Genomic DNA, 56,140 nt, shown 5'->3' on the forward strand with positions numbered 1-56,140 from the left:
AGCTGCAGGAGCGCCTCGCCAAGCTCGCCGGCGGCGTCGCGGTGATCCGCGTCGGCGGCGCGACCGAGGTGGAGGTGCGGGAGCGCAAGGACCGCGTCGACGACGCCATGCACGCCACCAAGGCGGCGGTCGAGGAGGGGATCCTGCCCGGCGGCGGCGTGGCGCTGCTGCGGGCCGTCAAGGCGCTCGACGGCCTCAGGGGCGAGAACGACGACCAGCGCACCGGCATCGAGATCGTGCGACGTGCGCTCCAGACCCCGGCCCGGCAGATCGCCATCAATGCCGGGGAGGACGGCTCGCTGATCGTCGGCAAGATCCTTTCGAAGGCCGACTACGCCTTCGGCTTCGACGCCCAGACGGGCGAATACGGCGACCTGTTCAAGAAGGGCATCATCGACCCGGCCAAGGTCGTGCGCACGGCGCTGCAGGACGCGGCCTCCGTCGCCGGCCTGCTCATCACCACCGAGGCCATGGTGGCGGAGCTCCCCAAGAAGCAGTCCCCCGCACCGCCGATGCCGGGTGCCGGAATGGAGTTCTGAACGGCCTGCCGCTGCGCGCGAAGCGCCGATGCACAGCAGAACGCGCAGTGTCGTGCGGAGAACACTTGCAGGGGGCGGCTCGAACGCCCCCTGTCCAGCGTTGCCCCTGGAGCCCCGCGTGCCGCCGCAAGGCTCCACTTCTTTGCCGGCGCGGCCGGTCGGTCTCGCGCGGGCGATGAGCCCTCCGCTTACCCACCTGGTGTAGCCGAGCCTGATGTCTGCTCGCCGCCTCGATGATGAAGCCAGGTGCCCGGGGCGCGACGAAGGGGAACCCCCATGGTGTCTCGCCTCTTCGGAGTTGACCAGAAGGTCGGCGGTCGATCGGCCGCCGCCGCGCAGGCAAACTCATTCGCAGGGGCTTTCCGTGAGCGCCATTGGCCAGTCCATTCACGCGGGCAGGTCCGTGCTTTCCGCCCCAGGCGAGCGCAGTCGCGATGCTGCTCGCACCCCGTCTGCGCGCCCGTGCCCCCTCCGGGTCGCCTGTCTTCCCTTCCCCTTGTCGGGCAACCTCCTGCCCCTGACGTCGTGACGGTGCAGGCCGGTTCCCAGGAGCCGGTCGATGCCATCCTCGTCTGGGACGGGCCCGACGACGGAGATCGGTCTGGCCCTGCTCGGTTGGCAGGCCTGCGTCGCGCCCATCATCGACCTTACCGGGCGGTTCGGCGGCGTCGCGGCCTGCCGTGTGAGGCGAGTCACGATTGAAATTCCCCCTGTTTCCTGGGCTTCACCACGGTCTGGCTGGTCGAGCGGCTGGCCGCGGGCGTCAGTCGAGCGTCTGGCGGAAGCGCAGGACAGCGATCGTCATGGCCACGAGCATCGCGGCCGCGAGCATCAGGGTGTCATATTGCAGGGTGGCGAGGTCCGTGCCCTTCAGCATGATGCCGCGCGTGATGCGCAGGTAGTGCGTGAGCGGCAACACCTCGCCAATCCACTGCGCCCAGCGCGGCATGCCGGCGAAAGGAAACATGAAGCCTGACAGCAGGATGTTCGGCAGGAAGAACATGAAGGCCATCTGCACGGCCTGGAGCTGGTTCTGCGCCACCGTCGAGAAGGTGTAGCCGATCGACAGGTTCGTCGCGATGAAGAGCGTCGACAGCGCCGCGAGCAGCGCCAGGTTGCCGACGATGGGCACCCCGAACACGAGCGTGCCCGCACCGACGATGATGGCCGCCTGGATGAAGCCCACACCCACATAGGGCAGGATCTTGCCGAGCATGATCTCGACCGGGCGGATGGGCATGGCAAGCAGCGATTCCATCGTGCCCCGCTCGCGCTCGCGCGTCACCGACAGGGCGGTGAAGATGAGCATGGTCATCGTCAGGATGATGCCGAGAAGCCCGGGCACGATATTGAGCTGCGTCACCGCCGCCGGGTTGTAGCGGGCATGGGTGCGGATCTCGAAGGACGCCGGCGGCGCCTCATCCGGCAGGCCGCGCTCTCGCCTGAGGGCGGTGCGCACGAGGCCGTTGAGCGCGGCGAGCGCGCTGCCGGTGGCGACGGGATCGGTGGCATCGGCCGCGACGAGGAGCGCCGGCCGCTCGCCGCGGCGCAGCGCCCGCTCGAAATTCGCCGGGATCTCGACGCCGAACTGGGCCGTGCCGTCGGCGATCAGCCGGTCGAACTCGGCCTCCGTGCGCGCCTGCCGTACGAAGGAGAAATAGGCGGTGTTGCGCATCGCCGTGAGAATGGCGCGACCCACATCGCTCTCCTCCTGCATCAGCACGATTGCCGGCAGGTTTCGCGGATTGGTGTTGATGGCGTAGCCGAACAGGAGGAGCTGCATCAGCGGGATGAGGATCATCGTGGCGAAGGTGATGCGGTCGCGCCGGAGCTGCAGCAGTTCCTTCACCAGCATCGCCCAGGTGCGGCGCAGGAAGCCGCCGTCCCTCTCGCCTGCGCCAGCCCTTCCCCCGTTCATCGGAAATTGTCCTCGGCCCTGCTCATGAGGTCGATGAACACGTCCTCGAGCGTCGCCCTGTCGGGCCGCCAGCTGAGCGCCGGATCGCTCCGATAGGGAGCGATCGCCGCCTCGAGCAGCGCCTTGTCGCGGCCGGCCACGTGCAGGTTGGCGCCGAAGGGCGCCACCATGTCGACGCCCGGAGTCCGGGCGAGCCGGGCACCGAGGTCGTTGAGCCCCACCCCCGAGACGGTCCAGGTAGAGAGCCCCGAGGCGCGCACAACCTCCTCCACGCCGCCACGGGCGAGCAGCACGCCATAGGCGATATAGGCGATGGCGTGGCAGCGCTCGGCCTCGTCCATGTAGTGCGTCGAGACGAGCACCGTGAGGCCGTCGGCGGCCAGCGCGTGGATCTCGTTCCAGAAGTCGCGCCGCGCCTTGGGGTCGACGCCGGCTGTCGGCTCGTCGAGCAGGAGGAGCTGCGGATCGGGCAGGATGCAGGTGCCAAGCGCGAGTCGCTGCTTCCAGCCGCCGGAGAGCGTGCCGGCGAGCTGCTCGCTCCGCCCCTCGAGGCCGAGACGCGCGATCGCCGCGCGCGCCGCCCCGACCGGGTCGGAGAGCCCGTAGACGCGGCCGACGAATTCCAGGTTCTCGCGGACGGAGAGGTCCTCGTAGAGGCTGAAGCGCTGCGTCATGTAGCCGACGTAACGCTTGATGGCGCGGCTCTCGGTGCGGATGTCGTAGCCGAGGCAGGTCCCGCCGCCGGCGTCGGGCGTCAGCAGGCCACAGAGCATGCGGATCGTGGTCGTCTTGCCGGAACCGTTCGGCCCGAGGAAGCCGTAGATCTGGCCACGCCGCACCTGCATGGACAGGTCGCGGACCACCGTGCGGTCGCCGAAACGCTTGGTCAGACCGTGGACGTCGATGACGACATCCGGCCCGGCCGCAGGCGCCGGTGCATCCGCCCGCGCATCATCGGCTGAGCCCATCACTCGCCTCCTGCCCCCGCCCCTCGACCAGCATCACGCTGACGGGCTGGCCCACCCGGAACTTCGTCGGCTCGTCTGGCCGCGCCTCGATCATGAAGACGAGCTTCGCCCGCTCCTCCAGTGAGTAGATGACCGGCGGCGTGTATTCCGCCTCGCGCGCGATGAAGCTGATCCGTGCGGTCAGCCCGCCCGCGCATCCGTCGCAGGTGACCGAGACCACGCCGCCTGGAGCGATGCGCGGCAGGAGCGCCTGCGGCACGAAGAAGCGCACTTTGAGATTGGCCGGCGGCAGGAGGGCGACCGCCGGGCGCCCGGCCGGGACGACCTCGCCCGGGCGGAAATAGACCTGTTCGACCGTGCCGGCTGCCGGCGCCGCGAGCGTGCGCCGCGACAGGCGCTGCTCGGCCGCCACGAGCTGGCCCTCCGCCACGTCGACTGCCTGGCGGGCGGCGGCGATGTCGAGCTCGTGGCTCGCGAGCTCGCCGACGACGATCTGGCGCTGCACCTCCTCGAGGGCGGCCCTGTTCTGGTCGCGCGTCGCCTGGGCCGTTTCGAGGTTTGCCTTGCTCGTGTTGCCCTGGGCATAGAGCTTCTGCTGGCGTTCCAGCTCCGTCTGCGACAGTTCGAGGGCCACCCGCGCCCGGGCCTCGGTGGCGCGCAGGACCTCGATTTCCTGCGGCCGCTTCTGGGCCGCCTGCAGGCGCTCGAGCCGCGCCCTTGCCTCGGCGAGCGCAGCCTTTGCCTGATCGCGCGCCGCCAGCTCCAGCGTATCGTCGACGGAGAAAAGGATCTGTCCCTGCTCGACGCGGTCCCCTTCCGCGACGGACAGCGCGACGAGCCGCCCCGGGTCGTCCGGGCCGACGAAGACGAGATTCGCCTCGACATAGCCTTGGAAGACCGATTGTCCGCTCTCCTGGCAGCCGAGAAGGCCGCCGGTGAGGACCAGCAGGCGCAGAAGCCGAGCGACGTTCACGAATCCCTCCGCGCGAGGCCACGCACCAGAATATCCACATGGGCGTCGAGCAAGGCGCGCGTGTCGAGCTTGTCGAAGCGATCGAACAGCGCCCCCCAGATGACCGCGACAAGCATCGGCGCCGGCAGGAGTTGCGGGAAACGCTCCAAGGCGTCGGACGCGAACTCGCCGCGTGCGACAGCTCGCGCTCCGACCGCGCGGATGATGGCGAGGCCGCGCGACACGACCTCGCGCCAATAGAATTCGGACAGCCAGGGAAACCGCGGCCCCTCGGCGATGATGAGACGCAGGAGGTCCTTTCGCCGTGTCTGCAGGATCTCGCGGTCCATCAGCTCGGCGATCATGTGCAGAAGATCGCCTGTCGACCCTGCGAAGCTCGGCAGGAGCCCCTCCACACGCGTGATCACCGGACCCACGGCCTCGCGCAGCAGCGCTTGGAAGAGGTGCTCCTTGTCGCGGAAGTAGAGATAGATGGTACCCTTGGCGACCCCGGCCCTCGCCGCGATGTCGTCGAGCCGGGCCGCCGCAAAGCCCTTGGCCAGGAAGACCTCGAGCGCTGCATCAAGGACGGCGCGCTGCCGTGCTTCCGCATTGCCGCGCCGCCCCCTGCTGCGGAGAGACGTTTCCCGAGGTCTGCGTTCCATCGCGACGCTATGACTGACTGGTCAGTCATTAATAACTGACGATGTGGCGTTTGTCACGTCTCTCCTCGCACTTTGCGACCTGCTCGGGCCGCTTCCTGCGCCGCCGGCGCCCGAGTGCGGTCCTTCTCGGGCAGCCTCTCGCCGTTGCTTGCGCGGGTGATAAGGTGACGTTAGGGAAGGTTCAGGGATTGGGCGTGTCGTGGGGATCACGGTGTCCGCATATGCGCGCGGGGGCCGTCGGCTCGGTCCGACAGCCACTGTAGCGGCGCTTCTCGCTGCTTCGACCGCATCGGCGCAGCCGGCCTATCCGTCGTGGGTGTTCTTCGGCTCAGCCGAGGGCGGCACCTCGGGCTTTGCCTCGGCGGGCTTCAAGCGCGGCCTGACGGGCGGCCTCTACGAGCCGGGCCTCTTCCTCCAGGGCTCGCTCGGCAGCGGCAACTACAGCTACCGCTCGCGCGTCGTCGAAGGCGGACGGGCCACCGGGCGTGTCCTCGGTGCGAGCCTTATGCCGGGCGCGCAGTGGTCGGCCGGCAACACGACCTTCGGCTTCTTCGTCGGCCCCGAGATCGAGCGCCATTGGCTCACACCGCCCGACCCTGACAACAGGGCGCGCGGCACGCGTTGGGGACTGCGCGGCCAGATCGACATCTGGTCGCACCCTACGCCGCGGACGCTCGTGACGGCGACGCTCATCGGCGGCACCGCAGCACCCCACCTGTGGAGCAGATTATCCGCCGGCTATCGCCTGTTCGAAGCCTTCTATTTCGGTCCCGAGGCAAGTGCCTACGCCAGTCCGGACTACCGGGAACTGCGCCTCGGCCTGCATGCGACCGGCCTGACGCTCCGCGGCCTGACCTTTCGCCTGTCGGGCGGATTGCGCATCGACAGCGACGACAGGACCGGCGCCTATGCCGGCCTGACGACGCACGCGAGCTATTGAGGAGATCCCGAATGAGGAGATCCCGAACGATCGGTCATGCACCTACCCCTCGCCGCGGCGCAGCGCGGCCAGCGCCTCGGGCGTGTCGACGTCCATCGCAACCGCAGTGTCGTCGATCGGCACGGCAAGCACGTCCTGGCGATGTACGAGCAGTCGACGCGCCCCTTCGTCCCCGCTCAGTGCCTCGACCTCGGCGAATATCCGTCGCGCCAGCAGCACCGGGTTGCCCCACTCGCCGGACAGTGTCGGCACGACGGCCGCCACATCCGGCCGGGCCTCGAAGGCCGCGACGAGGGCATCGATGATCCGGCCGGACACACGCGGCATGTCCGCGAGCATGACCACGGCTCCTGCCGCCGTGTCCGGCAGTGCCGCGAGGCCCACGTCGAGCGACGTCGAGAGGCCGGTGGCAAAGGCCGGGTTGTGCGTGAAGGCAACGGACAGCCCGGCGAGTGCGGCGCGCACCGCGTCGGCATCATGGCCCGTGACGACAACCACCGGCCGCGCTGTCGAGGCGAGCGCCGCCTCGGCCGCATGGCGCACGAGCGGCTTGCCGCCGAGCGTCTGGATGAGCTTGTTCGGCCCGCCCATGCGCGTCGAGCGGCCGGCGGCGAGAACGATGGCTCCGACCGCGCTCACGGTTGCTCGCGGCCGGCCGGCGAGGCCGCCGGTTCACCGTCCTCTTCCATCTGCGCGCCGCCCGCGCGCGGCTGCGGCCGCGACACGATCTCCATGAGCAGCCCGCCGACGCCGAGCGCCATGATGTCGGCCCGCGTCACGGCAAGCCCCGCCAGCAGGCGGTGCAGCACCCAGTCGAACCCGTTCTCCTTCGGCGAGCGGGCACAGCCCGGCGCGCCGATCACCGGCTTGCCTGCGAGCTCGCCGATGAGCAGGAGGTTGCCGGGATCGACCGGCATACCGAGATGGTGCACGCGCCCGCCTGCAGCCTCGATGGCGGCGGGCACGACGTCCTTGCGGTCGGCCACGGCCGAGGCACCGAAGACGACGAGGAGATCGACACCGGAGCGTGCGAGGCGTGTGAGTTCGGCAGCGAGCGCCCCCGCCTCGTGCGGCGTGCGGTACTCCTCCGTGATACCTGCCCCGGACGGGGCCAGGCGCTCCGTGAGCACGCCGAGCGTCTTGTCGATGACGCTCTCCTTCAACCCCGGCAGGCGTGTGGAAACGACGCCGACCGAGCGCAGGCGATAGGGCGCAACGGACAAGGCCGGCCCCGCCGCCCGCGCCGCATCCTCCGCCCGCTGCAGGACCTCGCCGGAGATCGCGTAGGGGATGATCTTGACGGTGGCGACCATTTCGCCGGCGACGACGGGCTTGTAGGCCGGCAGGGTCGCGACGGTCACGGCCTCGTCGACGGTATTGATCGCGTCGATGGCCTCGCGCAAGGCGACGAGCACCCCCGCCTCGCCCGCGAAGAGGTTCGAACGGCCGGTGAACGGCGCCTCCACGCGCACGCCCGGCCCGGCGATGGCGCCGGCGAGGCTGAGCGCGGCCTCGTCTTCGCCCACGTCTCCCGGCTCGAGCCGCGCCACCGTGACGGTCGCGACGCCGTGCGCGCGCAGATGCATCACGTCCTCAGCCGTCAGGCGCTTGCCCTTCTTGATGGCGAGGCCGTCGACCCGCACGGAATGCGCGGCGATCGCGCCCTCCGCCTCGTCGACCACCAAAGGACCGAACTTCATGCTTCTGCCTGTGCTCCAGCCGGCCCGAGCCGAAGGGCGGCGACGATCTCGCCGAGGATCGAAAGGGCGATCTCCGCCGGGCTCACCGCCCCGATCGAAAGGCCGATAGGCGCCCTGATGCGCGCGATGGCGCCTTCGTCGAAGCCCGCCGCAGCGAGCCGGGCCACCCGCTTGGCGTGCGTCTTCCGCGAGCCGAGCGCCCCGACGTAGAAGCACTCGCTCCTGAGTGCCGCAGCGAGCGCCGGATCGTCGATCTTGGGGTCGTGGGTCAGCGCCGCGAAGGCAGTATAGCGGTCGAGCCCGAGCCTGGGCAGCACCTCGTCCGGCCATTCAGCGAACAGCGGCACGCCCGGGAAGCGCTCGGGCGTGGCGAAGGCGGTGCGCGGGTCGACGATCGTCACATCGAGGTCGAGCGCCCGCGCCATCGGGATCATCGCCTGGCTCACGTGCACCGCCCCGACGACGACGAGGCGCACGGGCGGCACCTGCACGGTGAGGAAGAGGCGGCGCCCATCTGCCTCTACCATGCCGCTGCGGCCAAGGCGAAGCCGTTCGCGCAACACGTCGGCCATCGGATCTCCGGCGATCTCCGCCTCGCGCACGAGCCGCTGCCCACCACCCTCGACATCAGTGACGAGGACGGCCGCGCGCCGAGCGGCCCGCTCGGCATTGAGGGTGGAGAGCAGATCGAGCTTCATGCCTTGCGCCCGTCAAACCATGGGGAGGAGGATCAGCCCCAGCCCGTCGCGCGGCGCAGCGCCCCGCGAGACCGTCTTCAGCGATCGGACGCGAGCTTCGCGCCGAGACCGATGAGGATGGAGCCGCCGGCATAGCGCACGATGCGCTGGCCGGGGCCGTCGCGGCGGAGCCTGCCCATCACCGCCGAGGCGGCAAAGACAGTGACGATGTCCGCCGACGAGAAGGAGAAGTTCACGATCGTGCCGAGGACGAGGAACTGCAACCAGACGGGGAAGGCCGCGGCCGGATCAACGAACTGAGGCAGGAAGGCGATGAAGAAGATTGCGACCTTCGGGTTGAGGATCTCGACGATCATGCTTTCGACGAAAGCCCGCCGGGCAGACTTGGGCGCCGCCGCAGGATGAGCCTCCCCCCCTTTGCGGCGCATCATGCCGATGCCGAGCCACACGAGATAGAGCGCGCCCACGATCTTCACGACGGCATAGAGCTCCGGCACATGGCGAAAGACGGCCGAAAGACCGAAGGTCGCCGCGAGCACATGCGCGTAGCAGCCGATGTGGATGCCCAGCGCCGCCATGAGGCCGGCGCGCCGGCCGCGGGCGAGTGTCTGCGCCGCCGTGTAGAGCAGCGCCGGCCCCGGAAAATATGCGAAAGCCGCCGTCGCGAGGGCAAAGGCGAGCATGAGTTCGACCGAAGGCACGCGCGTCTCCTCATTTCCTTCGAACATCGGGGGGCGGGCGCAGCTGCATCACGACGGACGCTTCCTCCGCCGCGGCGCACATCTCGCCGTCTGCCTCCATCCTGACAGGGGCTTGCGCCCTGCGGTAGGCCTCACTCCAGCGGCTCGACATAGACCTTGATGCGTCCGCCGCAGGACAGGCCCACCTGCCAGGCCGTCTCGTCGGCAACGCCGAATTCGAGTATGCGCGGCTTGGCGCTCTCGATCACGTCGAGCGCCTCGGTCACGACCGCCCCCTCGACGCAGCCGCCCGACACCGAGCCGAGGAAGTTCCCCTCCCCGTCGATGACGAGGTGGCTGCCCACGGGGCGCGGCGCCGAGCCCCAGGTCTCCACGACGGTAGCGATGGCGACGTTGCGCCCGCCGCGCTTCCATGCCTCCGCCTGCCTCAGGATTTCGTCGTCGGTCGCGAGCATCGTGTGGCTCCGTCTGTCGCGCCGTTCGCCACCCGCCGGCGCGGCGGGACCCGAACGACGGTCGTCATCACGGTGGAGAACTATGTCGTAGCTCACGCGACCTTCCTCAACCACTTGCGCGGATCGGCCTCCGCCGACCGCTCCGCAGACAGCGCCCGGCAAAGGTCGCCCATCGCCGCGAGATTGTGGATCGCCCGGAACTCGTCGACATGCGGCAGCATGGCCCGGATGCCTTGCGCCCGCGCCTCGAAGGCGTCGAAACGCAGGAGCGGATTGAGCCATATAAGCCGCCGGCAGGAGCGTTGCAGGCGGTCCATCTCGAAGGCGAGGTCGCGCGTCACCTCCCGCTCCAGGCCGTCGGTGAAGAGGAGCACGATGGCGCCCTGCCCCAGCACCCGACGCGACCACAGGCGGTTGAAGGCGGCGAGGCAATGGGCGATGCGCGTGCCGCCCTCCCAGTCCTTGACCAGGGCGGAGGCGCGCGCCATCGCCTCGTCCGGGTCGCGCGCCCGCAATTCGCGCGTGACGTTGGTGAGCCGGGTCGCGAAGACGAAGCTCGACACACGCCGCCGCTTCTCCGCGAGTGCATGCAGGAAATGCAGGAAGAGGCGGCTGTATTCCGCCATCGAGCCAGAGATATCGACGAGGGCGACGACCGGCGGGTGTTTCTCGGCATGTTCGCGGAAGGCAAGCTCGATCAGTGCTCCGCCGGTGCGCAGGCTGCGGCGGAAGCTGCGGCGCGCGTCGATGCGGCTGCCCGTTGCCGCCGCGAGATAGCGGCGCACCGGTACCCGGTCGTCCGGCAGTGACAGTTCCGCCACGAGCCGCTTGGCGGCGGCGATCTCCGCCGCCGTCATCTGGGCGAAGTCCTTGCCCTGCAGGAGCTCGCGGTCCGAGACGGTGAGGCGCGCTGAAAATTCCACCGTCTCGCGCGACTTCTCCGGCTCGCGCGCCCCCGTCGGGAAGGCCTCGGCAACACGCGCCGCGCCGGCCTGCGGCCTGTCGGCAGGCCGCTCGAAACCCGGCGCGATCGGCGACATCATGGCGATGAGCTTTTCGAGGAGGGCCCGTCTGCGCCAGAAGATGCGGAAGGCCTGGTCGAAGATGACGCTGTGCTCGTGCCGCTTCACGAAGACCGCGTGCAGCGTCCAGTAGAAGTCCTCGCGCGTGCCGATGGCCGCCGCCTCGACCGCCGCAACGGCGTCGACCACCGCGCCCGGCCCGACCGGCAGCCCCGCCGCCCTGAGCGCACGGGCAAAATAGGCGATGTTTTCGGGAAGCCTGCCCTCGCCCGCGGTCATCATCCCCGCCTCACCCCGTCACGGCCGGCCCCACACCGGCCCTCGATTCCCCGCAGCCGCCCGTTACGACGTCCTTTGTCCTCCCTTTCGATGTCATGGCCGGGTCAAGCCCGGCCCAGACAGAGGGGGTTCGCTCCCCCTGTGCCAGAACGCATCTCCCACCTGTCACATGTTCAGGTCCTCGCACAAATCTCTCCACGCCGGATTCATGTCGAAGATCAGCTTTGTTTTCGAGGCGCGTGACCAGTGCTTGAGATTGCACTCTCTCTGAATAGCGTCCCGCATGTCCGGATAATTCTCGTAGTAGACAAGTCTGTCGATGCCATAACGCTGTGCATGTTCACTGCCTCGGCCTTCCTTGCGCTCCCACACGCGGCGAGAGAGATCATTTGTCACGCCCACGTACAGAGCGCCGCCGGGACGACTGGAACGAATATAGACCCAACAGTTTTCGTTATCGCACCCGAAAATTCCTGTAGTCCTATGAGCCTACTCCTCCCCCAGATCATTCCGGACGCACGAAGCTTGGCCTATCGGCGTGGCAGGGATAACTCGGCCACCCAGACCCCTCATGCTCGGCGCTGCAGATTCCTCGGCTGAGGCCCTTCAAGTTGGGATCGTCCGTCAAGGGAAGCTGCGACGACAACCGTGCCCCCCCTCACTCCGCCGCCCTGAGGCTCGCGTGGATCGCGTCGAGCATCTCCTTGGCCTTCGTGCCCTGCATCTTCTGGATGTCGTCCTGGTATTTCAGGAGCACGCCGAGCGTGTCGGAGACAAGAGTCGGGTCGAGTGCCACGGCGTCAAGTTCGACGAGGGCCGAGGCCCAGTCGAGTGTCTCCGCCACCCCCGGCACCTTGAAGAGCTCCTCCTTGCGGATGGCCTGGACGAAGGCGACGATCTCCTTTGACAGCCGGGCGGGCGCCGCCGGCACCTTGGCCTTGAGGATGGCGAGCTCGCGGGTGGCGTTCGGGTAATCTACCCAGTGATAGAGGCAACGGCGCTTCAGCGCATCATGGATCTCGCGCGTGCGGTTCGAGGTGATGATGACAAGGGGCGGATGTTCCGCCCTGATGGTGCCAAGCTCGGGCACCGTTACCTGGAAATCGGCGAGCACTTCGAGAAGGAAGGCTTCGAAGGCTTCATCCGTGCGGTCGAGCTCGTCGATGAGCAGCACGGGCGCGCCGGCCGTGTCGGGTTCGAGCGCCTGCAAGAGCGGCCGGCGCGTCAGGTAGCGCTCGGAGAAGACATCGGCCTCCAGCACCTCGCGGTCGACCGTTCCCGCCACCTCGGCGAGGCGGATCGCCATCATCTGAGCGGCATAGTTCCACTCGTAGACGGCGGAGGCGACGTCGAGCCCCTCGTAGCACTGCAGGCGGATGAGCTTGCGGCCGAGGGAGGCGGCGAGCACCTTGGCGATCTCGGTCTTGCCGACGCCCGCCTCTCCTTCGAGGAACAGTGGCCGCCCCATTTTCAGCGACAGAAACAGCACCGTCGCGAGCGGCCTGTCGGCCACGTAGCCCGCCGATTTGAGGAGGGCGAGAGTCGCGTCGATCGACGCGGGAAGTTGAGCCGGCTGGAACATGCAAGTCGAGTCTAGACCATTTTCCGTCGCAGTAGACACCGCCCCAGCGGGGAAACGAAGACCCGCACCCGGCAAAGATGCCGTTCATTCCAGTCCGTCGGACAGGTCCTCGGATTCGAGGAGGCCGGACGGCGTTCGACCTCACCGCTCGCGGCAACGAAGCCCCGGCATCGTCAGCCCGCCTCGTCATGGCCGGGCTCGTCCCGGCCATGACGAGAACGCCCCTGGGGCGGGGCCACGGGACATCTCGCGAGGTCGCGAAAGTCGCCCCGCCGTGTTCAGGCCTTGCCCGTCGCGTTGGCCACTGCGCGCCGCGCCATCACACCGATGAGATGAGCGCGGTAGTCGGCGTCGGCGTGGATGTCGCTGTTGAGCCCTTTCGACGGAACCTTGATGCCTTCGAGCGATTTCGGCGAGAAGCGCGCCTTCAGCGCCTCCTCCATCGCCCCCACGCGGAACACCCCGTCGGCGCCCGCCCCCGTCACCGCAACACGCACCTCCGCCCCGCGCTTGGCGACGAAGACACCGACGAGCGCATAGCGCGACGCCGGGTTGGGGAACTTCATGTAGGCGGCCTTCGACGGCAGCGGGAACGAAACCCTGGTGATGATCTCGCCCTCCTCGAGCGCCGTCTCGAAGAGGCCGGTGAAGAACTCCTCGGCCGGGACCTTGCGCTTGTTGGTAATGATCGTCGCCCCGAGTGCGATGCAGGCGGCGGGATAATCCGCCGCCGGATCGTTGTTGGCGATCGACCCGCCGATGGTGCCGCGGTTGCGCACCTGAGGGTCGCCAATCTGATCGGCGAGTTCGGCAAGCGCCGGAATGGCCTCCTGCACGATGGGGCTCTCCGCGACGTCGGCATGGCGCGTCATGGCGCCGATGACGACCGCCCGCCCCTTGCGCTCGATCCCGGCGAGCTCGGCGATCCCGTTGAGGTCGATGATGTTGGCGGGTGCCGCGAGCCGCTGCTTCATCGTGGGCAGGAGCGTGTGCCCGCCGGCCAGAAGCTTCGCGTCCTCCACCTTGGCGAGAAGGTTCACCGCTTGCCTGAGGCTCTTGGGGCGATGATAGTCGAAGGCGTACATGTCGTGTCCTCCGTCGTCCCGGCCGCGTCGGGCAGTCCCGGGACCGTGGTTTCGATTGCCCTGCCGCCCCGGGGGGTGCCCCCGGGGACGGCGATGCGCACCGTCACTCAGCCGCCATGCGTTGTGCCGCCTTCTGGCAGGCGCGCCACACGACCTGCGGCGTCGCGGGCATGGCGACGTCCTCGTGGCCGACGGCATCGGTGATGGCGTTGATGACGGCAGCCGGCGCGGCGATGGCGCCCGCCTCGCCGCAGCCCTTGATGCCGAGCGGGTTCGACGGGCACGGCGTCGTCGTCATGCCCACCGTGAAGGAGGGCAGGTCGCCGGCGCGCGGCATGCAGTAGTCCATGAAACTCGCCGTCACGAGCTGGCCGTTCTCGTCGTAGCGCGCGCCCTCGAGCAGGGCCTGGCCGATGCCCTGGGCGACGCCGCCGTGCACCTGGCCTTCGACGATCATCGGATTGATGACCGTGCCGAAGTCGTCCACCGCCGTCCAACGCTCGATCGTCGTCACGCCCGTCTGCGGGTCGACTTCGACCTCGCAGATGTGCATCCCTGCCGGGAAGGTGAAGTTGGTCGGGTCGTAGAACGCGCCCTCCTTCAGGCCCGGCTCCAGGTCCTGGCCGGAGAACTTGTGGGCGATGTAGGCCTGCAGCGCCACGTCGCCGAAGCCGAGCGCCTTGTCCGTGCCGGCGACCGTGAACTTTCCGTCCTTGAACTCGATGTCGCCCTCGGAGGCCTCGAGAACGTGGGCGGCCACCTTCTTGCCCTTGGCGATTACCTTGTCGATCGCCTTGGCGATGGCCGCCATGCCGACCGCGCCCGAGCGCGAGCCGTAGGTGCCCATGCCGAACTGCACCTTGTCGGTGTCGCCGTGGATCACCGTCACGTGCTCGATGGGAATGCCGAGGCGATCCGACACGAGCTGGGCAAAGGTCGTCTCGTGGCCCTGGCCGTGGCTGTGGGAGCCGGTGAGAATCTCGACCGAGCCCGTGGGATTGACCCGTACCTCCGCCGATTCCCACAGGCCGACGCCTGCGCCGAGCGAGCCGACCGCCTGCGAGGGCGCGATGCCGCAAGCCTCGATGTAGGAGGAGAAGCCGATGCCCCGAAGTCTGCCGCGCCGGGCGCTCTCGCGCTTCCTCTTGGCGAAGTTCTGGTAGTCGGCGAGTTCGAGCGCCTTGTCGAGCGAGGCGTGGTAGTTGCCGATGTCATAATTCATGATCACCGGCGTCTGGTGGGGGAACTTCTTGATGTAGTTGCGCTTGCGCAGCGCGGCGGGATCAAGCCCCATCTCACGCGCCGCCACCTCCACGAGCCGTTCGACGACGAAGGTCGCCTCCGGGCGACCGGCGCCGCGATAGGCGTCGACGGGAGCGGTATTGGTGTAGACCCCGTCCACCTCGCAGTAGATCGCCGGAATGTCGTACTGCCCGGAGAGCAGCGGCGCATAGAGATAGGTGGGCACCGAGGAGGCAAAGGTGGAAAGATAGGCGCCAAGATTGGCGATGGTCTTCACCCTGAGCCCGAGGATCCGGCCCCTGTCGTCGAGCGCCAGCTCGGCACGGGTGACGTGGTCGCGTCCGTGGGCGTCGGCGAGGAAGGACTCGCTGCGCTCGGCCGTCCACTTCACCGGCCGCCCGACCTTCTTCGCCGCCCAGGTGCAGACGGTTTCCTCGGCATAGATGAAGATCTTCGAGCCGAAGCCGCCGCCGACATCCGGCGCGATGACGCGCAGCTTGTGCTCCGGCGCGATGCCGACGAAGGCCGAGAGCACGAGCCGCGCCACGTGCGGGTTCTGGCTCGTGGTGTAGAGAGTATAGGCGTCGGTGCCGGGATCATATTCGCCGATCGCCGCGCGCGGCTCGATGGCGTTGGGGATGAGGCGGTTGTTGACGAGGTCGAGCCTCGTCACATGCTTGGCCTGCTTGAAGGCAGCATCCGTCGCCGCCTTGTCGCCGAGATGCCACTGGTAGACGGTGTTGTCGGACGAGACGTCGTGCACCTGCGGCGCGCCGTTCTTCTGCGCCGCCGCGGGGTCCACCACGGCCTTCAGCTCCGCATAGTCCACCTTGACGGCTTCCGCCGCATCCTTCGCCTGGGCGAGGCTCTCGGCGACGACAACGGCGACGTGATCGCCGACGTAGCGCACCTTGCCCTGTGCCAGCGCCGGGTGCGGCCCGGCCTTCATGGGCGAACCGTCCTTGGAGTGGATCATCCAGCCGCAGATGAGTCCGCCGATCTTGTCGGCGGCAAGGTCATCGCCCGTCAGGACGGCGATGACGCCCGGCATGGCGAGCGCCGCCTTGGCGTCGATCTTCTTGATCGTGGCATGCGCGTGCGGCGACCGCAGGAAATAGGCATAGGCCTGGCCGGGCCGGTTGATGTCGTCGGTGTACTGCCCCTTGCCGGTGATGAACCGCTGATCTTCCTTGCGGCGCACGGCAGCGCCGATACCCGTCGCGCTCATCGCTTCCTCCCGAGAAGCTCTTGAGAAGCTCTTGGTGGCGTTCCGGCTGCGGTTGCTCGCCCGCTCGCTTCGGGAACGCACCAGTGTCGCATCGAACGAAGCCGGCAGGAGATCGCCCGCCGGCATGACGGGAGCGGCTATTCGGCCGCCTTCTTCAGCGGTTCTCCGCCCTTCATGGCCTGTGCGCCGGCTGCAACGGCCCGGACGATGTTGTGGTAGCCGGTGCAGCGGCAGATGTTGCCCTCGAGCTCCTCGCGGATGGTGTGCTCGTCGAGGTCGTGGCCCTTGCGCCGCACGATGTCGATGGCGGACATGATCATGCCCGGCGTACAGAAGCCGCATTGCAGGCCGTGGTTGTCGCGAAACGCCTCCTGCATGGGATGCAGCCGGCCGTCCTTCGCAAGGCCTTCGATGGTGACGACCTCGGCGCCGTCGCAGGTCAGCGCCAGCGTGGTGCAGCTCTTCACCGCGCGGCCGTCGAGATGGACGACGCAGGCGCCGCACTGACTCGTGTCGCAGCCGACATGGGTGCCCGTCAGACGCAGATGCTCACGCAGGAACTGAACGAGCAGCGTGCGCGGCTCCACATCGGCCGACACATGCTTGCCGTTCACCGTCATCGATACGGTGGCCATGGGATTTCCTCCAAGGCTGGCTGGCACGCCTCCGTGCCGCCTTGTTGCGACGACCGCTCGCGGCGGCATCGGACACGCTTCCAGGGCGGAGGGGCCTTCCCTGGAATTGGTCGAAATTCAGTCTGGACCCGGCGGAATCAGGGGTCAAGCGGCGGATGCGCCCCGGCGACACGCGAATTGGCCCTGATTTTGCGCCGAAAGCGAGACTATACACCTCACCCGATTGGAGCCCCCGAGACGGTCGCTACGGAGGGGGCCGGCCTCACGTCGAAAAAGCCAATCAAATCCGAGCCTCGCGGCGCCCGTCCCTGCCCGGCGGCCCAAGGCTACGGGCCGGGTTGCGGAAGGCGTCGTGCCGCAGGGCCCCCTGCTCCCATCGCAATGCTCCTCTCCGCCGGGAGAAGGGCCTCAGCGCCTCTCGACCAGGTCGACGCGGATACGGCGATTCCTCTGACCCTTGTTGTCGATCTTCAGGATCCTGACCGGGCGCGCCTGTCCGGTGGAGCCGAGATGCGTCCCCCCGCACGCCTGCCGGTCGAGCCCCACGATCTCGATGATGCGCACCCGGCCGTCGTCCCCCGCGGTGGGGTCACAGCCCTGCTGCGGAAGAGGCCGGGTTGGGCGGCGGCGGCCTCCCAGAGCATGCTGCCGGCGCGAACGGTGAAATCCTGCCGGATGGCGTCATTGACCGGGCCTCCGAGGGCGCGCAGCCGATCATTGTCCGCGCCGGGCAGATCGAAATCGACGCGGAAGGTGCCGTCCGCCGCGAGCTGGGCGCCCGTGAGAAGCGCCCCGCCGAAATCGCGGAAGACGATGCTGTTGACGATGTGGGCAAGTGTGTGCAGCTCGCACATGAGGCTGCGGAAGGCCGGGTCCACGCGTGCGAGCACCCGCCCGTGGAGCTCGGCACTGCCGGGAAAACCATGCCAGATCCCGCGCGCCTCGCAGACAAGGCTCTCGACCGGCAGTTCGCCGCCGGACCGGACGATCGTCCCGTGGTCGCGGAGCTGGCCGCCGCCGCCGGGGAAGAACGGCGATCGGGCGGCGCGGACGCGTCGCGCCCGCCTCGCATCGAGGCCGGCGGCAAGACCTTCATCGCCGGCGGCGAATGGCGATGATCAGGACGCTTCCGCCGGGTTCACGATCTTGGCGAAGTTGCCGAAGAACTCGTCGGCATACTTCTTGGCGACGCCGTTGATCAGGCGGCCGCCGAGCTGGGCGATCTTGCCGCCGATCTGCGCCTCGACGTCGTAGCTGAGCTTCGTACCTTCCGCCTCGTCCTCGAGGCGCACCTTGGCGCCGCCCTTGGCGAAGCCGGCGACGCCCCCCTCGCCCTCCCCCGCGATGGTATAGCCATTCGGCGCATCGATGTCGGAGAGCTCGACCTTACCCCGGAAGGTCGCCTTGACCGGACCAACCTTGGCCTTGACGACAGCGCGAAAGCCCGTGTCGCTCGTTTTCTCCAATTCCTGACAACCTGGGATGCAGGCCTTCAGCACATCGGGATCGTTGAGCTTCTCCCAGACCGTCGCGCGGTCGGCAGGAAGCACGAATTCGCCCGTCATCGTCATGGCCATGACGTCATCCTCCGTCGATGCATGGTGGCCCCGCTTCAGCGTCGTTGCCCGCCGGCCGTTCGCCGCTAATGTACGCGACCGTGGCCGGTCGGCCAGCCCCGCCCGTCGAGGGCGCGCCACGACAAGGAAGGACAGGGTACGCTCATGGGAAGCCCGGCGTCGACGCTGGTCATTGGCGGCGAGACTTTCAACATCCAGATCGACGGTGCCGACTGCGCGCCCGTCCTGATGCTCTCGAACTCGCTTGGGACCGACCTTTCCATGTGGGATGCGCAGGTGGCCGAATGGGCGCGGCATTTCCGCGTGCTGCGCTATGACTCGCGCGGTCACGGCAAGAGCACGGCGCCCGATCGGCCCTATTCCATCGCCGAGCTCGGCCGGGATGCGCTCAACATCCTCGATGCTCTGGGCATCGCGAAGGCCCACTGGTGCGGCCTGTCGAAGGGCGGCATGGTCGGCATGTGGCTCGCCACCCATGCGCCCGAGCGGTTCGGTCGCGTCGTGCTCGCCAACACCTCCGCCCACATGGGTCCGCCCGACCTCTGGAACGGGCGCATCCGCACCGTCCGGAAGGACGGCATGGCGGGTGTCGTCGACGCCATCATCGAGCGCTGGTTCACCCCTGGCTACAGGGCGCAGGCCCCGGCGGCGCTCGCGGCCGTGCGTCAGGTGATTCTCGCCACGCCGCCGCACGGATACGCCGGCTGCTGCTCGGCGATTCGCGACATGGACCAGCGCGAGGCGATCCGCGCCATCGCGTTGCCGACGCTGGTCATCGTCGGCTCGGCCGATCCCGCGACGCCTCCGGCGGTCGGCGAGCTGATCCGCGAGCGCATCGCCAATTCGCAGCTCGTGACGCTCGAGGCAGCCCACCTGTCCAACCTCGAACAGCCGGAAGCCTTCACGCAGGCGGTCCTGCGGTTTCTCAAGGGCTGACACGCCTCCGGGCGACCGAACGGGGATGTAGGATGAAAGACGAGGACCGTTACGCCCAGGGAATGACGGTGCGCCGAGCGGTGCTCGGCGACGCCTGGGTCGACCGGGCGAATGCCCGGCGCAATGCCTTCAATACCGACTTCCAGGATTTCATCACCCGCTATGCCTGGGGGGACATCTGGTCGAGGCCCGGGCTCGACCGCAGGACGCGCTCGGTCATCGTCCTGTCGGTCACGACCGCCCTGCGCCATTGGGACGAATTCCGCATCCACGTGCGCGGCGCCCTCAACAACGGGCTGACCCGCGACGAGATCAAGGAAATCCTCCTGCAGTCGGCGATCTACGCGGGCGTGCCCGCAGCCAACCATGCCTTCAAGGAGGCGGAAGCCGTCTTTGCCGAGATCGACGCCGACCGGTGAGCCTGGCGCCGGCGAGGAAGCTGGCCGGCCGCCGCGTCATCATCGCCCGCCGCGGCGGCCCTCGCGGAACTCCTGCGGCGTGAGCCCGGCGTGCTTGCGGAAGAAACGGGAGAAGTGGGACGGGTCGGCGAAGCCGAGATCATAGGCGATCTCGGAGGCCGCAAGCGTGGTGAAGACGAGCTGGCGCTTCGCCTCGGTGAGCAGCCGGTGGCGGATGAGATGCCCCACCGTGACGCCGGCGATGCGCTTGACATGGTCGTTCAGCCGGTCTGGCGTCATGGCGAGGCGCGCGGCATAGAAGCCGATCTGCCGCTCGTGGCGGTAGTGGTCCTCGATGAGGCCCTTCAGCTGATCGACGACGGGATGGCTGCGTTCGACCGGCGCCTGTGCGCCCGTGCTGCGCGAGCGCGCCGCAGCGAGCTTCAGCCGGCCGACCTCGATGGCGATGAGCGTCACGAGCGCCCGCATGGCAAGGGCATGGCCCTCGCGCGCCAGGAAGCGCTCGTCGTGCAGGTCCCGGATGAGGCCACACAGCCGGTCGGCATCCCTTGGGTCGTGCAGTTCGAGAACCGGCTCGGCCGCCGCCGCGATGAGGCGCTCGTAGGCATTGCCGCGGGCTTCGGCGGCGCCGCGCACCACATCCTCCGTGAAGCTTGCGATGTGGCCGACCGTGCCCGGAGTGAAACGGAAACCGTGGACGACGAGCGGGGGGACGAGAAGGACGCAGGGCGCCGCGAAGACGTGTTCGCTCTCTTCGTAGGTGGCGGTGCCGCCGCCCTCGGTAAGGATAAGCACCTGGAACAGATGCCGGTGGCGGTGGGGCGCGATGATCCAGTTGTGGCGCGACGAACGGGCGACGATCGTCTCGACGTGGATGAAGTCGAAGACCTCATCGTCGGTGTCCTCGCCGTAGAGATGAAACTGGGGCACGCCCATCGTCATCGGCGCCGCTCGCCCTGCGTCTGCTGAATGCCGTGCTCCGCCGGCGAGGCCCGCACGCGCCTCAGAGCCGGCGATAGCCGCGGTCCTTATAAAGGAGCGCTGGCGATCCGCCACCGATCCTGATCGCCAGAACCTCGCCGATGAAGACCCTGTGCGTTGCAATGCTCCTCGCCTCGACGAGGCGGCAGTCGAGCGACGCGAGCGCGCTGCCAAGCGCCGGCGAGCCCGTGTCGAGCAGCCGCCACTGGCCGACCGAGAAACGATCCTCGCCGTGGAGGCCCGTGCGGCCAGCGAAGACGTCAGCGATGTCTTCGTCGCCGCTCGCCAGCGTGTTGACGCAGAACACGCCGTTCGCCTCCAGGATCGGCAGGATGCGGCTCGTCCCGTTGAGGCAGACGAGGACCGTGGGCGGGGCGTCGGAAACGGCGGTGAACGACGTCGCCGTGAAGCCGGCCCGGCCTGCGGCGCCGCCGGTCGTAACGATGTGCACGGCTCCCGCGATGCGGCTCATGGCCTCGCGAAACACCGGCGAGGTCGGCGGCTCCTCGCCCGGCTTGCGGGGGGCATGGCCGAACTGTTCGTCGCTGTTGGGGATGATCCGGTCGAGCATGCTTACTCCCGCCGCGCCTGCCCGCGGGGGCGGCAGCCGTGGCCCTCATATGGCGGTCCGCCAGGCACGAAGCAACCGGACCGACAGGCGACAGACGCGCCCGGCGCGCCTTGCGGGACCTCGCCCCGGCGCGAACCCGGATCAGCAGGTCACAATGCCACGATAGCCGCCTTGATGCCGTCTCGCACATGCGCGACGAGGGCGTCAGAGGCGGCCTCGGCACCTCCTGGATCGCCGGCGGCGACCGCTTCCAGGACCGCCGCATGATATCGCGCAGCAGTCTTCAGGTCCTCGTCCCTGCGGAAGTAGAACCAGGCGCGGCGGGCCATCGACTCGAGCGGCGCCAGCGCGCGCACGGCAAACGGGTTCCCCGCGATCTCGCCGAGCAGCCGGTCGATACCCCTGTCGAGCTGCATGTAGCGCTCGAGATCGCCCGCTGCCGCCGCTGCCTCGATGTCGGCCGCGAGCTTGCGCAGCGCGGCACGGGTCGAACCGGTCGCGCGCCGCGCCGCCGCGCCGGCGACGAGGCGCTCGAGCACGGCCCTCGTGTCGAGGGCGAGCAGCACGTCGAGTGGGTTGATGGCGGCCACCGCGATCCCCTTGCGCGGAAAGACCACGATCAGACCGTCGGCGACGAGGCGCTGCAAGGCTTCGCGCACCGGCGTGCGGCCGAGCCCGACGCGCTGGGCGAGCTCCTGCTCGGTCAATCGCGCGCCGGGGGCGAGTTCGAGGCGCACGATCCGATCCTCGATCAACCGGTAGGCCTTCTCCGACAGGGTCTCGGCAGCGGCTGCCGCTTCCCCTTCGACGGATGCTTCTGTCAGCTCGCCCGTATCGACCATTCCCTTGCAATCCCTCGCGCCCCACTCCACCGAAGCGCCGGACCGGCGGAAGGCGGCCCCGCTCCGCTGCGAGCCGCAGTGATCCATCAGCCACCGCGGCGACGCAATTGACGCCCGCTGCCGGACATGTAATATATCACAAATATTCCAACAAGGGAGGCAGGCATGGCCGTGGCCGATTGGCGGGGCGTCTTCCCCGCAGTGACGAGCAAGTTCACGGACGATGATCGGCTCGACATCGCCGAGATGGAGCGCTGTTTCGCCCTGCAGCTCGAGGCCGGCGTGCACGGCCTCATCGTCTGCGGGTCGCTCGGCGAAGCCTCCACGCTCGATGCCAGCGAGAAGATCGAGGTGCTGAAGACGGCAATCCGTGTCGCCACCGGCCGCGTGCCGGTGCTGTGCACCGTCGTCGAGGGCTCGACGCGACGCGCCGCGGCGCTGGCGGAAGCGGCGGCCACGGCCGGCGCGGCGGGCCTCATGGTACTGCCGGGCGTGCCCTATCGTTCGGACCGCCGCGAGACCCTCGCGCACTATCGCGCCGTGGCGAAGGCCGCCGGCCTGCCGGTGATGATCTACAACAACCCGGTGAGCTACGGCGTCGACATCACGCCGGAGATGCTCGGCGAGCTCGCCGCCGATCCGCTCTTCGTCGCGGTGAAGGAATCCTCCGATGACGTGCGCCGCGTGACGAAGATCATCAATGCCTGCGGCGATCGCTACCGTATCTTCTCCGGCGTCGACAATCTCGCCCTGGAGAGCCTCGCGCTCGGCGCCCACGGCTGGGTAGCCGGTCTCGTCTGCGCCTTCCCGGCCGAGACGGTCGCGATCTACGAGCTTGCGGTGGCCGGGCGGATCGCGGAAGCTGCCGCCATCTACCGGTGGTACCAACCGCTCCTCGATCTCGACGTGTCCGCGAAGCTCGTCCAGAACATCAAGCTCGTCGAGGCCCTGGTCATCGGCTCGAACGACCGTTGCCGCGCCCCGCGCCTGCCGCTCGCAGGCGAGGAACGGGCGGCGGTGGAGGCTGTCGTGAAGCGGGCGCTCGCCACACGGCCCGCGCTGGCGGCTCCCCGCCTGGCGGCGAGGGCCTGACCATGAAGGTCGCGGTCGTTGGCGCCGGCATCGTCGGAGCGACCGCAGCCCACGCGCTGCTCGACGAGGGCCACGACGTCCTCGTCGTCGATCGCGAAGGGCCGGCCGCCGGCCCTTCCGGCGGCAACGCCGGCTGGATCGCGTATACCGACATCCTGCCCATCGCCTCGCCGAAGATCCTGCGGCAGGTGCCGCGCTTCCTCGTCGATCCGCTGGGCCCCCTCGCCATCCGGCCGGGTTATCTCCTGCCGCTTCTGCCCTGGCTCGCGCGTTTCGTCGCGGCAGCCCGCCCCGCGGCCTACGAGCGCAGCATCACCGCCATTGCCGCCCTGCAGGCGCTCGCCCTGCCGGCCTGGACGAGGCTCGCCGGCCAGCTCGGCTGCGAGGCCCTCATCCACCGCCGCGGCGGTCTTTATGTCTACGACGATCCGGCGGCCTTCGCCCGGGCCGACAGGCTGGCGGCGCGCCAGCGCGAGCTCGGCATCACGGTCGAGCGCCTCGGCGCCCCCGACCTGCGCCGGATGGAACCCGGCCTGTCGCAGAGCGTTGTAGGCGCCTTCCTCCATCCCGACATCGCGCACGTCTCGGATCCGCGTCAGTTGACGACGGCGGTATTCGAGGCAGCCCTGGCGCGCGGAGCACATTTCCTGCGGCGACAGGTAACGAACGTCGCCGTCGGCGGCGGGTTGCGGCTCGCCTGCGACGGCGCCGACGCGATCTCGGTCGATGCCGTCGTGCTTGCCGCCGGCGCCTGGTCGAAACCGCTCGCGGCCTCGCTGGGCGACCGCATCCCGCTCGATACGGAGCGCGGCTACAACGTCAGCTTCCCGGGGGTGACGGGCCTTGTCGGCCGGCCCATCGCCTTCGAGGGGCACGGCTTCGTCGCCACACCGCTCGACACCGGCTTTCGCGTCGGCGGGGCGGTCGAATTCGGCGGGCTCTCGGCCCCTCCGAACCACGCCCGCACGCGGGCGATCCACGCCAAGGCAAGGCGCTTCCTGCCGGCCCTGCCCGATTTCGAGGTCGGCAGCGTCTGGATGGGCTTTCGCCCCTCGATCCCCGATTCGCTGCCCGTGATCGGCCGTGCCAGGACGAGCCCGAAGATCGTCTACGCCTTCGGCCACGGACACTATGGGCTCACCCAGTCGGCCGCGACGGCACGCCTCGTCGCCGATCTCCTCGCCGACCGGCAGAGCCCCATCGATCTTGCCCCCTATCGCCCCGACAGGTTCTGAGACCCGAGGTTCCGAGGCCCATGGCGACCCACACCTTCTTCTGCATCGACGGTCACACCTGCGGCAATCCGGTGCGCGTCGTCGCCGGCGGCGGGCCGCGGCTCGAAGGCCGCACCATGAGCGAGAAGCGGGCCCACTTCCTCGCCGAATACGACTGGATCCGCACCGGCCTCATGTTCGAGCCGCGCGGGCACGACATGATGTCGGGCGCCATCCTCTATCCGCCGACGCGGGAGGACTGCGATGTCGCCTTCCTGTTCATCGAGACCTCGGGCTGCCTGCCCATGTGCGGCCACGGCACCATCGGCACGGTGACCATGGCGCTGGAGCGTGGCCTCGTGCAGCCGCGCGAGCCTGGCGTCCTGCGCATCGACACGCCGGCCGGCCTCGTCGAGGCCCGCTATGAACAGAACGGGCCCTTCGTCGAGCGCGTGCGCATCACCAATGTGCCATCCTTCCTCTATGCCCGCGGCCTGGAGGCGGAGGTGGAAGGGCTCGGCAGGCTGACGGTTGACGTCGCCTACGGCGGCAACTTCTATGCCATCGTGGAGCCCCAGGAGGCCTTCACCGACATCGCCGACGTGGAACCCTCGGACATCCTGCGCTGGAGTCCCAGGGTGCGCGCCGCCTTCCGCGACAAGTACGATTTCGTTCACCCGGAGAACCCGGCGATCCGGGGCCTCTCGCACGTGCTCTGGACCGGGAGGCCACAGAGCCCCGAAGCGCATGCGCGCAACGCCGTGTTCTATGGCGACAAGGCCATCGACCGCTCGCCCTGCGGCACGGGCACGTCGGCGCGCATGGCCCAGTGGGCAGCTCTCGGAAAATTGAAGGTGGGCGACAGCTTCATCCATGAGAGCATCATCGGCACCATGTTTCGAGGCCGGGTGGAGGCCGAGACCACGGTCGGCAACTTCTCCGCCGTTGTGCCCTCGATCGAAGGCTGGGCGCGCATGACCGGCTACAACACGATCTTCATCGACGACCGCGACCCCCTCGCACACGGCTTCCAGGTGAAGGACAGGGGATGAACGCCCCGATCGTCGAACTGCAGCTTTGCCCGCAAGGGCCATCCAGCGCGCAATATTCGATCGGAATGACGGCCATGGAGGCGCCATTGGTTGCTTTTTGACGGGAGTATGGCGGTCGACGATTGTCTTCGTCGATCTCGGTTGATATGGGGACGGAACATAGGTCCATGCTTGTTCTGCATAGGTGCTTTCGCCGGCACCTGGCGGGCCAAACAAACAAAATGCGAGCTGGATCACAGAGGGTGAGCGGTCATAATGGAAGTATTCGCGCAGCAGCTCATCAATGGGCTGACGCTGGGCTCGATCTATGGGCTCATCGCCATCGGCTATACGATGGTTTTCGGCATCATCGGCATGGTGAACTTCGCCCACGGTGATGTCTTCATGCTCAGCGCATTCATCGCGCTGATCTTCTTCCTTATACTGACGACATGGCTGGGGATTAGTTCGGTCGCCCTGGCGTTGCTGCTGGTGCTCGTCATCGGCATGCTGCTGACGTCGCTGTGGGGATGGGCGATCGAGCGCGTGGCCTACCGGCCGCTGCGCGGCTCCTTCCGCCTCGCGCCGCTGATCTCGGCCATCGGCGTGTCGATCTTCCTGTCGAACTTCGTGCAGGTGGCGCAGGGCGCCCGCAACAAGCCGATCCCGCCGATGGTGCGCGACGTCGTCGTGCTCTTCGAGCGCGACGGCTATGCGGTGGCGCTGTCCTACAAGCAGATCATCATCATGGTGACGACGGCAGCGTTGCTCGCGGCCTTCTGGTACGTGGTGCAGAAGACGCCGCTCGGCCGTGCCCAGCGCGCCTGCGAGCAGGACCGCAAGATGGCGGCGCTGCTCGGCATCGACGTCGACAAGACCATCTCGATGACCTTCGTGATGGGTGCGGCCCTCGCCGCCGTCGCCGGCACGATGTACCTCCTCTACTACGGCGTGGTGAGCTTCAACGACGGCTTCGTGCCCGGCGTGAAGGCCTTCACGGCGGCCGTCCTCGGAGGCATCGGCTCGTTGCCCGGCGCCGTGCTCGGCGGCCTCATCATCGGCCTCATCGAGACCCTGTGGTCGGCCTACTTCTCCATCGAATACAAGGACGTCGCGGCTTTCTCGATCCTGGCGATCGTGCTGATCTTCATGCCCTCGGGCATCCTCGGCCGACCCGAAGTCGAAAAAGTCTGAACGTCGGAGCGAGGACACCATCATGAACGCTCCTCAACCGACGACGGCCACGATGACGCAGCAGCGCCCGGCGCCGGCGAACGGCGACTTCACGACCGCCCTGAAGGATGCGGGCTTGGCGACGCTCGTCACGTTCGGTCTGTCGATCCCGATCCTCTCCTTCCGCACGGACCAGAGCCAGGCCAACGAGCTCTACCTGCGCCCGCGCTGGGGGCTTGTGCTCGTCGCTTGCGCCCTCGTCTTCGCGCTCCGGTTCGTGCTGCGGCTCTATGGCGTGCGCTGGGCGGCTGCCAGGCAGGTGGCGCGCTCGCGCAAGGAAGCCATCAGGACGACGACGGAAAAGCCGCGGGGGCTCGCCCACCGACTGCTGGCGCTGGCGGTGCCCGTCTTTCTCGGCGTCGCGCTGGCCTTCCCGCTGCTCTCCTATTTCGCGGCGGGCGGGCTCACCGAGTCGCGCTACTGGGTGGATCTCGGCATCCTGATCCTCACCTATGTCATGCTCGGCTGGGGGCTGAACATCGTGGTGGGCCTCGCGGGCCTGCTCGACCTCGGCTATGTCGCCTTCTATGCGGTCGGCGCCTATTCCTACGCGCTGCTGTCGACGACCTTCGGCCTGTCGTTCTGGATCTGCCTGCCGGTCGCCGGCATCCTCGCCGCCTTCTGGGGCATCCTCCTCGGCTTCCCGGTGCTGCGCCTGAGGGGCGACTATCTCGCCATCGTGACGCTCGCCTTCGGCGAGATCATCCGCCTCGTGCTCATCAACTGGGTGGAGCTGACCAACGGCGGCGCCGGCATCACCTCGATCCCGCGCGTCAGCTTCTTCGGCGTGCCCTTCACCAACGAGGAAGGCGGCTTTGCGAGCCTCTTCGGGCTTGAGTTCAGCCCGATGCACCGGGTGATCTTCCTCTACTATCTCATCCTCGGCCTGGCGCTGCTCACCAATTTCGTCACGCTGCGCCTGCGCCGCCTGCCCGTCGGCCGGGCCTGGGAGGCCCTGCGCGAGGACGAGATCGCCTGCCGCTCGCTCGGCATCAACACCCGCAACACGAAGCTCACGGCCTTCGCGCTCGGCGCCATGTTCGGCGGCATCGCGGGGTCCTTCTTCGCGGTGCGCCAGGGCTTCGTCAGCCCGGAGAGCTTCAACTTCCTCGAGTCGGCGACGATCCTCGCCATCGTCGTGCTCGGCGGCATGGGCTCCCAGGTCGGCGTCGCCGTCGCGGCCGTCCTGATGGTCGGCGGGCCCGAGATGCTGCGCAACCTCGGCTTCCTGAAGGCCGTGTTCGGCGAGGGCTTCGATCCCAACGAGTACCGCCTGCTGCTGTTCGGCCTCGCCATGGTGGCCATGATGGTGTGGCGCCCCCGCGGCCTCATCTCGCACCGCGAGCCGTCGGTCGCGCTCGGCGTGCGCAAGGCGATCTCCGGCGCGCTGGTGAAAGAGGGGCATGGCTGATGCGCTGGCTCGACGATCCCATCCTGGACATGCAGCATCTGACGATGCGCTTCGGCGGCCTCGTCGCTGTCAACGACCTGTCCTTCAAGGCTGCCCGCGGCGACATCACGGCTCTCATCGGGCCGAACGGCGCGGGCAAGACCACGGTCTTCAACTGCATCACCGGCTTCTACAAGCCGACGGAGGGCATGCTCTCCCTGCGGCACGTGGACGGTGCGAGCTTCCTGCTCGAGCGCCTGCCGGGCCATAGCATCGCCTGGAAGGCCAAGGTCGCCCGCACCTTCCAGAACATCCGCCTGTTCTCCGGCATGACGGTGCTCGAGAACCTGCTGGTGGCGCAGCACAACCCGCTGATGATCGCCTCAGGCTTCACCTTCCTCGGCGTGCTCGGCCTGCCGAGCTACACGAAGGCCGAGCGCGCGGCGATGGACAAGGCGAAGTACTGGCTCGACAAGACGGGGCTTCTCGCCCGTGCCGACGATCCGGCCGGCGACCTGCCCTACGGCGCGCAGCGGCGCCTGGAGATCGCGCGGGCCATGTGCACGGAACCCGTGCTCTTGTGCCTCGACGAGCCGGCGGCGGGCCTCAACCCGCGCGAGAGCCACGAATTGAACGAGCTTCTGCTTTCGGTGCGCAAGGACCACGCCACTTCGATCCTCCTCATCGAGCACGACATGTCGGTCGTGATGGAGATCTCCGACCATGTCGTCGTGCTCGACTACGGTACCAAGATCGCGGACGGCACGCCGGCAGAGGTGAAGCACGATCAGAAGGTCATCGCGGCCTATCTCGGCGTCGACGACCGCGATGTCGAGAAGGTCGAGGCGGAGGTCGGCGTATGAGCCTGAGCGACGTGACAATGTCCCCGGCCGGCGGCGCGGCGGCGGCCCGCAGCAGCGCACTGCTCTCCGTTCGGGGCGTGAAGACCTATTACGGCAACATCATCGCGCTGAAGGGCGTCGACCTCGACGTGCATGAAGGCGAGATCGTGACGCTGATCGGCGCCAATGGCGCCGGCAAGTCGACGCTGATGATGACGATCTTCGGCAATCCGCGGGCGCGCGAGGGCACCATCACCTACGCCGGACGCGATATCACGCGGCTGCCCACCCACGAGATCGCGCGGCTCAACATGGCGCAGTCGCCCGAGGGGCGGCGCATCTTCCCGCGCATGACGGTGTTCGAGAACCTGCAGATGGGCGCCGCCGTCAACGGCTTCGCCCATTTCGACGAGGACCTGGAACGCGTCTGCAAGATGTTCCCGCGCCTGAAGGAGCGCCTGCAGCAACGCGGCGGCACGCTCTCGGGCGGCGAGCAGCAGATGCTCGCCATCGCGCGTGCCCTGATGAGCCGCCCGAGGCTCCTGCTTCTCGACGAACCGTCGCTGGGCCTCGCCCCACTCATTGTGCGGCAGATCTTCAGCGTCATCCGCGAGCTCAACGAGAAGGACGGCATGACGATCTTCCTCGTAGAGCAGAACGCCTATCACGCCCTGAAGCTCGCCCATCGCGCCTACGTCATGGTGACGGGCACGATCACGATGTCGGGCACGGGCCGTGAACTCCTGGAGAATCCGCAGGTGCAGGCGGCCTATCTGGAGGGTGGCCGGCACTGAGCCGCCCTCCTCTCCCCTGCGCTCCATCAAAGCTTCGAAGGACGAAACCGATGCAGGGCATTCTCTACGAGGAAAGCTCGATCTGGCTATTCCTCCTCGTCACATGCATCATGGGCGGGTGGGCGGCCTGGACGACGGGGCGCGCGACAGCCCTGGTCTGGGCGCCGGTCTGGCAGTGCGTGATCTATCTGCTCATCCTCGCCGCGGGCGTCCGTTTCATCCATTTCGCCCTGTTCCAGGGCACGCTGCTGTCCCTGCAGTACTATCTGGCCGATGCGCTGGTCGTGCTCATCATCGGTCTCCTCGGCTATCGCTACAAGCGTGCCTCGCAGATGACGACCCAGTATCGCTGGCTCTACCAGCGCACGGGCCCGTTGACCTGGCGCGACCGCCAGGGCGCCTGACCAGGCCTCGGCGGTTCGGGACGGCGCGGGCCGGTTCCGCAACCGTCGGTTCCGCTTGGGCGGCGCGCCGAGCTCGGGGCATCGCCACCGGTCCGCCGGGACCCGACGTAAGGAAAGGCATGCCGTCCTGCCGTAGAGCGATCGTTCTGCGGCAGGGGTGGTCCGCGGCGCCTGAAATAATCGTGCCGCCGATACACATTCTCATCTGCCGCGGCCTCCAGCGATGCAGCACAGGCACAATTCGCAGGTGACTTCGGCAAGAAAAGGCGCAAGAGTAGCGCCCCAAGGCGGGACCACCCGCTGGCCGGACCGAATGAGGTCCGGTGAATACCCAGAGGAGTAACTCATGAGGAAAATGCTGTTGACCGGCATCGCGTTCGGTCTCGGCCTCGCCTTCGCCGGCGCCGCCAACGCGCAGGTGAAGCTCGGCGTCGCCGGGCCGATCACCGGCCCTAACGCGGCCTTCGGCGAGCAGCTCAAGAAGGGCGTCGAGCAGGCGGTGGAAGACATCAACGCCGCCGGCGGCATTCTCGGCCAGAAGATTCAGGTGATCGTCGGCGACGACGTGTCCGATCCCAAGCAGGGCGTCTCCGTCGCCAACAAGTTCGTCGGCGATGGCGTGAAGATGGTGGTCGGCCACTTCAACTCGGGCGTCTCCATCCCGGCGTCGGAGGTCTATCAGGAATCCGGCATCGTGCAGATCACACCTGCCTCGACGAACCCCAAGTTCACCGAGCGCGGCATGTGGAACACCTTCCGCACCTGCGGCCGCGACGACCAGCAGGGCATCGTGGCGGGTGAATATCTCGCCAAGAACTTCACCGGCAAGAAGGTGGCGATCGTCCACGACAAGACGCCCTACGGCAAGGGCCTCGCCGACGAGACCCAGAAGGCGATGAACGCCAAGGGCCTCAAGGAAGTGCTGTACGAGGGCATCAACACGGGTGAGAAGGACTATTCCGCGCTCGTGTCCAAGCTGAAGGCGGCCAACGTCGATGTCGTCTACTTCGGTGGCCTGCACACCGAAGCCGGCCTCATCATCCGCCAGATGCGCGACCAGGGCCTGAAGGCTCCGATGATGTCCGGTGACGGCATCGTCTCGAGCGAGTTCGTCTCGATCGCCGGTCCCGGCGCCGAAGGCACGCTGATGACCTTCAGCCCCGATCCGCGCAGGAACCCGAACGCCAAGGATGTCGTCGCCAAGTTCAAGGCGAAGAACTTCGACCCCGAGGCCTACACCCTCTACAGCTATGCGGCTGTCGAGATCCTCAAGCAGGCCGCGGAGCAGGCGAATTCCCTCGACGGCAAGAAGATCTCCGAGGTCATGAAGTCGGGCAAACCGTTCAAGACCGTCATCGGCGACATCGCCTATGACAAGAAGGGCGACATCACGCGTCCGGACTACGTCATGTACGTCTGGAAGAAGGGCGCCGACGGCAAGATCGACTACTCGGGCAACGAGATCCAGTAATCGCGCCGACCGTCCGGCCCGCCGGACAAGCCCGCCTCGGTCTTCCGAGGCGGGCTTTTTCTTTGCCGCGTATCGGCCAGACCCGCGCCCAGCGGGCGACCGCGAAGGACGCGGCCGTCCGGCTGCGCCGGATCGGACATGGGCCCCGTCGTCTCAGGGAGGCGGCCCGTTCGCCTGCACCGGCCGGCGCGAAGCGGGGCGCCGGGTCCCGGCGCGCCTGTCGGCCTCAGCCGAGCTCGCCGAGAGCGGGGAAGGTTTCGAGCAGCCAGAAGGACATCTGCGTCAGGGTACCGGTGAGGAAGGCGATGCCGGTCAGCACGAGCAGCACTCCCATCGCCTTTTCGACCAGCGTCAAGCGCGAGCGCGCCCGCTTGAGGAAGGCGACGAACGGCTTCATCGCCAGCGCTGCGGCCACGAAGGGTACGCCGAGCCCGGCCGAATAGACCGCAAGCAGGGTCGCGCCCTGTGTCACGCTCTCCTCGGAGCCGGCAACAGCAAGAATCGCTGCGAGAATCGGCCCGATGCAGGGCGTCCAGCCGAAGGCGAAGGCAAGCCCCATGACATAGGCGCCGACGAACCCCGCCGGCTTCTCAACGCTCACCCGCGCCTCCCGATAGAGGAAGGAGAGGCGAAAGACCCCGAGGAAATGCAGTCCCATCGCGATGATGACGATGCCGGCGATGGTGCCCAGGAGACCGACGTGCTGGCGGATGGCCTGGCCGAGCACCGAGGCGGTCGCGCCGAGCGCGACGAAGACGGTCGAGAATCCGAGCACGAAGAAGAGCGCCGCGACCAGGGCGCGCTGGTTGACGCCGGCATCCTCCCGGGCGCTGAGCCGATCGAGCGTCGTGCCGGCGAGGTACGACAGATAGGGCGGCACGAGCGGCAGCACGCAGGGGCTGAGAAAGCTCAGAAGGCCCGCGATGGCGGCAGCGGAGTAGGAGATGTTCATCATGACGCTGCCTGTCTAGCGGCCCGGTCGGTGACGCGAAAGGCGGTGGAACGCCGCTTCTCCCTCTTGTGAAGGCGCCGTGCCATCGCGCAGCATCGCCGCATGGCCAGCTTGCGCAATCTCATCACCGACGTGCCCGGCATTCACGTCGGAAATGCCCACGACCCCGCAGCCGCTTCCGGCGTCACCGTGGCGCTGTTCGAGGAGCCCGCCGTCGCATCGGTCGCCGTCCTCGGCGGCGCGCCCGGCGTGCGCGACACGGCTGCCCTCGAACCGGAGATGACGGTCGGGGCGGTAGATGCCATCGTCTTCTCCGGTGGCTCGGCCTTCGGCCTCGACGCCGCAGGCGGCGTCATGAGCGTGCTGTCCATGCGCGGCCGCGGCTTTGCCATCGGCGCCGCGCGTGTTCCCATCGTGCCCCAGGCGATCCTGTTTGACCTCAACAACGGCGGCTTGAAGCCGTGGGCTCACGGGGGCGGCGGCGAGCCGCCGCATCGCCGGCTCGCCGCCGAGGCCGTCGCCGCCGCCGCGCCCGATTTCGCCCTCGGGACAGCCGGGGCGGGCTACGGCGCCACGACCGCCAATCTCAAGGGCGGCCTCGGCACGGCCAGCGCCGTGACGCGGAAGGGACATCTGGTCGGCGCCCTCGTCGCCGTCAATGCGGTGGGCTGCACGACCGTCGGCGACGGCCCGCATTTCTGGGCCGCGCCCTATGAGCGCGACGGCGAGTTCGGCGGCCTCGGCGCTCCGCGGCATGTCCCGGCGTCGGCGCTCGTGCCGCGCTTCAAGGGCGGCCCGGGTGCCAACACGACCATCGCCCTCGTGGCGACCGACGCCATTCTCGACAAGCGTCAGGCGAAGCGCCTTGCGCTCTCCGCGCACGATGGTCTCGCCCGGGCGCTGCGGCCGGCGCATGCCCCGCTCGACGGTGACATCGTCTTCGCGGCCGCCACGGGTCGTCGGCCGATCTCCGACCCGATCTACGATCTCGCCGAGCTCTGCCTCCTGGCCGCGGACGTTCTGGCCCGCGCCTGCGCCCGTGGCGTCTACGAGGCGACGGCCCTTCCCTTCCCGGGCGCCCTGCCGGCCTGGAAGGACCGCTTCGGCCACAGGGGTGGTTGAGAACGCCGGCGAAGCCCTGCCGCTACCGAAGAGGCGGGGAATGGCGCCGGATGACGCAGGTTCTGCAAAAAATCGACAAACCATAGGTATCTCAGTACAAGGCCGGGCATTCCGACACATATAGCGCAATTTTTGCCTTTTTCTGGCCACAACTAGAAAGTTAACCGACCATTAGCGTCAGATTGCAAATAACAACATGACGCTACGTAAAATTCGGCAGGGTTATTATATACATGGAACTTCGAGCAGGGGCGCCAACCGGCGCGACCCGCATCGGCAATCTTTGTCCAATGGACGCAGATCTTGCACGCAGGGCGCGCAAGAATACGCTCGGTGTGCGGTCTGCGCAGCCCCTTCCCGTTGTCGCCCGCGCACTCGTCATCTGCTCCATCCTTGCCGTTGGTTTCGCCGGCACCGTCACGGCGCTGACAGGCACGATCGAGGGTGTCAGGCCGGCCGTTGCGGCGACGCCGCCTCTGGCTCTCACCGTGCCCGAGCCAGTCGTGCAACTGGTCCTGCCCATTCCGGGAATCGAGGAGGCAAAGGTCGAGGAGGAGGCCACAGCCCCCACGCCCGCGACGGTCGAAGAGACCATCGACGCCGTTGCCGCCGCCGCCCTCCCCGCAAGCGACGCCGCGATCGACCGCGCCCCCTACGATGCATTGATCGAGGAGGTGAGCCTGCCTGGCCCGGCTGACCCGGAGCAGGTGCTCACCTTCGGTCCGATGCGCATCAAGCGGGGCCTGGTCGAGACCATCCTCCGGGCAGCGCGCGCCACCGAGACGGATCCGGCCTTGCTCATGGCGATTGCGGACAAGGAATCGAGCTTCGCGACCGCAGTCGAGGCGCGCACCTCCAGCGCGGCTGGCCTGTTTCAGTTCATCGAGCGCACATGGCTGACGGTCGTGCGCGATTTCGGCGCCCGGCACGGCCGGCTGAAGGAAGCGACCGAGATCGCGACTGTGGACGGCGATCCGGTCGTCGCCGACCCCGAGACCCGTGCCCGCATCCTCTCCCTGCGCACCGATCCCTATCTCGCCACCGTGCTCGCCGCCGAAATGCTGAAGCGGGATGCCGGACGCATCGCAGCCCGCATCGGCCGCGAGTTGACCGTCGGCGAGACCTACCTCGCCCACTTCCTCGGGCCGGACGATGCCGAGCGGTTCATTGCGCAGTTGGCCGAGAAGCCTGGCTCGGTCGCCGCGCGGCTCCTGCCCAGACCGGCCCGTGCCAATCGGCCGATCTTCTTTGCGCGCAAGGGCAAGAAGGCCAAGGGGCTGTCCGTGGCCGAAGTTCATCGGAAATTCGAGGACATGATGGGTCGCCGCCTCGACCGCTACCGCAGCGTCCAGGAACTCACCGGCGCCACGGCCTATGCCGCGGTGGAGTGAGCCTCGCGGTCAATCGAACCCTCACCGCGGCCGGCCGATCGGCACCAGGGCAAGCATCGTTTCGCTGTCCCGGCGCCGGGACGGGGTTTGCGGCGTCGCGCATTGCAGATAGGAGCAGGCGGCCGCGAACAGGCTCTGCATGAGGAAGGTCGCCGAGGACAGGCGGAGGCCCTCGCCGGCGGCGAGACCTTGCGCCACTGCCGTGCCGGCGAGAACGACCGCCGCGACGAGCATCATGCGCATGGAGGCGTAGGCCATGCGATGCGCCTGCGCCATGGCGAGATAGCGGCGCTGTAGCGCCTCGCTCCACGCTTCGGCGGCATCGCGCGCATAGCGCACGAGCCAGCGGCCCAGGGCTGGCAAGGCCATGAACACGAAGGGCATGGTGATGGCGGCCGTCACGGTCCGCCCGTCGAAGGCCTGCGCAAAGGGCAGTGCGACCAAGCTCACCATGGCTCCCATGGTCGCCTCGCGCAGCAACGCCGGCAGACTCGCGCCATGCTCTTTCTGAAAATGGGACACTATCTGGTCGCAGCGGTCGATCAGCCAGTCGTCGATGACCATGATGACACATCCTTGACCGGGATCGCTCGGTTCGAGCGGCATCAGTCAGGACATGGCAAACATCGTTCCGGCCAGCGGCCACCGGGCTGCCTCCGGCCGACGACGCCGAACGGATCGGCGACTGCGGCCAAGCGCGGTGGAGCGAAACACGCTCCTCCGCAGCCGGACCGCCTCGACGCTGCGGGATCTGAGGCTTGCCCCGATACCGCCCGCGTCATCCCCCGCCGCAGCTCGCCGCGCATCGGCAGCGCGCAGCGGCCGGTGGACGCACAGGATCAGCATGCCGACGCTAAGCCGCACCGGCCCGCGGCGGATGGCGCCCCTCCGCCGATCGGGACCGGGCGACGATGCATCGCCTCGGCAGGGCTCGTCCGCGACGGATGGCGCCCATCCGTCGGAGACAATCCATCAATGCGCGTACAGCGACCAGAGCTTCGGCGCGATGACGCAGCGCGCGCGCCTCGCCGCCTCGCTCGCCAGGATGGTCTGACCACCCATGCACGAGCAGAGGATGCAATGCGCCTCGCCTTCCGTGAGCTGGAAGAAGTCCATCGCATCGCCGAGCTTGTCGCTCGCGAGCCCTTCGGCCCGCAACACATCGTCCGCATAGGCGACCGAGAGAGGCGAATTGTCCGCGCGCATGGCAAGCCGCTCGGCCCGCGGACGCCACTCGATCTCCTCGAGCGCACTCAACACGCGCTCCGGCTCGCGTTCGAGAACCTCGGCCCAACGCTCAAGGCGCTCCCGCCGCGACATGGGCTTCCTGGGCTCGACCGGCTGCAGATCGGCAACGAGGTTAAGGTCGGAAAGGGGCTTGTATTCCATCATTCCCCTCCTTTTCGGTTCAGAGAAGCGATCGCATGCGCAAGGACGCCGGTCGCGGAAGGGGGAGCCTGAGGGCTCCGGCGCGGGATGCCGGGCAACGCATCACGATCAACTATTTATTGTAGCACATCAGCCCCGGAGGCCCCAGCGCTGCCGCCACCACCGGGCGTACAGCAGCAACATTGACCTGCCCCGGCCGCCCTCCGGCAGCGCCGCCGCCGCAGCCCGTCCCTACCGACGCAAAGCCTTGCTCTTCATGCCTCCAGGGCACGGTCCGGACCGCTTGCCGCTGAGCCCCATGCGGCAGCACATGCCAGCCACGACCATGAGGCCGCCGCATGCACGAAGACGTGAGCGGCCACGGCCCGCAAGTGAAGCTCGCGGCGGGATCCCCGGAGAGCGGCACCGCCCTCGGCGCGGGATCCGCCGCCGCCAGGACGGCACGGAGCCTTGCCTGCGGCCGCAGGATGGGACGGCTCAGAAACGCTCCACGCGATAGGGCGCCGGATCGACGAAGGGCGTTTCGCCCGTAATCATCTCGGCCACGAGCCGCCCGGTCACCGGGCCGAGCGTCAGCCCGTGATGGGCGTGGCCGAAGGAGAACCAGAGGTTCCTGTGCTTCGGCGCCGGGCCGATGATCGGCATCATGTCCGGCGTGCAGGGACGCGCGCCCATCCACGGCTCGGTGTCGAGCCGTTCTGCAAGCGGGAAGAGGTCGCGCGCGATGGGCTCCGCCCGGCCGAGCTGCACGGGGGTCTTGATGGCATCGCGCAGCGCGAACTCCGCCCCCGTCGTGAGGCGGATGCCGCGCTGCATGGGGGCGAGGAAGTAGCCGCGCTCGGTATCGAGCACCGGGTGGTTGAGCCTCGCCTCGCCCGCCGGGCGATAGTGCATGTGGTAGCCGCGCTTGACCGCGAGCGGCAGATGATAGCCGAGCGCGCGCGTCACCACGTCCGCCCACGGGCCGAGCGCGATGACGGCGGCGCCCGCCGAGAGCGGCCCCTCGACCGTGCGCATCTGCCAGCCAGCCCCCTCCGGCGCGAGGCTCATGGCGTTGCCCTGCACGAACTTGCCGCCGAGCTTCTGGAAGAGATGCAGATAGGCGACCGTGAGGCCGTGCGGGTCGTTGACGCAGACGGGCTGCGTCCAGTGAAGGGCGCCGACGAGCACGGGCGCGAGATGTGGCTCCTCCACCTGCAGCGTCCCGGCGTCGAGTTCCCGGTATTCGACCCCGAACTCCCGCTTCCAGCGGGCAGCCTCGGCGAAGCGGATGTCGCGCTCGCGCTCGGTGCGGAACACCTTCATCCAGCCGGTGCGGCGCAGGAAGGAGGTTGCGCCCGCCTCCTCGGCGAGCGCGTCGTGCTCGGTGACGCAGTGCTCGATCAGCTTGGCGTAGAGATGCGCGATCTCGTTGTGATGTGCGGGCTTGGAGTGATGCCAGTACTTCCACAGGAAGGGAGCGAGCTTCACGAGTGCCGACGGATGATACGCGGCGTCGATGGTACGGTTGAGGCCGTAGCGCAAGAGCGCGCCGAAATCGTGGGGGAAGCCGTAGGGGTAGACACCCTCGCGCTGGATGAGCCCGGCGTTGCCGAAGGAGGTTTCCTCCGCCGCTCCGCGGCGATCGACAAGCACGACCGAGCGGCCGCGCTTCTGCAGATGCAACGCGACGGAGACGCCCACGATCCCCGCGCCGAGCACGACGACATCACAGCGCATGATTGTCCGGTGGTTCACAAAGCCTCGACCTTCGGGTGGGATAGCCGTTCCGCTGCGCCAATTCCAGCGCGGCAGCCGCATGGCGGTCATTCTTTTTGCCGGACGTCTCGCCCTTGCCCGCACGCATTGTCCTCAGCCCCCTCGCCTGGATCGGCCGCCAAGGCACGAAGGCGCTTGCCGCCTCCATCGTTCTGGGGCTCGCCCTGCCCCAGCTCGCGAGCCTCGCCCGCCCGCTCATCGGCCCTTGCGTCTTCGTCTTCCTGGCGCTCGCCTTCCTGCGCGTCGACCTCTCGGCGACCCGCGCCGTGCTCGCCCGGCCCGGGCGGCTCGCGCTCGCGTCCCTGTGGATCCTCGCCGCGCTGCCGCTCGCGATCTCGCTCGTTGTCGCGGCGATCGGCCGGCAGGATCTCGATCCGGGGCTCACGCTCGGCCTCGCCCTCATGGCGGCCGCGCCGCCCATCCTGTCCGCGCCCGCGGTGGCGGCGCTCCTCGGTTTCGAGGCGACCTTCCTCGTCGCGGTGGTCGTCGTCGCCATGGTGGCGACGCCCTTGACCGCCCCCATCGTCGCGAGCCTCGTCGCCGGCGGCACGGTGCCGCTCGAGCCTGTAGCGCTCGCGCTCCGGCTCGGAGCGCTGCTCGCCGGCTCCTCCCTCATCGCCTTCGCCATCCGCCGCGTCGTGGGCTATGCCGCCGTGCTGCGCGGCCGGACGGTGATCGACGGGCTCAATGTCGTCTTCTTCTTCGTCTTCGCCGTAGGCGCCATGGACGGCGTCGCGGCCAAGGCCCTCGGCGCGCCGGCGGAGCTTCTGCGCGATCTCGCCATCGTCTTCACAGTCTCGGCGGCCGGCATCCTCGTCACGCTCCCCACCCTGCGCGGCTTCGGCGCTGACCAGGCCTTCGTACTCGGCTTCGCCAGCGGCCACCGCAACATGGGGCTTCTCGTAGCCGCCCTCGGCGGCGCCCTGCCGGAGGGCGCCTGGATCTTCTTCGCCGTGGCGCAGTTCCCGATCTATCTCATGCCCCTCTTCCTCGGTCCGCTGGCGCGTCGCCTGCTGCCGCCCCCCACCCTCGACGAGGCCCTTCCGCCGGCAAGATGAGGGCGCCGATTTGCGGCGCCGCAGCATGCGTGCTACCGGCCTGTCGGCCGCCGGCGTGCGCCTGCGCGGGCGGCCGCGTCCGCATTCCGCGCCTTCCGTGAGCTTCGCCCATGTCGTGCCCCCTCCTCGTCGCCCCTTCGATCCTCGCCGCCGATTTCGCCCGCTTCGGCGAGGAGGTGCGCGCCATCGACGCCGCGGGGGCCGACTGGATCCATGTGGACGTCATGGACGGGCATTTCGTGCCGAACATCTCCTTCGGCCCCGAGGTGGTGCGGGCCATTCGCCCCCACACCGACAAGCTGCTCGACGTGCATCTGATGATCGAGCCGGCCAATCCCTATCTCGAGACCTTCGCCAGGGCAGGGGCGGACATCATCACCGTGCATGCCGAAGCGGAATCGCATCTCCACCGCGCGCTGCAGGCGATCCGTGCCCTCGGCAAGAAGGCCGGCGTCTCGCTGAACCCGGGAACGCCCGAGAGCGCCATCGAATATGTGCTCGATCTCGTCGACCTCGTGCTCGTCATGAGTGTCAATCCCGGCTTCGGCGGCCAGGCCTTCATCGCCTCGCAGGTCGAGAAGATCACGCGCATCAAGGCGATGATCGGCGACCGTCCCATCCATCTCGAGGTGGACGGCGGCATCACCGCCGAGACCGCCCCGCTCGTCGCCCGCGCCGGCGCGGATGTGCTCGTCGCCGGTTCGGCCGTCTTCAAGGGCGGCGAGAGCGCCTATGCGCAGAACATCACCGCCATTCGCCGGGCCGCCGAGACCGCGCGCGGCCTCCGGGTCTGATCTGTTCCAGGAGACGAGGCATGATCCCGCGCTACAGCCGGCCGGAGATGGTGGCCATCTGGTCGCCCGAGACGAAGTTCCGCATCTGGTTCGAGATCGAGGCGCACGCCACGACGGCGCTCGCGGACCTCGGCGTGGTGCCCAGGGAAGCCGCCGCGGTCGTCTGGGAGAAGGGGTCCAAGGCCAACTTCGACGTCGAGCGCATCGACGCCATCGAGCGCGAGGTCAAGCACGACGTCATTGCCTTCCTGACGCACCTTTCCGAGATTGTCGGGCCAGAGGCGCGCTTCGTGCACCAGGGCATGACCTCCTCCGACGTCCTCGACACGTGCTTCAATGTTCAACTCGTGCGCGCCACCGACATCCTCTTGAAGGACGTGGACGCGCTCCTCGCCGCCCTGAAGCGCCGCGCCTTCGAGCACAAGACGACGCCGACCATCGGCCGCTCGCACGGCATCCACGCCGAGCCCGTGACCTTCGGGTTGAAGCTCGCCCAGGCCTATGCCGAGTTTGCCCGTTGTCGCGAGCGCCTCGTCGCCGCGCGCAAGGAGGTTGCCACCTGCGCCATCTCGGGGGCCGTCGGCACCTTCGCCAACATCGACCCGCGTGTCGAAGCCTACGTCGCCGAGAAGATGGGTCTTTCCGTCGAGCCGGTCTCGACCCAGGTGATCCCGCGTGACCGCCATGCCATGTATTTCGCCACGCTCGGCGTCATCGCCTCCTCCATCGAGCGCCTGGCGGTGGAGATCCGCCACCTGCAGCGCAGCGAGGTCTACGAGGCTGAGGAGTTCTTCTCCGAGGGCCAGAAGGGCTCCTCCGCCATGCCGCACAAGCGCAACCCCGTGCTGACCGAAAACCTGACGGGCCTTGCCCGAATGGTGCGCGCCTACGCCCTGCCCGCCATGGAGAACGTGGCGCTCTGGCACGAACGCGACATCTCGCATTCCTCCGTCGAGCGCATGATCGGCCCCGACGCGACGGTGACCCTCGATTTCGCGCTCGTGCGGCTTACGGGCGTGATCGACAAGCTTCTCGTCTACCCCGAGAACATGCAGAAGAACCTCGACCGGCTTGGCGGCCTCGTGCATTCGCAGCGCGTGCTGCTGGCGCTTACGCAGAAGGGCGTCTCGCGCGAGGACGCCTATCGCCTGGTGCAGCGCAACGCCATGCCGGTGTGGCGCGGCGAGGGCGACTTCCTCACCCTGCTCAAGGCCGACGCCGAGGTGACCAAGCACCTCAGCGACGCCGAGCTCGAGGAGAAGTTCGACCTCGGCTACCACCTGAAGCACGTCGACACCATCTTCCGCCGGGTGTTCGGCGAGACGTGAGGACGCCGCGCCACCGCAGACACGAAGACGACCGACCATGCGCGCCGCCGACTGCGACATCCTCATCGTTCCCGGCTGGTCCGGCTCCGGGCCGGACCATTGGCAGACGCGGTGGGAGGACAAGCTCTCCACCGCCCGCCGGGTCGAGCAGGAGGACTGGTACAAGATCCATCGCGACGGCTGGGCAGCGCGCGTTGCCGCCGCGGTCGAGGCGGCGACGCGGCCGGTCGTGCTCGTCGCCCACAGCTGCGGCGTGCCGGCGGTGGCGCATGCCGCCCCCCTCCTGCCGGCCGGCACGGTCAGGGGCGCCTTCCTCGTTGCCCCGCCCGGCGAGAGGGCGATCCGCGCCATTCCCGGCGCGGATCCGGCCTTCACACCCTATCCGCGCGATCCCCTGCCCTTCCCCTCGCTCCTTGTCGCGAGCCGCACGGACGACTATTGCACCTACGACGAGGCGAGCGACTTCGCCCTCGCCTGGGGCTCGGCCCTCGTCGACGCGGGCGACGCCGGCCATCTCAATACGGCAAGCGGCCACGGGCCTTGGCCGGAGGGCCTGATGCGCTTCGCGGGCTTCCTCGCGAAGCTCTGACGCGGCACCCCGACCTACCCGAAGAGGCCAGCGTTCCTGTGAAGGGAGCTCACCGCTTCAGATTGACCACGATCACGCCGCCGAGCGCCATGGCGCCGCCGACGAGGCCGAGCGTGCCGGGCACCTCGCCCAGCCACAGGAAGCCCATGGCGGTCGCGACCGGCGGCACGCAGTACATGAAGTTCGAGGCCCGCGCCGCAGGCAGGCGCGACAGCGCCACCGCCCAGGCGCCATAGGCGATCAGGCTCGGCACAAGGCCGAGGTAGATGACTGCGGCTAGCGCCTCGGGCGCGGCGGCGGGAACCTGCGTGAGGCCGCCCGGCAGGCCCGGCGCCAGGATCAGGGCACCGATCACCATGTGCGAGGCCGAGACGGTGAGCGGCCTGTGCCGGGCGAAGAGCGGTTTCTGCGCCACCGTGGTGACCGAGTTGCACAGGGCGGCGCCAAGAATGAGGAGCGCCCCTTCGTCGATCCGCATGCCCTGCCCCTCGCCGAGCGCGATGAGGCCGATGCCGGCGAAGGAAAGCGCCGTGCCGGCCCAGGCCCTGCGCCCGAACTGCTCGCCGAGGATCATCAGCGCCAGCACCGCGGTAATGATCGGATTGACGTTGATGATGAAGCTCGCGGCACCCGCCGAGACCGTCCTCTCTCCCGCGTTGAGGAGAAGCGTGTAGAGCGCCACGAAGAACAGGCCGCCGGCCGCGAAGCGCCACCACTCGCCCCGCGTCGGCAGGGGCGGACGCGTGAGCGCGAGGAACAACGCTGCCGGCACCGCGGCAATTGCGAAGCGCAACGCCCCGAGTTCGAGCGGCCCGAAGGCGGCGAGCCCGACGCGGATGGCGGGAAAGGCGGAAGCCCAGGCGATGATGGTGACGGCCAGAGCCGCCGCCGTCACGGCGTCGAAGGATCTGCGCGCGGGGGCACATTCGGCGGCAATGCTCATCCTGTCACCCTGTCGGGACCATCTGCCGCCCGCACGGTCGCGTGACGCGCCCGCATTGACAATAGAACAAATCGACAGCGAGCTGTGCACATGGATCACAGCTCGTCCGCCCTGCCCCCGCTCGACACGCTGCGCGCCTTCGAGGCGGCGGCGCGCACCGGCAGCTTTTCCGCCGCGGCGCAGAGCCTCCACCTGACGCACGGTGCGATCAGCCGGCAGATTGGCCGGCTGGAGCAATGGCTTGGCCAGCGCCTCTTCGAGCGCCGGGCGCGCGGCGTGGCGCTGACCCCCGACGGCCAGCGCCTCTACCAGCGCACGAGCGAGGCTTTTGCCCTCATCGCCGACACCTCCGACCGCTGGATCGAGCCGCGCGGCAGCACGGTGGTCAAGCTCACCACCATTCCCTCCGTATGCGGCTTGTGGCTCCTGCCCCGCCTCGCCGCATTGGAAGCGGGCGCCCCAAGGCTGCAGGTCGAGCTCCTGGTCGACCACCGCCATCTCGATCTGGAGACGGAGAACATCGACCTCGCCATCCGCTGCGGCCGTGGCAGCCTGCCCGGACGCGCCTGCGTGCAGCTCTTCGAGGAGCACTGCTTCCCGATCGCCTCGCCCGAGGTGGCCGCCGCCGCCGGCAGCGGCGACGTCGCGCGCCTCCTCGCCTTTCCGCTCATCCACGATTCCGACGCGTCGAAATGGCGGGCGTGGTTCGCAGCCCATGGCGTCGACTACCGCCTGCGTCGGCAGGATCGCCGCTTCGAGGACTACAATCTGGTGCTCGACGCCGCGGCCAACGGCCTCGGCATCACGCTCGCCCGGCCGCCCCTGGCCGAGGAAGCCTTGCGCACGGGCCGCCTCATCGCGGACGATCCACGCACCGTCCTCATCCTGATGGGCTATTTCCTCGACCGTCCCGTCGGGCGGATGCGCCCCGCGGCGGCCGAGCTCACCCGGCGCATCATGGCCACGGCCGGCGTGGAAGCGACGGCGGCGGATGCCTTTCTGCGCGCCGAGCGCTGACCCGGGCGCCCAAGGCACAGGAACGACCCGCAGCACCGCACACAGCTTGGGATCCCATCACGCTCCCTCCCGGCGTCGCGACGCCGGAAAAAGCAAAAGGCCGCCCGCAGGCGGCCTTCGCATCTCGTGGAACTGTCCGCCGATCAGCGAGAGTAGAACTCGACGACCAGGTTCGGCTCCATCTGCACCGGATACGGCACGTCCGACAGCGAGGGCACGCGCACGTAGGTCGCCTTCATCTTGGCGTGGTCGACCTCGATGTAGTCCGGCACGTCACGCTCGGCGAGCGCCACGCTCTCGAGGACGATGGCGAGCTGCTTCGAGGAGTCCTTGACCTCGATGACGTCGCCCGGCTTCACGAGGTAGCTGCCGATGTTGACACGGCGGCCGTTGACCTTGACGTGCCCGTGGTTGACGAACTGGCGCGCGGCGAACACGGTCGGCACGAACTTGGCGCGGTAGACGACGGCGTCCAGGCGGCGCTCGAGCAGGCCGATCAGGTTCTCTCCCGAGTCGCCCTTGAGGCGGATGGCCTCGGCGTAGTAGCGGCGGAACTGCTTCTCGGAAATCGAGCCGTAGTAGCCCTTGAGCTTCTGCTTGGCGCGCAGCTGCGTGCCGAAGTCCGACAGCTTGCCCTTGCGGCGCTGGCCGTGCTGGCCCGGGCCGTACTCGCGGCGGTTCACGGGGCTCTTCGGGCGGCCCCAGATGTTCTGGCCCAGGCGGCGATCGATCTTGTACTTTGCCTGAATTCTCTTCGACATCGCGTGTCCTCTCGGCAACGGATCGGTTGAGGAACGCGCCCTCCTCTTCCCCCGCGGGGGACGACAGGTCCGGACGTTGCCGGGCCTCGGGTGCGCACAAATGCCCGCGCGGGCCGTCGAGGTCTCCCCCGCTGCCCGCGCGAACGGCGGGTCAATACGCGCGAACGCGCGCGCTGTCAAACCTCAAGCCGTGGAGAGGGGCATCGCCTCGATATCGATCCGCGGAAGGCCGCGGGCGGAGAGCGCGGCACACAGGGCGGCGGTCATGCCGGCCCCGCTCGTGAAAACGGCGAGGGCATCTTCCTCTCCCTCGTGCACGGCGAGCGGCCCGCCGAGGAGCTGCACGACGCGCCGCGCAATGGCCGGCGCCGGGTCGATCCAGGCGACAGGCCACGGCGCCAGGCGATCGAAGCGGTCGCGCAACAGCGGATAATGCGTACAGGCAAGCGCGATTGCGTCCGTGCGGCCGCCGTCCTCGGCGACGAAGCACGGTGCGATCTCCGCCATGATGTCGGTGTCCGCGACCGGCCGGCCCGTCAGCTCGGCCTCCGCATAGGCGGCGAGGTGCCGCGAGCCGACGAGCGTCACCTGGCAGTCGCCGGCATAGGTCCGCACGAGGTCCTGGGTGTAGTCGCGCGCCACCGTGCCCGGCGTGGCGAGCACGCTGATGCGCCTGGAGCGCGAGACGGCCGCCGCCGGCTTCACCGCGGGCACCGTGCCCACGAAGGGCACGGCGAAGCGCTGGCGCAGTGCCGGCAAGACCAGCGTCGAGGCCGTGTTGCAGGCGATCACCACGAGATCGGGCGCATGAAGCGATACGAGCCGCTCCATCACGGCAAGCACGCGCGCGACGAGAACGTCTTCATTCAGCCGGCCATAGGGAAAGCCGGCGTCGTCGGCGGCATAGACGAAGCGCGCGTCGGGACGCGCCTTGAGCACCTCGGCGAAGACGGTGAGCCCGCCGAGACCGGAATCGAAGACGAGGATGGTCGGCACCCGCGGCGTCATGACCGCGGGGCGATACACGGTTCCGGCGAGAAGGTCGATACGCATGACAGGTGGGCCACACGCGGACGGCTGTTCCGTCGGTCCACGCAGGGACCGTCCGCGCCGCCCGTGCGGGCCGCCGGCACGCCGCCGCATCGGCGTCAGGAGACCACGCCCGCGGTTAAGGAAGCGTCAACCCCTGGCTCACACGGGGGGCTCAGCGCGGCGCCGTGGCAGGCGCCGCAGCAGCAGTGTCCCCGCCGGGCACCTCTGCCTTCGGCGCCGCAGGTTTCGGGCTTTCGACGCTCAGCCGGCGCACGGGCCAGCCATCGCTCCACAGGCCCATCTCGTAGAGGCGCGCGTCACGTTTCAGGGTGATCACGTCGCGGCCGGCGAAGGCCACCTCGCGGGCGAGGTCGAAGGTTTTCCACAGGCCATACCAGTCCATGCCGTCGGTGCCCTGCAGCGCCAGCATCTGCAGTTCCTGCTGCTCCATACGGTTGAGGAACCACTGCTCGGTGGCGTTGCGGCGCGCCTGCTCACGTGCCGCCTTGTCGCGCGGAGCCGCCTTGGCCTGCGCCGGCCGCGGCTGCGCCCCTTCCACCGCGCCCTCGATCTTGGCGAGATCGTAGGCCGGGTTCGGCGCGGCGGCGGCATAGTGCCCCGCGACGAGGGGCGGTTGGCCATGGTTGTCGGACGGCAGACGCACGAGCAGGCGATGATCGGGCCCGACGGCCGCACCGGCGGCGCGGATGATCTGGCGCGCCCCGCCGTCGCCCGCCACGGTGTCGCGATCACCGGTGACCATGACCAGCATCGTACCAGGCGCGAGCGTCGCGAGGTCGGCGAGCGGCACGCCGCGCGTCTTGGCGTCGACCGGTGCGCGCGCTGGCATGGCGCCCATGACGAGGAGCGGGCGCGGCACGCCCTCGCCCTCGGCGAGCGCGGCGAGATTGGCGGCGATGATCGCGCCAGCCGCGTGGCCGACGAAGGCCACGTGGGACAGGTCGTGCTTCACCACACCCTCCGCCTCCAGCGCCGCGAGCGCCTGTCGGATGCCCTTGGCCGCCTCGCTGGTGACGTCGGCCGTCATCGTCTTGCCGCCGCTCTCCTGATAGCGCGGATAGACGACGACGAGCCCCTTGCGCACAAGGTGGTCGATCCAGCCGCCGTAGATCTGCGGATCGACCGCCCCCCAGGCGTGCAGGAAGACGACGACCGGCTTCGCCGCTGAGGAGCGCTCGGCCGCGTGGAAGACGAAGGCCTGGGCACTGCCGCTGCCATAGGCGCGCTTGATCACGTCGCCGGCAGCATAGTCGGCCCCGCCGGGACCGTTCTTCGGCTGCGTCGGCGCGGTGGCGGCCTCGGCGAGCCCCGATACGGCGGCAACGAGCGCGGCGACGACGACGGAGCGCAGGAGATGGGGCAGCGGAGAAGCCAGCACGGCGACGATCCTCGTAAGAGCCGCAAGGCCCGATTCGGTCGGGCCGGACAATTGCGGGCATGACACCATGGTTTCGTTACCGATCAGTGCCCTGCACCGCCTCAACGATCCTCGTCCTTCGGCGCGACGGCGGAGCGGCGCGACGGGCGGGGCCTGTTGCGGCCGCCACGCCGCCCCTGCACCAGGGCCACCACCGCGCCGCGCAGGGTGCGCACGTCCTGCTCGGTCATGCCGATGCGATGGAAGATGTTGCGCAGGTTGCGCGTCATGAGCGGGCGCTTCTCCGGCGGCATGAAGAAGGACACCGCGTCGAGCTCGGCTTCCAGATATTCGAAGAAGGAGATCACGCCCTCACGCGTCGCCGGCGGGGAGCGTTCGGCCGTGGCGAAGGGCAGCGCCCCGGCCTGCGCCGTCTTGAACCATTCGTAGCCGACGAGAAGGACCGCCTGCGCCAGGTTGAGCGAGGCATAGGCCGGATTGACGGGGAAGGTGACGACCGCGTCGGCGAGCGCGATCTCGTCGTTCTCGAGGCCGATGCGCTCGCGACCGAAGAGCACGCCGACCCGCTCCCCCGCACTGATGCGCCCGTGGATCTCGGCGGCCGCCCCGTCGGCGCCGAGGATGGGCTTCATCTGCCCGCGCTCGCGCGCCGTCGTGGCGAGCAGGTAATGGAGGTCTGCCACGGCGCTGCGCACATCCGGGAAGATGCGCGCGCCCTCGATGACATGGGCGGCGCCGGCCGCCGTCGCCAGCGCCTTGTCGTTGGGCCAGCCATCGCGCGGATTGACGATGCGCAGCTCCGACAACCCGAAATTCGCCATCGCCCGCGCCGCCATGCCGATGTTCTCGCCCATCTGCGGCTCGACCAGGATGACGGCGGGCCCACCGGTAATCAGGTCTCTCGTTCGGTCCGTTCCAGCCCCTGGCATGGCTCGCAGTCTCACACGCGGCGCTCCGCGGGCGCCCGCCCGCGGCAGGGGATACGCCGGCAAACCGATTGCGGCAACCGTGAAGGGGGACCATCCCTGGTGCGCGCTCACACCGAACACCGCTGCGGATCGCGAGAGCATCAGCCTACCCGCTCCGCAAGGCACAGGTGGTCCCATGCAGGAAGCACTCCCCGGAGCACACCATGATCCGCAACGTCTTGCTCGCGACCGCCGTCATCGGGTTCGCCGCCACCGACCGCGAGGCCCGTCCCCGGGACAGGCGCCACATGGCCGGCGCCGACGGAGATACAGGCCGCATCCTCTATGACGACGGCTACGACGACCTCTTCTGCGTGCGACGCACGCGCCTCGTCGGCTACGACTGGTGGGGACGGCCGATCTTTCGCCGCGCGACGCGGTGCCGCCGAGGCCGCGGGTGCCCCTTCCGCTCAGGAGCGCGCCTGCCGCGGCGCGCTCCGCGCCGTTGAACGCTCCCGCCGCCCCCTTCGTTTCTGGCGGCCCGCCTCCGCCGAAAGCGAGCCTTCCGCCCCGTGCGCCGGCGCGCTAGAAGCGCCACGCCGGCGCGCGGGCCCGCACGGACGCACGCCGAGGCCCCTCTACGACCCTTCCCCGTGCGAGGTGAGGAACATGGCTAAGATCAAGGTGGCGAACCCCGTCGTCGAACTCGACGGCGACGAGATGACCCGGATCATCTGGCAGTACATCAAGGACAAGCTGATCCACCCCTACCTCGACGTCGACCTCAAGTACTACGACCTGGGCATCCAGCACCGCGATGCGACGGGCGACAAGGTCACGATCGAGGCCGCGGAAGCCATCAAGAAGTACGGCGTCGGTGTGAAGTGTGCCACCATCACGCCGGATGAGGCCCGGGTGAAGGAATTCGGCCTCAAGGAGATGTGGAAGTCGCCGAACGGCACCATCCGCAATATCCTGGGTGGCGTCATCTTCCGCGAGCCGATCATCTGCAAGAACGTGCCGCGCCTCGTGCCGGGCTGGACGCAGCCGATCATCGTGGGCCGCCACGCCTTCGGCGACCAGTATCGCGCCACCGACTTCAAGGTTCCCGGCAAGGGCCGCCTCACCATCAAGTTCGAGGGCGAGGACGGCACGGTGATCGAGAAGGAGGTGTTCAAGTTCCCGAACGCCGGCGTCGCCATGGCGATGTACAACCTCGACGAGTCGATCCGCGAGTTCGCCCGCGCCTCGATGAACTACGGGCTCGCCCGCAAGTATCCCGTCTACCTCTCGACCAAGAACACGATCCTCAAGGCCTATGACGGCCGCTTCAAGGACCTGTTCCAGGAGGTCTACGAGAACGAGTTCAAGGCCAGGTTCGATGCCGCCGGCATCCACTACGAACACCGCCTGATCGACGACATGGTCGCCTCGGCGCTCAAGTGGTCGGGCGGCTATGTCTGGGCCTGCAAGAACTACGACGGCGACGTGCAGTCCGACACGGTGGCGCAGGGCTTCGGCTCGCTCGGTCTCATGACCTCCGTGCTCATGACCCCGGACGGCCAGACGGTGGAGGCCGAGGCCGCCCACGGCACGGTGACGCGCCACTACCGCGAGCACCAGAAGGGCAAGGAGACCTCGACCAACTCCATCGCCTCGATCTTCGCCTGGACACGCGGCCTCGCCCACCGCGCCAAGCTCGACGACAATGCCGAGCTCAAGACCTTCGCCGAGACGCTCGAGAAGGTCTGCATCGACACAGTGGAGGCCGGCTACATGACGAAGGACCTCGCCCTCCTCGTCGGCGCCGACCAGAAGTGGCTGTCGACCACCGGCTTCCTCGACAAGATCGACGAGAACCTCAGGAAGGCCATGGCCGCCTGAGGTCCGTCCGCGGGCATGCCCCGCCGATCGCGACGAAGCAGGCGCCCGGGCGGACCACGCCCGGGCGCTTTGCCTTGCAGCGCCGTTCACCCCCCGTGATGAAGGCGATCACGCATCGGCGTTACCCGCGGCCGCGGATGCGTGGCACATTGCCCTGCATCGCAAGGGCAAAGGGGTTTTGGCCATGGCGGAGACACGGCGAAGGATCGTGAGCGGGGGCTGCCAGTGCGGCGCGGTGCGCTATGCGGTCTACGGCGAGCCCTTCGCGCCGTCGATCTGCTGGTGCCGGATGTGTCAGAAGGCGACCGGCGGCCTCTTCGGCGCCTACGTCGACGTGAAGGCGGCCGATCTCGTCTGGACGCGCGGCGAGCCGGGGCGCTTTGCGAGCTCCGCCGCGGCCGAGCGCGGCTTCTGCGCCTCCTGCAGCACGCCGCTGTTCTACAAGCTGCGCAGCGCCGCCCATTACGCCATCACCATGGGCAGCCTCGATCACCCGCACGACTGGCCGCCGCAGAGCCAGCTCGTGCCCGAGAACCGCCCGGCCTTCTGCGAGAGCCTCGCGAGCCTCGAGGTGGTGCCGACCTCCGCCTGGCTGGCGCAGGACCCCGAGGGTTTCGCCTCGCGCCAGCATCCCGACCATGACACCGAGGTCTGGCCGCCGCGGTAACGCAGGCGGCTCCTCCGCAGGCCGAGGGGGCCTGTCAGTGGGTCGCGAAGCCCCGCCGTATCACCCTCCCGCCGACGGGTCGCCGCCTCGCCTCAGGCGGCGGTCGCGACCGCGGCTTCGATGGCGGCGAGCGCTTCCTCGGCGCGCCCCCCTTCCGGGCCGCCGGCCTGGGCAAGATCGCGGCGCCCGCCCCCGCCCTTGCCGCCGAGCTTCTCGGCGCCGGTACGCACCAGCGCCACCGCATCGAGCTTCTGCGTCAGGTCGTCGGTCACGCCCACGACGATGCCGGCCTTGCCGTCCTCCGCCACGCTGATGATGGCGACGACGCCGGATCCGAGCCGCTTCTTGCCGTCGTCGGCAAGGCTCTTCAGATCCTTCATCTCGACGCCGCTGACGGCACGGGCGAGAAGCTTGACGCCGGCGACCTCCTTGACCGGAGTCTCGCCGCCGCCGGCCCCGCCCATGGCGAGCTTCTTGCGTGCATCGGCAAGGTCCCGCTCGAGCTTGCGGCGCTCCTCGATCAGCGCCTCGAGGCGACCGGCTGCCTCCGCCGCCGGAACCTTGAGGAGCCCGGCGAGCTCCTTGAGCCTGCGGCTCTCGTCGGCGAGATGGCGCCGCGCCGCATCGCCCGTCAACGCCTCGACGCGCCGCACGCCGGCCGCCACCGCGCCCTCCGACACGACAGTCACGAGGCCGATGTCGCCCGTGCGCGACACGTGCGTGCCGCCGCAGAGCTCGACGGAGAAGGTCCTGCCGCCCTCCTCCGGCACGGTGCCCATGGAGACGACGCGCACCTCCTCGCCGTATTTCTCGCCGAACAGCGCCCGCGCGCCCGACGTGATCGCGTCGTCCACCGCCATGAGATGGGTCGCGACCGGCGCGTTCTGCAGCACCATCCGGTTGGCGATGTCCTCGATCGCCGCGAGCTCACCTTCGGCGATGGGCTTGGGATGGCTGAAGTCGAAGCGCAGCCGGTCGGGCGCCACGAGCGAGCCCTTCTGCGCCACGTGGTCGCCGAGAACGCGGCGCAGGGCCTCGTGCAGGAGATGCGTGGCCGAGTGATTGGCGCGGATGGCGGTTCGGCGCGCATGATCGACCGCGAGCTCGACCGCGTGGCCGACCACGAGCTCCCCTTCCTCCACCGTGACGCTGTGCACGAACAGGTCGCCGAGCTTCTTCTGCGTGTCGGTGACGCGCACCCGCACGCCGGGCGCCGTAACGAGCCCCGTGTCGCCGATCTGGCCGCCCGATTCGCCGTAGAAGGGCGTCTGGTTGACGACCATCTGTCCGCGTTCGCCGGCGGCGAGCGCCTTGACCTCCGCCCCGTCCTTGACGAGCGCGGTGACCACGCCCTCGGCCGTCTCGGTATCGTAGCCCAGGAAGTCGGTGGCACCGACCTTCTCCTTCAGGCCGAACCACAATGCTTCCGTCGCCGCCTCGCCCGAGCCGGCCCAGGCCGCCCGCGCCTTCTCGCGCTGGCGCTCCATGGCGGCGGAAAAGGCATTGGTGTCGACGCCGATGCCGCGCGTGCGCAGGGCGTCCTGCGTCAGGTCCAGCGGGAAGCCGTAGGTGTCGTAGAGCGTGAAGGCGACCTCGCCGGACAGGTTGTCGCCGGCCCTCAGCGCCCGGCTCTCATCGTCGAGGATGGCAAGGCCGCGCGCCAGCGTCTTGCGGAAGCGCGTCTCCTCGAGCTTCAGCGTCTCGGCGATCAGCGCCTCGGCCCGGACGAGCTCGGGATAGGCCTGCCCCATCTCGCGCACGAGCGCTGGCACGAGCTTCCACATCAGCGGCTCGCCGGCGCCGAGGAGCTGGGCATGACGCATGGCGCGGCGCATGATGCGGCGCAGCACGTAGCCGCGGCCTTCGTTCGATGGCAGCACGCCGTCAGCGACGAGGAAGGACGAGGCGCGCAGATGGTCGGCGATGACGCGGTGATGCACCTTCTGGTCACCGTCGGGGTCGACACCCGTCGCATTGGCCACCGCCATGATGAGCGAGCGCATCAGGTCGGTGGCATAGTTGTCGTGCGTGCCCTGCAGCACGGCGGCGATGCGCTCCAGCCCCATGCCGGTGTCGATCGACGGCTTCGGCAGCGCGATGCGCTGGCCGTCGGCCATCTGCTCAAACTGCATGAAGACGAGGTTCCAGATCTCGATGAAGCGGTCCCCGTCGGCATCGGCGCTGCCGGGCGGCCCGCCGGGGATGTGCTCGCCGTGGTCGTAGAAGATCTCCGAGCAGGGGCCGCAGGGGCCGGTGTCGCCCATCTGCCAGAAATTGTCGGAGGTCGGGATGCGCACGATCTTCTCGTCCGGCAGCCCGGCGATCTTCTTCCACAGGCCGAAGGCCTCGTCGTCCTCGGAGAAGACCGTCACCATGAGCCGCTTCTCCGGCAGCCCGAACTCCTTGGTGATGAGGTTCCAGGCGAGCTCGATCGCCGTCTCCTTGAAGTAGTCCCCGAAGGAGAAATTGCCGAGCATCTCGAAGAAGGTGTGGTGTCGCGCCGTGTAGCCGACGTTGTCGAGATCGTTGTGCTTGCCGCCGGCGCGCACGCATTTCTGCGACGTGGCCGCACGCGTATAGGGCCGCCTCTCGATGCCGGTGAAGACGTTCTTGAACTGCACCATCCCGGCGTTGGTGAACATCAACGTCGGGTCGTTGCGCGGCACGAGCGGGCTCGAGGCCACGACCTCATGGCCGTTCTTGCCGAAGTAATCGAGAAAGGTCGATCGGATCTCGTTGACGCCGCTCATCAGGCTCGCACTCGTGACCATGGGCGGCACGCCTCGCGCCGCCTTCTCCTCGTCAGGCCCGTGTTTCTAGAGGCCGTGCAGGACGCTGTCGAGTGCACTCGACGCCCCAAGCGAAAGCGGGCGCCGCCTCCCGCGCCGCCCGCCCCCCAAGTCGCCGCCCGCATGAGGCCGACGCGGCTCAGGCCGCGCCCTCGTCGAGATCCTCGGCCGTCGGGTCGACGTTCTCGAGAATGCGATCGGCGAGCAGGCCGGCGTTCTGCCGGATGGCGAGCTCGATCTTGGCCGCGATGTCCGGGTTGTCGCGCAGGAACTGCTTGGCGTTCTCGCGCCCCTGCCCGAGCCGCTGGCTGTCGTAGGAGAACCATGCGCCGGACTTCTCCACGATACCGGCCTTGACGCCGAGATCGACGAGCTCGCCCGTCTTCGACACGCCCTCGCCGTACATGATGTCGAACTCGACCTGCTTGAACGGCGGCGCCACCTTGTTCTTCACGACCTTGACGCGCGTCGTGTTGCCGATGACCTCGTCGCGGTCCTTGATCGAGCCGACGCGCCGGATGTCGAGGCGCACCGAGGCGTAGAACTTGAGCGCGTTGCCGCCAGTCGTCGTCTCCGGGCTGCCGTACATGACGCCGATCTTCATGCGGATCTGGTTGATGAAGATCACCATGCAGTTCGAGCGCGAGATGGAGGCGGTGAGCTTGCGCAGGGCCTGACTCATCAGGCGCGCCTGCAGGCCCGGCTGCACCTCGCCCATCTCCCCCTCGATCTCCGAGCGCGGCACGAGCGCCGCGACCGAATCGACAACGAGCACATCGATGGCGCCCGAGCGCACGAGCGTGTCGGCGATCTCGAGCGCCTGCTCGCCCGTATCGGGCTGGGAGATGAGCAGGTCGTCGAGCTTCACGCCGAGTTTGCGCGCATAGACGGGATCGAGCGCGTGCTCGGCGTCGATGAAGCCGCAGATGCCGCCCTTCTTCTGCGCTTCGGCCACCGTGTGGAGCGCCAGCGTCGTCTTGCCCGAGGATTCCGGGCCGTAGATCTCGATGACGCGGCCGCGCGGCAGGCCACCCACGCCGAGCGCGATGTCGAGCCCGAGCGACCCCGTGGAGATCGTCTCGATCTCGATGGCCTTGTTCTGGCCGAGCCGCATGATCGAGCCTTTGCCGAACGCGCGCTCGATCTGCGAGAGCGCGGCGTCGAGGGCTTTCGCCTTGTCCATGGAGCTGCCTTCCACGAGTCGCAAACTGGGCTGGGACATGAGTGCTCACCCCTTATGGCACGGCGCGCGAATGAGTCTCAATGGACGCGCTGAACACACATGTACCTATTTTGTTCTCGCCGACAAGTTCTTTTTTTGTTCTACCCACCGAAACGACGCGGGCGTCAAGGCAAGTCTGCGTGAGCCCTCCCTCGCGCGGACCTGTCAGCCCTGGGCCCGTCAGCCCATGGCCGCCTTCACCGCCTCGACGAGCTGCTTGAGGCTGAAGGGCTTGGGCAGGAAGGTGAAGTCCTCGCCCTCGGGGAGGTTCTTCTTGAACGCGTCCTCGGCATAGCCGGAGGCGAAGATGAACTTGAGCGCCGGCTGCTTGCGCCTCAGCTCGCGCAGGAGGCTCGGGCCGTCCATCTCGGGCATGACCACGTCGGAGACGACAAGGTCGATGGGCGAGGGATGCTCCTCCACGATCGCCATCGCCTCGCGGCCCGATCCCGCCTCGAGCACAGTATAGCCGCGCGCCGCCAGCGCCCGGGCGCCGAAGGCGCGCACCGCCTCCTCGTCCTCGACGAGCAGGATGGTGCCGCGCCCCGTCAGGTCCGCCGCCTGTTTCTTCGCGGTCTCCGCCTTCGGCGCCTCCTCTGCCTCCGCCGGCACGTGGCGCGGCAGGAAGATGCGGAAGGTGGTGCCCCGGCCCACCTCGCTCTCGCAGAAGATGAAGCCGCCCGTCTGCTTGACGATGCCGTAGACGGTGGAAAGGCCGAGGCCCGTGCCCTTGCCCACCTCCTTGGTGGTGAAGAAGGGCTCGAAGATCTTCTCGATCACCTCGGGTGGCATCCCCGAGCCCGTATCCGCCACCTCGACCATGACGTAGTCGCCTGCCGGCATGGTCCTGTCGCCGTAGGCGCCGCTCTCGGCGGCCGGCACGTTCGCCGTGCGGATGGTGAGCCTGCCGCCTTCGGGCATGGCGTCGCGCGCGTTGACGGCGAGATTGACGATCACCTGCTCGAACTGGTTGACGTCGGCCTTGACGAGCCACAGGTCGCGCCCGTGCCTGAGGTCGAGCTCCACGGTCTCGCCGAGCAGGCGCTTGAGGAGCAGCGACAGATCGGACAGCCCCTCGCCGAGCTGGATGACCTGCGGGCGCAGCGTCTGCCGGCGTGAGAACGCCAGCAGCTGGCGCACGAGACTCGCCGCACGGTTGGCGTTCTGCTTGATCTGCATGATGTCCTGGAAGGACGGATCGGTCGGCCGGTGATTGGCTAGAAGCAGGTCGGAATAGCCGATGATGGCCTGCAGCACGTTGTTGAAGTCGTGCGCCACTCCGCCGGCGAGCTGGCCCACCGCCTGCATCTTCTGCGCCTGGGCGAACTGCGCCTCGAGCTCCCGCTGCTCGGTCGTCTCCAGCGCGTAGACGATGGCCGCCTCCCCGTCCCCGTCGCCGTCCTCGACCGAGCTCAGATAGAGGCGCGCCGAGCGGGCGCCGTCGCCGGCGACGAGGGCATCGATCGGCGCGATGTCGTCGCGTCCCTCGGCCGCCGCCCTGATCGCCGCGTCGAGCGCGTTGCGGTCGCGTTCGGCGACGACGTCGAGGATCGAGCGGTCGCTGCCGCCCTCCCCCTTGGCGAAGGCGCCGCCGAACAGGCGGGCGAAGGAGGCGTTGCTGCGCACCACCCGCCCGTTGCGGTCGACGGCGGCGATGGCCACCGGCGTGTTGTTGAAGAAGCGGGCAAAGCGCACCTCCGCCGCGCGCTGCCCCTCGGCCACGTCCTCGCC

At 68.6% G+C, this 56,140-nt stretch carries 56 protein-coding genes (1 of these 56 cut by a window edge); 24 read left to right on the plus strand and 32 right to left on the minus strand.

The features are described from left to right. On the plus strand, window positions 1–539 hold a 539-nt coding region (locus QNA08_RS09060), incomplete at its 5' end, for a TCP-1/cpn60 chaperonin family protein (protein ID WP_283740383.1). Between the two features lie 763 nt (window positions 540–1,302). On the opposite strand, the gene QNA08_RS09065 is transcribed toward QNA08_RS09060, so the two are convergent. From QNA08_RS09065 to QNA08_RS09080, 4 genes are read right to left on the minus strand one after another with little or no spacing between them, the layout of a single operon-like run. Continuing rightward, on the minus strand, window positions 1,303–2,457 hold the full coding sequence (locus QNA08_RS09065) for an ABC transporter permease (RefSeq protein ID WP_283740384.1): 1,155 nt from the start codon (window positions 2,455–2,457) through the stop codon (window positions 1,303–1,305). Beyond that, window positions 2,454–3,425 (minus strand): ABC transporter ATP-binding protein, encoded by a 972-nt coding sequence (locus QNA08_RS09070; protein WP_283740385.1) that lies wholly within the window; start codon window positions 3,423–3,425, stop codon window positions 2,454–2,456. Before QNA08_RS09070 ends, QNA08_RS09065 begins: the two co-directional genes overlap by 4 nt. Continuing rightward, window positions 3,409–4,398 (minus strand): HlyD family secretion protein, encoded by a 990-nt coding sequence (locus tag QNA08_RS09075; protein ID WP_283740386.1) that lies wholly within the window; start codon window positions 4,396–4,398, stop codon window positions 3,409–3,411. The genes QNA08_RS09070 and QNA08_RS09075 overlap by 17 nt, the downstream gene beginning before the upstream one ends. Further along, on the minus strand, window positions 4,395–5,042 hold the full coding sequence (locus QNA08_RS09080; protein ID WP_283740387.1) for a TetR/AcrR family transcriptional regulator: 648 nt from the start codon (window positions 5,040–5,042) through the stop codon (window positions 4,395–4,397). Before QNA08_RS09080 ends, QNA08_RS09075 begins: the two co-directional genes overlap by 4 nt. A gap of 211 nt (window positions 5,043–5,253) precedes the next feature. Between QNA08_RS09080 and bcsS the strand changes: the two genes are divergently transcribed. Next, window positions 5,254–5,982, plus strand: a complete 729-nt coding sequence (gene bcsS, locus QNA08_RS09085; protein WP_283740388.1) for a cellulose biosynthesis protein BcsS — start codon at window positions 5,254–5,256, stop codon at window positions 5,980–5,982. 42 nt (window positions 5,983–6,024) lie between these two features. On the opposite strand, the gene QNA08_RS09090 is transcribed toward bcsS, so the two are convergent. From QNA08_RS09090 to QNA08_RS09145, 12 genes are all read right to left on the minus strand, one after another. Beyond that, complete coding sequence (locus QNA08_RS09090; RefSeq protein ID WP_283740389.1) at window positions 6,025–6,621, minus strand: nucleotidyltransferase family protein; 597 nt, start codon at window positions 6,619–6,621, stop codon at window positions 6,025–6,027. Then, window positions 6,618–7,682, minus strand: coding sequence for a molybdopterin-binding protein (locus QNA08_RS09095; protein WP_283740390.1), 1,065 nt, complete (start codon window positions 7,680–7,682; stop codon window positions 6,618–6,620). Before QNA08_RS09095 ends, QNA08_RS09090 begins: the two co-directional genes overlap by 4 nt. After that, entirely contained in the window at window positions 7,679–8,380 is a 702-nt protein-coding gene (locus QNA08_RS09100; protein ID WP_283740391.1) for an XdhC family protein, read from the minus strand. Before QNA08_RS09100 ends, QNA08_RS09095 begins: the two co-directional genes overlap by 4 nt. A gap of 77 nt (window positions 8,381–8,457) precedes the next feature. After that, window positions 8,458–9,081: a LysE family translocator gene (locus QNA08_RS09105; protein WP_283740392.1), complete on the minus strand. Its 624-nt coding sequence runs from the start codon at window positions 9,079–9,081 to the stop codon at window positions 8,458–8,460. A gap of 131 nt (window positions 9,082–9,212) precedes the next feature. Then, window positions 9,213–9,536 (minus strand): XdhC family protein, encoded by a 324-nt coding sequence (locus QNA08_RS09110; protein WP_283740393.1) that lies wholly within the window; start codon window positions 9,534–9,536, stop codon window positions 9,213–9,215. Between the two features lie 92 nt (window positions 9,537–9,628). Next, on the minus strand, window positions 9,629–10,840 hold the full coding sequence (locus QNA08_RS09115) for a vWA domain-containing protein (protein ID WP_422679887.1): 1,212 nt from the start codon (window positions 10,838–10,840) through the stop codon (window positions 9,629–9,631). 162 nt (window positions 10,841–11,002) lie between these two features. Beyond that, window positions 11,003–11,308 (minus strand): GIY-YIG nuclease family protein, encoded by a 306-nt coding sequence (locus tag QNA08_RS09120; RefSeq protein WP_283740646.1) that lies wholly within the window; start codon window positions 11,306–11,308, stop codon window positions 11,003–11,005. Window positions 11,309–11,495: 187 nt separating this feature from the next. Then, complete coding sequence (locus QNA08_RS09125; RefSeq protein WP_283740394.1) at window positions 11,496–12,419, minus strand: AAA family ATPase; 924 nt, start codon at window positions 12,417–12,419, stop codon at window positions 11,496–11,498. A gap of 278 nt (window positions 12,420–12,697) precedes the next feature. Next, window positions 12,698–13,504 (minus strand): FAD binding domain-containing protein, encoded by an 807-nt coding sequence (locus QNA08_RS09130; RefSeq protein ID WP_283740395.1) that lies wholly within the window; start codon window positions 13,502–13,504, stop codon window positions 12,698–12,700. A 103-nt stretch (window positions 13,505–13,607) separates the two neighbouring features. Next, entirely contained in the window at window positions 13,608–15,974 is a 2,367-nt protein-coding gene (locus QNA08_RS09135) for a xanthine dehydrogenase family protein molybdopterin-binding subunit (protein ID WP_283740396.1), read from the minus strand. 137 nt (window positions 15,975–16,111) lie between these two features. Beyond that, the gene (locus QNA08_RS09140; RefSeq protein WP_283740397.1) at window positions 16,112–16,609 is read right to left on the minus strand and encodes a (2Fe-2S)-binding protein; all 498 of its coding nucleotides are present in this window, start codon (window positions 16,607–16,609) and stop codon (window positions 16,112–16,114) included. A gap of 408 nt (window positions 16,610–17,017) precedes the next feature. Then, window positions 17,018–17,173 (minus strand): alanyl-tRNA editing protein, encoded by a 156-nt coding sequence (locus tag QNA08_RS09145; protein ID WP_283740398.1) that lies wholly within the window; start codon window positions 17,171–17,173, stop codon window positions 17,018–17,020. A 53-nt stretch (window positions 17,174–17,226) separates the two neighbouring features. Here QNA08_RS09145 and QNA08_RS09150 point away from each other — a divergent pair, with 53 nt between their 5' ends. Then, window positions 17,227–17,727 carry a hypothetical protein gene (locus tag QNA08_RS09150; RefSeq protein WP_283740399.1) on the plus strand — a complete coding sequence of 167 codons (501 nt, stop codon included), beginning with the start codon at window positions 17,227–17,229 and terminating at the stop codon, window positions 17,725–17,727. On the opposite strand, the gene QNA08_RS09155 is transcribed toward QNA08_RS09150, so the two are convergent. Beyond that, entirely contained in the window at window positions 17,728–18,186 is a 459-nt protein-coding gene (locus QNA08_RS09155; protein WP_283740400.1) for an SRPBCC family protein, read from the minus strand. It lies immediately after the preceding gene. Window positions 18,187–18,330: 144 nt separating this feature from the next. Here QNA08_RS09155 and pcaD point away from each other — a divergent pair, with 144 nt between their 5' ends. Then, a complete protein-coding gene (gene pcaD / locus QNA08_RS09160) occupies window positions 18,331–19,122 on the plus strand; it encodes a 3-oxoadipate enol-lactonase (protein WP_283740401.1) in 792 nt (263 codons plus the stop codon). 32 nt (window positions 19,123–19,154) lie between these two features. Further along, complete coding sequence (gene pcaC / locus QNA08_RS09165) at window positions 19,155–19,541, plus strand: 4-carboxymuconolactone decarboxylase (RefSeq protein WP_283740402.1); 387 nt, start codon at window positions 19,155–19,157, stop codon at window positions 19,539–19,541. A gap of 39 nt (window positions 19,542–19,580) precedes the next feature. Here the strand turns inward: pcaC and QNA08_RS09170 are convergent, their stop codons facing one another. The 3 genes from QNA08_RS09170 to QNA08_RS09180 form a co-directional block, all read right to left on the minus strand. Continuing rightward, on the minus strand, window positions 19,581–20,483 hold the full coding sequence (locus QNA08_RS09170) for a helix-turn-helix domain-containing protein (RefSeq protein WP_283740403.1): 903 nt from the start codon (window positions 20,481–20,483) through the stop codon (window positions 19,581–19,583). 61 nt (window positions 20,484–20,544) lie between these two features. Further along, window positions 20,545–21,093 carry a flavin reductase gene (locus QNA08_RS09175; protein ID WP_283740404.1) on the minus strand — a complete coding sequence of 183 codons (549 nt, stop codon included), beginning with the start codon at window positions 21,091–21,093 and terminating at the stop codon, window positions 20,545–20,547. Between the two features lie 149 nt (window positions 21,094–21,242). Next, window positions 21,243–21,935 (minus strand): GntR family transcriptional regulator, encoded by a 693-nt coding sequence (locus QNA08_RS09180; protein ID WP_283740405.1) that lies wholly within the window; start codon window positions 21,933–21,935, stop codon window positions 21,243–21,245. A gap of 165 nt (window positions 21,936–22,100) precedes the next feature. On the opposite strand from QNA08_RS09180, the gene QNA08_RS09185 reads away from it, so the two are divergent. From QNA08_RS09185 to QNA08_RS09225, 9 genes are all read left to right on the plus strand, one after another. Continuing rightward, a complete protein-coding gene (locus tag QNA08_RS09185; RefSeq protein WP_283740406.1) occupies window positions 22,101–23,027 on the plus strand; it encodes a dihydrodipicolinate synthase family protein in 927 nt (308 codons plus the stop codon). A 2-nt stretch (window positions 23,028–23,029) separates the two neighbouring features. Beyond that, on the plus strand, window positions 23,030–24,262 hold the full coding sequence (locus tag QNA08_RS09190; RefSeq protein WP_283740407.1) for an NAD(P)/FAD-dependent oxidoreductase: 1,233 nt from the start codon (window positions 23,030–23,032) through the stop codon (window positions 24,260–24,262). A gap of 20 nt (window positions 24,263–24,282) precedes the next feature. Further along, window positions 24,283–25,293: a 4-hydroxyproline epimerase gene (locus QNA08_RS09195; protein ID WP_283740408.1), complete on the plus strand. Its 1,011-nt coding sequence runs from the start codon at window positions 24,283–24,285 to the stop codon at window positions 25,291–25,293. 255 nt (window positions 25,294–25,548) lie between these two features. Then, window positions 25,549–26,466 carry a branched-chain amino acid ABC transporter permease gene (locus QNA08_RS09200; protein ID WP_283740409.1) on the plus strand — a complete coding sequence of 306 codons (918 nt, stop codon included), beginning with the start codon at window positions 25,549–25,551 and terminating at the stop codon, window positions 26,464–26,466. A 22-nt stretch (window positions 26,467–26,488) separates the two neighbouring features. Beyond that, window positions 26,489–27,916 (plus strand): high-affinity branched-chain amino acid ABC transporter permease LivM, encoded by a 1,428-nt coding sequence (gene livM, locus QNA08_RS09205; protein ID WP_422679888.1) that lies wholly within the window; start codon window positions 26,489–26,491, stop codon window positions 27,914–27,916. After that, entirely contained in the window at window positions 27,916–28,758 is an 843-nt protein-coding gene (locus QNA08_RS09210) for an ABC transporter ATP-binding protein (RefSeq protein ID WP_283740410.1), read from the plus strand. Before livM ends, QNA08_RS09210 begins: the two co-directional genes overlap by 1 nt. A 17-nt stretch (window positions 28,759–28,775) precedes the next feature. Beyond that, window positions 28,776–29,531, plus strand: coding sequence for an ABC transporter ATP-binding protein (locus QNA08_RS09215; RefSeq protein ID WP_283740648.1), 756 nt, complete (start codon window positions 28,776–28,778; stop codon window positions 29,529–29,531). A gap of 50 nt (window positions 29,532–29,581) precedes the next feature. After that, window positions 29,582–29,935, plus strand: coding sequence for a DUF6867 family protein (locus tag QNA08_RS09220; protein ID WP_283740411.1), 354 nt, complete (start codon window positions 29,582–29,584; stop codon window positions 29,933–29,935). A gap of 346 nt (window positions 29,936–30,281) precedes the next feature. Further along, window positions 30,282–31,406 carry a branched-chain amino acid ABC transporter substrate-binding protein gene (locus tag QNA08_RS09225; protein WP_283740412.1) on the plus strand — a complete coding sequence of 375 codons (1,125 nt, stop codon included), beginning with the start codon at window positions 30,282–30,284 and terminating at the stop codon, window positions 31,404–31,406. 226 nt (window positions 31,407–31,632) lie between these two features. Here QNA08_RS09225 and QNA08_RS09230 read toward each other — a convergent pair whose 3' ends face one another. Further along, window positions 31,633–32,361: a cytochrome c biogenesis CcdA family protein gene (locus QNA08_RS09230; protein ID WP_283740413.1), complete on the minus strand. Its 729-nt coding sequence runs from the start codon at window positions 32,359–32,361 to the stop codon at window positions 31,633–31,635. Window positions 32,362–32,469: 108 nt separating this feature from the next. Here QNA08_RS09230 and QNA08_RS09235 point away from each other — a divergent pair, with 108 nt between their 5' ends. Both QNA08_RS09235 and QNA08_RS09240 read left to right on the plus strand, forming a co-directional pair. Beyond that, window positions 32,470–33,480 (plus strand): P1 family peptidase, encoded by a 1,011-nt coding sequence (locus tag QNA08_RS09235; RefSeq protein ID WP_283740649.1) that lies wholly within the window; start codon window positions 32,470–32,472, stop codon window positions 33,478–33,480. A 290-nt stretch (window positions 33,481–33,770) separates the two neighbouring features. Continuing rightward, window positions 33,771–34,871, plus strand: coding sequence for a transglycosylase SLT domain-containing protein (locus QNA08_RS09240; RefSeq protein WP_283740414.1), 1,101 nt, complete (start codon window positions 33,771–33,773; stop codon window positions 34,869–34,871). Between the two features lie 21 nt (window positions 34,872–34,892). Here QNA08_RS09240 and QNA08_RS09245 read toward each other — a convergent pair whose 3' ends face one another. The 3 genes from QNA08_RS09245 to QNA08_RS09255 form a co-directional block, all read right to left on the minus strand. Beyond that, window positions 34,893–35,435, minus strand: coding sequence for a hypothetical protein (locus QNA08_RS09245; RefSeq protein ID WP_283740415.1), 543 nt, complete (start codon window positions 35,433–35,435; stop codon window positions 34,893–34,895). A 408-nt stretch (window positions 35,436–35,843) separates the two neighbouring features. Continuing rightward, entirely contained in the window at window positions 35,844–36,260 is a 417-nt protein-coding gene (locus QNA08_RS09250) for a hypothetical protein (RefSeq protein ID WP_283740416.1), read from the minus strand. 477 nt (window positions 36,261–36,737) lie between these two features. Further along, on the minus strand, window positions 36,738–37,979 hold the full coding sequence (locus QNA08_RS09255) for an NAD(P)/FAD-dependent oxidoreductase (protein ID WP_283740417.1): 1,242 nt from the start codon (window positions 37,977–37,979) through the stop codon (window positions 36,738–36,740). 113 nt (window positions 37,980–38,092) lie between these two features. On the opposite strand from QNA08_RS09255, the gene QNA08_RS09260 reads away from it, so the two are divergent. The 4 genes from QNA08_RS09260 (at window position 38,093) to QNA08_RS09275 (ending at window position 41,787) form a co-directional block, all read left to right on the plus strand. Continuing rightward, on the plus strand, window positions 38,093–39,076 hold the full coding sequence (locus QNA08_RS09260; RefSeq protein WP_283740418.1) for a hypothetical protein: 984 nt from the start codon (window positions 38,093–38,095) through the stop codon (window positions 39,074–39,076). A gap of 110 nt (window positions 39,077–39,186) precedes the next feature. After that, window positions 39,187–39,870 carry a ribulose-phosphate 3-epimerase gene (gene rpe / locus QNA08_RS09265; RefSeq protein WP_283740419.1) on the plus strand — a complete coding sequence of 228 codons (684 nt, stop codon included), beginning with the start codon at window positions 39,187–39,189 and terminating at the stop codon, window positions 39,868–39,870. A gap of 20 nt (window positions 39,871–39,890) precedes the next feature. Beyond that, window positions 39,891–41,198, plus strand: a complete 1,308-nt coding sequence (gene purB / locus QNA08_RS09270; RefSeq protein ID WP_283740420.1) for an adenylosuccinate lyase — start codon at window positions 39,891–39,893, stop codon at window positions 41,196–41,198. 37 nt (window positions 41,199–41,235) lie between these two features. Further along, window positions 41,236–41,787 (plus strand): RBBP9/YdeN family alpha/beta hydrolase, encoded by a 552-nt coding sequence (locus QNA08_RS09275; protein ID WP_283740421.1) that lies wholly within the window; start codon window positions 41,236–41,238, stop codon window positions 41,785–41,787. Between the two features lie 49 nt (window positions 41,788–41,836). Here QNA08_RS09275 and QNA08_RS09280 read toward each other — a convergent pair whose 3' ends face one another. Continuing rightward, a complete protein-coding gene (locus QNA08_RS09280) occupies window positions 41,837–42,730 on the minus strand; it encodes a DMT family transporter (RefSeq protein ID WP_283740422.1) in 894 nt (297 codons plus the stop codon). 90 nt (window positions 42,731–42,820) lie between these two features. Here QNA08_RS09280 and QNA08_RS09285 point away from each other — a divergent pair, with 90 nt between their 5' ends. Next, window positions 42,821–43,747, plus strand: coding sequence for a LysR substrate-binding domain-containing protein (locus tag QNA08_RS09285; RefSeq protein ID WP_283740423.1), 927 nt, complete (start codon window positions 42,821–42,823; stop codon window positions 43,745–43,747). A gap of 143 nt (window positions 43,748–43,890) precedes the next feature. Here QNA08_RS09285 and rpsD read toward each other — a convergent pair whose 3' ends face one another. The 4 genes from rpsD to QNA08_RS09305 form a co-directional block, all read right to left on the minus strand. Continuing rightward, on the minus strand, window positions 43,891–44,508 hold the full coding sequence (rpsD, locus tag QNA08_RS09290) for a 30S ribosomal protein S4 (protein ID WP_283740424.1): 618 nt from the start codon (window positions 44,506–44,508) through the stop codon (window positions 43,891–43,893). 183 nt (window positions 44,509–44,691) lie between these two features. Then, window positions 44,692–45,561, minus strand: a complete 870-nt coding sequence (gene murI, locus QNA08_RS09295; RefSeq protein ID WP_283740425.1) for a glutamate racemase — start codon at window positions 45,559–45,561, stop codon at window positions 44,692–44,694. 151 nt (window positions 45,562–45,712) lie between these two features. Beyond that, window positions 45,713–46,939, minus strand: a complete 1,227-nt coding sequence (locus QNA08_RS09300) for an alpha/beta hydrolase family protein (protein ID WP_283740426.1) — start codon at window positions 46,937–46,939, stop codon at window positions 45,713–45,715. Between the two features lie 101 nt (window positions 46,940–47,040). Further along, window positions 47,041–47,868, minus strand: coding sequence for an RNA methyltransferase (locus tag QNA08_RS09305; RefSeq protein ID WP_283740427.1), 828 nt, complete (start codon window positions 47,866–47,868; stop codon window positions 47,041–47,043). 203 nt (window positions 47,869–48,071) lie between these two features. Here QNA08_RS09305 and QNA08_RS09310 point away from each other — a divergent pair, with 203 nt between their 5' ends. The 3 genes from QNA08_RS09310 (at window position 48,072) to QNA08_RS09320 (ending at window position 50,398) form a co-directional block, all read left to right on the plus strand. Then, a complete protein-coding gene (locus QNA08_RS09310) occupies window positions 48,072–48,356 on the plus strand; it encodes a hypothetical protein (protein WP_283740428.1) in 285 nt (94 codons plus the stop codon). A gap of 160 nt (window positions 48,357–48,516) precedes the next feature. After that, window positions 48,517–49,731, plus strand: a complete 1,215-nt coding sequence (locus QNA08_RS09315) for an NADP-dependent isocitrate dehydrogenase (protein WP_283740429.1) — start codon at window positions 48,517–48,519, stop codon at window positions 49,729–49,731. Window positions 49,732–49,939: 208 nt separating this feature from the next. Continuing rightward, window positions 49,940–50,398, plus strand: a complete 459-nt coding sequence (locus tag QNA08_RS09320) for a GFA family protein (RefSeq protein WP_283740430.1) — start codon at window positions 49,940–49,942, stop codon at window positions 50,396–50,398. Between the two features lie 92 nt (window positions 50,399–50,490). Here QNA08_RS09320 and alaS read toward each other — a convergent pair whose 3' ends face one another. From alaS to cckA, 3 genes are all read right to left on the minus strand, one after another. Beyond that, on the minus strand, window positions 50,491–53,148 hold the full coding sequence (gene alaS, locus QNA08_RS09325; protein ID WP_283740650.1) for an alanine--tRNA ligase: 2,658 nt from the start codon (window positions 53,146–53,148) through the stop codon (window positions 50,491–50,493). 178 nt (window positions 53,149–53,326) lie between these two features. Next, entirely contained in the window at window positions 53,327–54,409 is a 1,083-nt protein-coding gene (recA, locus tag QNA08_RS09330; protein ID WP_283740431.1) for a recombinase RecA, read from the minus strand. A gap of 180 nt (window positions 54,410–54,589) precedes the next feature. Continuing rightward, window positions 54,590–56,140, minus strand: partial view of a cell cycle histidine kinase CckA gene (cckA, locus tag QNA08_RS09335; RefSeq protein WP_283740432.1) — the 3' portion only. Its footprint extends 969 nt past the window's final position; 1,551 of the gene's 2,520 nt are visible here — the last part of the coding sequence; its start codon lies beyond the right edge, outside the window — the gene reads right to left on this strand; it ends in the stop codon at window positions 54,590–54,592.

The sequence above is a fragment of the Chelatococcus albus genome (genome assembly GCF_030067675.1).
Classification (GTDB): Bacteria; Pseudomonadota; Alphaproteobacteria; order Rhizobiales; family Beijerinckiaceae; genus Chelatococcus_A; species Chelatococcus_A albus.

Bases quoted from the DNA above. Each gene is read 5' to 3' on its own strand.
- livM (WP_422679888.1), top strand. From the start codon at position 26,489: ATGAACGCTCCTCAACCGACGACGGCCACGATGACGCAGCAGCGCCCG.
- QNA08_RS09155 (WP_283740400.1), bottom strand. From the start codon at position 18,186: ATGGCCATGACGATGACGGGCGAATTCGTGCTTCCTGCCGACCGCGCG.
- QNA08_RS09180 (WP_283740405.1), bottom strand. From the start codon at position 21,935: ATGGTCGATACGGGCGAGCTGACAGAAGCATCCGTCGAAGGGGAAGCG.
- QNA08_RS09065 (WP_283740384.1), bottom strand. From the start codon at position 2,457: ATGAACGGGGGAAGGGCTGGCGCAGGCGAGAGGGACGGCGGCTTCCTG.
- QNA08_RS09315 (WP_283740429.1), top strand. From the start codon at position 48,517: ATGGCTAAGATCAAGGTGGCGAACCCCGTCGTCGAACTCGACGGCGAC.
- QNA08_RS09220 (WP_283740411.1), top strand. From the start codon at position 29,582: ATGCAGGGCATTCTCTACGAGGAAAGCTCGATCTGGCTATTCCTCCTC.
- QNA08_RS09225 (WP_283740412.1), top strand. From the start codon at position 30,282: ATGAGGAAAATGCTGTTGACCGGCATCGCGTTCGGTCTCGGCCTCGCC.
- QNA08_RS09215 (WP_283740648.1), top strand. From the start codon at position 28,776: ATGTCCCCGGCCGGCGGCGCGGCGGCGGCCCGCAGCAGCGCACTGCTC.
- QNA08_RS09310 (WP_283740428.1), top strand. From the start codon at position 48,072: ATGATCCGCAACGTCTTGCTCGCGACCGCCGTCATCGGGTTCGCCGCC.
- QNA08_RS09170 (WP_283740403.1), bottom strand. From the start codon at position 20,483: ATGACGATGGGCGTGCCCCAGTTTCATCTCTACGGCGAGGACACCGAC.
- QNA08_RS09070 (WP_283740385.1), bottom strand. From the start codon at position 3,425: ATGGGCTCAGCCGATGATGCGCGGGCGGATGCACCGGCGCCTGCGGCC.
- QNA08_RS09280 (WP_283740422.1), bottom strand. From the start codon at position 42,730: ATGAGCATTGCCGCCGAATGTGCCCCCGCGCGCAGATCCTTCGACGCC.
- alaS (WP_283740650.1), bottom strand. From the start codon at position 53,148: ATGAGCGGCGTCAACGAGATCCGATCGACCTTTCTCGATTACTTCGGC.
- QNA08_RS09135 (WP_283740396.1), bottom strand. From the start codon at position 15,974: ATGAGCGCGACGGGTATCGGCGCTGCCGTGCGCCGCAAGGAAGATCAG.
- QNA08_RS09275 (WP_283740421.1), top strand. From the start codon at position 41,236: ATGCGCGCCGCCGACTGCGACATCCTCATCGTTCCCGGCTGGTCCGGC.
- QNA08_RS09255 (WP_283740417.1), bottom strand. From the start codon at position 37,979: ATGCGCTGTGATGTCGTCGTGCTCGGCGCGGGGATCGTGGGCGTCTCC.
- QNA08_RS09210 (WP_283740410.1), top strand. From the start codon at position 27,916: ATGCGCTGGCTCGACGATCCCATCCTGGACATGCAGCATCTGACGATG.
- QNA08_RS09175 (WP_283740404.1), bottom strand. From the start codon at position 21,093: ATGCTCGACCGGATCATCCCCAACAGCGACGAACAGTTCGGCCATGCC.
- QNA08_RS09080 (WP_283740387.1), bottom strand. From the start codon at position 5,042: ATGGAACGCAGACCTCGGGAAACGTCTCTCCGCAGCAGGGGGCGGCGC.
- rpsD (WP_283740424.1), bottom strand. From the start codon at position 44,508: ATGTCGAAGAGAATTCAGGCAAAGTACAAGATCGATCGCCGCCTGGGC.
- QNA08_RS09245 (WP_283740415.1), bottom strand. From the start codon at position 35,435: ATGGTCATCGACGACTGGCTGATCGACCGCTGCGACCAGATAGTGTCC.
- QNA08_RS09305 (WP_283740427.1), bottom strand. From the start codon at position 47,868: ATGCCAGGGGCTGGAACGGACCGAACGAGAGACCTGATTACCGGTGGG.
- QNA08_RS09095 (WP_283740390.1), bottom strand. From the start codon at position 7,682: ATGAAGTTCGGTCCTTTGGTGGTCGACGAGGCGGAGGGCGCGATCGCC.
- murI (WP_283740425.1), bottom strand. From the start codon at position 45,561: ATGCGTATCGACCTTCTCGCCGGAACCGTGTATCGCCCCGCGGTCATG.
- QNA08_RS09125 (WP_283740394.1), bottom strand. From the start codon at position 12,419: ATGTTCCAGCCGGCTCAACTTCCCGCGTCGATCGACGCGACTCTCGCC.
- QNA08_RS09110 (WP_283740393.1), bottom strand. From the start codon at position 9,536: ATGCTCGCGACCGACGACGAAATCCTGAGGCAGGCGGAGGCATGGAAG.
- QNA08_RS09285 (WP_283740423.1), top strand. From the start codon at position 42,821: ATGGATCACAGCTCGTCCGCCCTGCCCCCGCTCGACACGCTGCGCGCC.
- QNA08_RS09130 (WP_283740395.1), bottom strand. From the start codon at position 13,504: ATGTACGCCTTCGACTATCATCGCCCCAAGAGCCTCAGGCAAGCGGTG.
- QNA08_RS09195 (WP_283740408.1), top strand. From the start codon at position 24,283: ATGGCGACCCACACCTTCTTCTGCATCGACGGTCACACCTGCGGCAAT.
- QNA08_RS09200 (WP_283740409.1), top strand. From the start codon at position 25,549: ATGGAAGTATTCGCGCAGCAGCTCATCAATGGGCTGACGCTGGGCTCG.
- pcaC (WP_283740402.1), top strand. From the start codon at position 19,155: ATGAAAGACGAGGACCGTTACGCCCAGGGAATGACGGTGCGCCGAGCG.
- QNA08_RS09100 (WP_283740391.1), bottom strand. From the start codon at position 8,380: ATGAAGCTCGATCTGCTCTCCACCCTCAATGCCGAGCGGGCCGCTCGG.
- QNA08_RS09115 (WP_422679887.1), bottom strand. From the start codon at position 10,840: ATGATGACCGCGGGCGAGGGCAGGCTTCCCGAAAACATCGCCTATTTT.
- QNA08_RS09250 (WP_283740416.1), bottom strand. From the start codon at position 36,260: ATGGAATACAAGCCCCTTTCCGACCTTAACCTCGTTGCCGATCTGCAG.
- pcaD (WP_283740401.1), top strand. From the start codon at position 18,331: ATGGGAAGCCCGGCGTCGACGCTGGTCATTGGCGGCGAGACTTTCAAC.
- QNA08_RS09140 (WP_283740397.1), bottom strand. From the start codon at position 16,609: ATGGCCACCGTATCGATGACGGTGAACGGCAAGCATGTGTCGGCCGAT.
- recA (WP_283740431.1), bottom strand. From the start codon at position 54,409: ATGTCCCAGCCCAGTTTGCGACTCGTGGAAGGCAGCTCCATGGACAAG.
- QNA08_RS09185 (WP_283740406.1), top strand. From the start codon at position 22,101: ATGGCCGTGGCCGATTGGCGGGGCGTCTTCCCCGCAGTGACGAGCAAG.
- rpe (WP_283740419.1), top strand. From the start codon at position 39,187: ATGTCGTGCCCCCTCCTCGTCGCCCCTTCGATCCTCGCCGCCGATTTC.
- QNA08_RS09190 (WP_283740407.1), top strand. From the start codon at position 23,030: ATGAAGGTCGCGGTCGTTGGCGCCGGCATCGTCGGAGCGACCGCAGCC.
- QNA08_RS09240 (WP_283740414.1), top strand. From the start codon at position 33,771: ATGGACGCAGATCTTGCACGCAGGGCGCGCAAGAATACGCTCGGTGTG.
- purB (WP_283740420.1), top strand. From the start codon at position 39,891: ATGATCCCGCGCTACAGCCGGCCGGAGATGGTGGCCATCTGGTCGCCC.
- QNA08_RS09230 (WP_283740413.1), bottom strand. From the start codon at position 32,361: ATGATGAACATCTCCTACTCCGCTGCCGCCATCGCGGGCCTTCTGAGC.